The organism is Pseudomonas sp. VD-NE ins (genome assembly GCF_031882575.1).
In the GTDB taxonomy this organism is placed as follows: domain Bacteria; phylum Pseudomonadota; class Gammaproteobacteria; order Pseudomonadales; family Pseudomonadaceae; genus Aquipseudomonas; species Aquipseudomonas fluorescens_BZ.
The window spans coordinates 1,973,564-2,031,234 of sequence record NZ_CP134772.1; the positions used below are offsets into that span (position 1 = coordinate 1,973,564).

The 57,671-nt window shown below is 55.6% G+C and carries 42 protein-coding genes and 2 pseudogenes (1 of these 44 cut by a window edge); 8 read left to right on the plus strand and 36 right to left on the minus strand.

All coding sequences use genetic code 11. From position 1 onward, the window contains the following. The 4 genes from RMV17_RS08725 to minC all read right to left on the minus strand — a co-directional run. A protein-coding gene (locus RMV17_RS08725) for an RluA family pseudouridine synthase (RefSeq protein ID WP_311886270.1) crosses the window boundary here: on the minus strand, positions 1 to 57 show its start. It extends 579 nt beyond the left edge of the window; only the first 57 of its 636 coding nucleotides appear in the window; it begins with the start codon at positions 55 to 57; its stop codon lies off the left edge, out of view. Positions 58 to 226: 169 nt separating this feature from the next. Next, complete coding sequence (minE, locus tag RMV17_RS08730) at positions 227 to 481, minus strand: cell division topological specificity factor MinE (protein ID WP_003223146.1); 255 nt, start codon at positions 479 to 481, stop codon at positions 227 to 229. After that, entirely contained in the window at positions 481 to 1,293 is an 813-nt protein-coding gene (gene minD / locus RMV17_RS08735; RefSeq protein WP_007913953.1) for a septum site-determining protein MinD, read from the minus strand. Before minD ends, minE begins: the two co-directional genes overlap by 1 nt. A 169-nt stretch (positions 1,294 to 1,462) precedes the next feature. Beyond that, entirely contained in the window at positions 1,463 to 2,200 is a 738-nt protein-coding gene (gene minC, locus RMV17_RS08740; RefSeq protein ID WP_026000431.1) for a septum site-determining protein MinC, read from the minus strand. 117 nt (positions 2,201 to 2,317) lie between these two features. Here minC and RMV17_RS08745 point away from each other — a divergent pair, with 117 nt between their 5' ends. Next, positions 2,318 to 3,250, plus strand: a complete 933-nt coding sequence (locus RMV17_RS08745; RefSeq protein WP_095114336.1) for a lipid A biosynthesis lauroyl acyltransferase — start codon at positions 2,318 to 2,320, stop codon at positions 3,248 to 3,250. A gap of 35 nt (positions 3,251 to 3,285) precedes the next feature. Beyond that, positions 3,286 to 4,458 carry a patatin-like phospholipase family protein gene (locus tag RMV17_RS08750; RefSeq protein ID WP_311886271.1) on the plus strand — a complete coding sequence of 391 codons (1,173 nt, stop codon included), beginning with the start codon at positions 3,286 to 3,288 and terminating at the stop codon, positions 4,456 to 4,458. A 137-nt stretch (positions 4,459 to 4,595) separates the two neighbouring features. Here the strand turns inward: RMV17_RS08750 and RMV17_RS08755 are convergent, their stop codons facing one another. From RMV17_RS08755 to puuE, 8 genes are all read right to left on the minus strand, one after another. After that, positions 4,596 to 5,381 carry an outer membrane protein OmpK gene (locus tag RMV17_RS08755; protein WP_034151763.1) on the minus strand — a complete coding sequence of 262 codons (786 nt, stop codon included), beginning with the start codon at positions 5,379 to 5,381 and terminating at the stop codon, positions 4,596 to 4,598. A 373-nt stretch (positions 5,382 to 5,754) separates the two neighbouring features. Further along, positions 5,755 to 6,540, minus strand: a complete 786-nt coding sequence (locus tag RMV17_RS08760) for an outer membrane protein OmpK (RefSeq protein ID WP_016982869.1) — start codon at positions 6,538 to 6,540, stop codon at positions 5,755 to 5,757. 190 nt (positions 6,541 to 6,730) lie between these two features. Then, positions 6,731 to 8,089, minus strand: coding sequence for a nucleobase:cation symporter-2 family protein (locus RMV17_RS08765; RefSeq protein WP_311886272.1), 1,359 nt, complete (start codon positions 8,087 to 8,089; stop codon positions 6,731 to 6,733). A 165-nt stretch (positions 8,090 to 8,254) separates the two neighbouring features. Beyond that, a complete protein-coding gene (locus RMV17_RS08770; protein WP_311886273.1) occupies positions 8,255 to 9,568 on the minus strand; it encodes a urate hydroxylase PuuD in 1,314 nt (437 codons plus the stop codon). Positions 9,569 to 9,619: 51 nt separating this feature from the next. Beyond that, a complete protein-coding gene (locus RMV17_RS08775; protein WP_034151759.1) occupies positions 9,620 to 10,123 on the minus strand; it encodes an ureidoglycolate lyase in 504 nt (167 codons plus the stop codon). Between the two features lie 135 nt (positions 10,124 to 10,258). Continuing rightward, positions 10,259 to 11,254 (minus strand): allantoicase, encoded by a 996-nt coding sequence (gene alc, locus RMV17_RS08780; RefSeq protein ID WP_311886274.1) that lies wholly within the window; start codon positions 11,252 to 11,254, stop codon positions 10,259 to 10,261. Positions 11,255 to 11,341: 87 nt separating this feature from the next. Continuing rightward, positions 11,342 to 11,857: a 2-oxo-4-hydroxy-4-carboxy-5-ureidoimidazoline decarboxylase gene (uraD, locus tag RMV17_RS08785; RefSeq protein ID WP_034151758.1), complete on the minus strand. Its 516-nt coding sequence runs from the start codon at positions 11,855 to 11,857 to the stop codon at positions 11,342 to 11,344. Beyond that, positions 11,854 to 12,780: an allantoinase PuuE gene (gene puuE / locus RMV17_RS08790; protein ID WP_034151757.1), complete on the minus strand. Its 927-nt coding sequence runs from the start codon at positions 12,778 to 12,780 to the stop codon at positions 11,854 to 11,856. The genes uraD and puuE overlap by 4 nt, the downstream gene beginning before the upstream one ends. Before the next feature lie 420 nt (positions 12,781 to 13,200). On the opposite strand from puuE, the gene uraH reads away from it, so the two are divergent. Next, on the plus strand, positions 13,201 to 13,554 hold the full coding sequence (gene uraH, locus RMV17_RS08795) for a hydroxyisourate hydrolase (protein ID WP_008080901.1): 354 nt from the start codon (positions 13,201 to 13,203) through the stop codon (positions 13,552 to 13,554). 177 nt (positions 13,555 to 13,731) lie between these two features. Here uraH and RMV17_RS08800 read toward each other — a convergent pair whose 3' ends face one another. The 17 genes from RMV17_RS08800 to RMV17_RS08880 form a co-directional block, all read right to left on the minus strand. Beyond that, entirely contained in the window at positions 13,732 to 15,621 is a 1,890-nt protein-coding gene (locus RMV17_RS08800) for a hypothetical protein (protein ID WP_311886275.1), read from the minus strand. A gap of 200 nt (positions 15,622 to 15,821) precedes the next feature. Further along, positions 15,822 to 17,252, minus strand: coding sequence for a hypothetical protein (locus RMV17_RS08805; RefSeq protein ID WP_311886276.1), 1,431 nt, complete (start codon positions 17,250 to 17,252; stop codon positions 15,822 to 15,824). Positions 17,253 to 17,403: 151 nt separating this feature from the next. Next, positions 17,404 to 20,946: a calcium-binding protein gene (locus tag RMV17_RS08810; protein WP_311886277.1), complete on the minus strand. Its 3,543-nt coding sequence runs from the start codon at positions 20,944 to 20,946 to the stop codon at positions 17,404 to 17,406. Between the two features lie 134 nt (positions 20,947 to 21,080). Beyond that, complete coding sequence (locus tag RMV17_RS08815; RefSeq protein WP_311886278.1) at positions 21,081 to 22,970, minus strand: hypothetical protein; 1,890 nt, start codon at positions 22,968 to 22,970, stop codon at positions 21,081 to 21,083. Between the two features lie 49 nt (positions 22,971 to 23,019). Continuing rightward, positions 23,020 to 24,882: a hypothetical protein gene (locus RMV17_RS08820; RefSeq protein ID WP_311886279.1), complete on the minus strand. Its 1,863-nt coding sequence runs from the start codon at positions 24,880 to 24,882 to the stop codon at positions 23,020 to 23,022. Positions 24,883 to 24,975: 93 nt separating this feature from the next. Continuing rightward, the gene (locus RMV17_RS08825) at positions 24,976 to 26,709 is read right to left on the minus strand and encodes a hypothetical protein (protein ID WP_311886280.1); all 1,734 of its coding nucleotides are present in this window, start codon (positions 26,707 to 26,709) and stop codon (positions 24,976 to 24,978) included. Between the two features lie 429 nt (positions 26,710 to 27,138). Further along, positions 27,139 to 29,016 (minus strand): hypothetical protein, encoded by a 1,878-nt coding sequence (locus tag RMV17_RS08830; RefSeq protein ID WP_311886281.1) that lies wholly within the window; start codon positions 29,014 to 29,016, stop codon positions 27,139 to 27,141. Between the two features lie 49 nt (positions 29,017 to 29,065). Then, positions 29,066 to 29,293 carry a hypothetical protein gene (locus RMV17_RS08835; protein WP_311886282.1) on the minus strand — a complete coding sequence of 76 codons (228 nt, stop codon included), beginning with the start codon at positions 29,291 to 29,293 and terminating at the stop codon, positions 29,066 to 29,068. Between the two features lie 89 nt (positions 29,294 to 29,382). Next, complete coding sequence (locus tag RMV17_RS08840; protein ID WP_311886283.1) at positions 29,383 to 31,254, minus strand: hypothetical protein; 1,872 nt, start codon at positions 31,252 to 31,254, stop codon at positions 29,383 to 29,385. 49 nt (positions 31,255 to 31,303) lie between these two features. Continuing rightward, positions 31,304 to 33,139, minus strand: a complete 1,836-nt coding sequence (locus RMV17_RS08845; RefSeq protein WP_311886284.1) for a hypothetical protein — start codon at positions 33,137 to 33,139, stop codon at positions 31,304 to 31,306. Between the two features lie 93 nt (positions 33,140 to 33,232). Further along, positions 33,233 to 34,879: a hypothetical protein gene (locus RMV17_RS08850; RefSeq protein ID WP_311886285.1), complete on the minus strand. Its 1,647-nt coding sequence runs from the start codon at positions 34,877 to 34,879 to the stop codon at positions 33,233 to 33,235. A gap of 230 nt (positions 34,880 to 35,109) precedes the next feature. Further along, positions 35,110 to 36,951, minus strand: a complete 1,842-nt coding sequence (locus RMV17_RS08855) for a hypothetical protein (protein ID WP_311886286.1) — start codon at positions 36,949 to 36,951, stop codon at positions 35,110 to 35,112. Positions 36,952 to 37,123: 172 nt separating this feature from the next. Further along, positions 37,124 to 40,669, minus strand: a complete 3,546-nt coding sequence (locus RMV17_RS08860; RefSeq protein ID WP_311886287.1) for a calcium-binding protein — start codon at positions 40,667 to 40,669, stop codon at positions 37,124 to 37,126. Positions 40,670 to 40,855: 186 nt separating this feature from the next. Beyond that, positions 40,856 to 44,386, minus strand: coding sequence for a calcium-binding protein (locus tag RMV17_RS08865; RefSeq protein ID WP_311886288.1), 3,531 nt, complete (start codon positions 44,384 to 44,386; stop codon positions 40,856 to 40,858). 530 nt (positions 44,387 to 44,916) lie between these two features. After that, entirely contained in the window at positions 44,917 to 45,546 is a 630-nt protein-coding gene (locus RMV17_RS08870) for a LysE family translocator (RefSeq protein ID WP_064118631.1), read from the minus strand. A 90-nt stretch (positions 45,547 to 45,636) separates the two neighbouring features. Further along, on the minus strand, positions 45,637 to 46,986 hold the full coding sequence (locus RMV17_RS08875; protein ID WP_007914003.1) for an NCS2 family permease: 1,350 nt from the start codon (positions 46,984 to 46,986) through the stop codon (positions 45,637 to 45,639). Between the two features lie 279 nt (positions 46,987 to 47,265). Continuing rightward, positions 47,266 to 47,712: a MarR family winged helix-turn-helix transcriptional regulator gene (locus RMV17_RS08880; protein ID WP_034151774.1), complete on the minus strand. Its 447-nt coding sequence runs from the start codon at positions 47,710 to 47,712 to the stop codon at positions 47,266 to 47,268. 82 nt (positions 47,713 to 47,794) lie between these two features. Here RMV17_RS08880 and RMV17_RS08885 point away from each other — a divergent pair, with 82 nt between their 5' ends. Next, positions 47,795 to 48,961, plus strand: a complete 1,167-nt coding sequence (locus RMV17_RS08885; RefSeq protein ID WP_311886289.1) for a PLP-dependent aminotransferase family protein — start codon at positions 47,795 to 47,797, stop codon at positions 48,959 to 48,961. A gap of 167 nt (positions 48,962 to 49,128) precedes the next feature. Here RMV17_RS08885 and RMV17_RS08890 read toward each other — a convergent pair whose 3' ends face one another. The 3 genes and pseudogenes from RMV17_RS08890 to RMV17_RS08900 all read right to left on the minus strand — a co-directional run. Then, positions 49,129 to 49,500 carry a glutathione S-transferase N-terminal domain-containing protein gene (locus RMV17_RS08890; protein WP_108226886.1) on the minus strand — a complete coding sequence of 124 codons (372 nt, stop codon included), beginning with the start codon at positions 49,498 to 49,500 and terminating at the stop codon, positions 49,129 to 49,131. Positions 49,501 to 49,606: 106 nt separating this feature from the next. After that, complete coding sequence (gene folE / locus RMV17_RS08895; RefSeq protein WP_010456659.1) at positions 49,607 to 50,152, minus strand: GTP cyclohydrolase I FolE; 546 nt, start codon at positions 50,150 to 50,152, stop codon at positions 49,607 to 49,609. Between the two features lie 22 nt (positions 50,153 to 50,174). Next, a pseudogene (locus tag RMV17_RS08900) lies at positions 50,175 to 50,435 on the minus strand (site-specific integrase); the annotation flags it as partial. Between the two features lie 551 nt (positions 50,436 to 50,986). Here RMV17_RS08900 and RMV17_RS08905 point away from each other — a divergent pair. Continuing rightward, the gene (locus RMV17_RS08905; protein WP_311902257.1) at positions 50,987 to 51,301 is read left to right on the plus strand and encodes a hypothetical protein; all 315 of its coding nucleotides are present in this window, start codon (positions 50,987 to 50,989) and stop codon (positions 51,299 to 51,301) included. 11 nt (positions 51,302 to 51,312) lie between these two features. Continuing rightward, positions 51,313 to 53,211: a hypothetical protein gene (locus RMV17_RS08910; RefSeq protein WP_311886291.1), complete on the plus strand. Its 1,899-nt coding sequence runs from the start codon at positions 51,313 to 51,315 to the stop codon at positions 53,209 to 53,211. Positions 53,212 to 53,486: 275 nt separating this feature from the next. On the opposite strand, the pseudogene RMV17_RS08915 reads toward RMV17_RS08910, so the two are convergent. After that, positions 53,487 to 53,756: pseudogene (locus tag RMV17_RS08915) on the minus strand (site-specific integrase); the annotation flags it as partial. A 243-nt stretch (positions 53,757 to 53,999) separates the two neighbouring features. On the opposite strand from RMV17_RS08915, the gene RMV17_RS08920 reads away from it, so the two are divergent. Further along, positions 54,000 to 54,620, plus strand: coding sequence for a hypothetical protein (locus tag RMV17_RS08920; protein WP_311886292.1), 621 nt, complete (start codon positions 54,000 to 54,002; stop codon positions 54,618 to 54,620). A 141-nt stretch (positions 54,621 to 54,761) separates the two neighbouring features. Here RMV17_RS08920 and RMV17_RS08925 read toward each other — a convergent pair whose 3' ends face one another. From RMV17_RS08925 to RMV17_RS08935, 3 genes are all read right to left on the minus strand, one after another. Beyond that, positions 54,762 to 55,319, minus strand: a complete 558-nt coding sequence (locus tag RMV17_RS08925) for a Smr/MutS family protein (protein ID WP_108226884.1) — start codon at positions 55,317 to 55,319, stop codon at positions 54,762 to 54,764. Positions 55,320 to 55,393: 74 nt separating this feature from the next. Beyond that, positions 55,394 to 55,714 carry a hypothetical protein gene (locus RMV17_RS08930; protein ID WP_003223191.1) on the minus strand — a complete coding sequence of 107 codons (321 nt, stop codon included), beginning with the start codon at positions 55,712 to 55,714 and terminating at the stop codon, positions 55,394 to 55,396. 130 nt (positions 55,715 to 55,844) lie between these two features. Continuing rightward, a complete protein-coding gene (locus tag RMV17_RS08935; RefSeq protein ID WP_007914026.1) occupies positions 55,845 to 56,435 on the minus strand; it encodes a cysteine hydrolase family protein in 591 nt (196 codons plus the stop codon). Positions 56,436 to 56,674: 239 nt separating this feature from the next. On the opposite strand from RMV17_RS08935, the gene prmB reads away from it, so the two are divergent. Continuing rightward, positions 56,675 to 57,583: a 50S ribosomal protein L3 N(5)-glutamine methyltransferase gene (prmB, locus tag RMV17_RS08940; RefSeq protein ID WP_034151742.1), complete on the plus strand. Its 909-nt coding sequence runs from the start codon at positions 56,675 to 56,677 to the stop codon at positions 57,581 to 57,583. Positions 57,584 to 57,671 lie beyond the last annotated feature (88 nt).

Consider the following 57,671-nt stretch of genomic DNA (forward strand, 5'->3'; position numbering starts at 1 on the left):
GTTCACCACCAGTACGGCGGCGTCCCGATGGATGATGTGGATGTTGGACAGCGGCATTAAAACAGCCTCGTAACAAATGCCAACGGCGGCTCGGAACTGCTGATAACCCTGTAGGAGCTGCCGAAGGCTGCGATCTTTTGACTTTGAAGATCAAAAGATCGCAGCCTTCGGCAGCTCCTACACAAGCATCAATAGTCCGAGCCGCCGTAGCGACTGCCAAATCGACTCAGCGATCAGGCAGGGTGATGTTGAGTTCCAGAATCGAGCAACTGCCCTGGCTTTCCAGTGCAACATGTACGTCGTCGTTGCCGATGTTGACGTACTTGCGGATCACGTCGACCAGTTCCTTCTGCAAGGCTGGCAAGTAATCCGGCGTGCTGCGCTGGCCGCGCTCATGCGCCACGATGATCTGTAGACGCTCTTTCGCTACCGAGGCGGTACTTGGCTTTTTGTTGGCACGAAAGAAGTCAAAAAGGTTCATTACCTACCTCCAAACAGGCGCTCGAAGAATCCCTTCTTCTCGACATCGAGGAAACGGTGGGCTTTTTCTTTGCCCAGCAAACGGTCGACGGTATCGCTGTAGGCCTGACCGGCATCGCTCTGGTCGTCGAGAATCACCGGGACGCCCTGGTTGGATGCCTTGAGCACCGCCTGGGATTCCGGGATCACGCCGAGCAGGGTTACCGAAAGGATTTCCTTGACGTCTTCAACGCCGAGCATTTCGCCCTTTTCAACGCGCTCCGGGTGGTAGCGGGTGATCAGCAGGTGTTCCTTGATCGGGTCTTCGCCACGTTCGGCACGACGCGATTTGCTCGCCAGCAGGCCGAGCATGCGGTCCGAATCTCGTACCGAGGACACTTCCGGGTTGGTCACGACGATCGCTTCGTCAGCGAAGTACATGGCCAGGTGCGCGCCTTTCTCGATGCCCGCCGGAGAGTCGCAGACGACGAACTCGAATTGTTCCTTGAGCTCCATCAGGACTTTTTCCACGCCTTCGACAGTCAGCGCGTCTTTGTCGCGGGTCTGACTGGCGGCCAGTACGTAGAGGTTTTCCAGGCGCTTGTCTTTGATCAGCGCTTGTTGCAGGTTGGCTTCGCCGTTGACCACGTTGACGAAGTCATACACCACGCGGCGCTCGCAACCCATGATCAGGTCAAGGTTACGCAAGCCCACGTCGAAGTCGACGATCACTGTTTTGTGGCCGCGCAGAGCGAGGCCGGTACCGATAGCGGCGCTGGTGGTGGTCTTACCCACACCACCCTTGCCGGATGTAACCACGAGAATCTTGGCCAAGGTGTTTCACCCCTAAGGAAGAAGGACTTTTTAGCCCCTGAAAAACATCTCTTGAAAACTACTGCAGTCGGACAGCCTTGGCTGGAATTCGGCGTTGAGCCTTTTTCCTACTTCGTTTGAGCCGTTTTCGCTACGTTTTAGAGATGCTTGGAAAATGCGGCAGTATCCGTTAAAGCCGAATGATGTTCAACACGTCGCCCGACAGGCTGACCTGTACGCCTGAGCCCCACATAGGGTCGCGACGCAAATCTTCGGAAACCTTGTAATGACCGGCGATGGAGATCAGTTCAGCGCTCAATTGCTGACAGAAAATCCGTGCCTTGGTATCACCCTTCACGCCGGCCAGCGCCCGACCGCGCATCGGGCCGTATACATGGATGTTGCCATCGGCGAGAAGTTCCGCCCCCGGGCTGACCGAGGACACCACGACCAGATCGCCACCCTGGGCATATATCTGTTGGCCACCACGTACTGGCGTGGTGATGACGCGGGTCGGTTTGACCGTTGGCTCCGGCGGTTTTTCCGGCTTCTTTTTGACTTCGGCTTCGGGTGTTTCCAGCGGCCGCTCACGGGCGCCCGACGGCGGCAGCACTGGAATATCGATGGCGATGGCGGCGGCGATGTCTTCGATGCGGCTGGCGCGAATCGCTAGGGTGCGCAGGCCATGTTGGCGGCAGACGCGCATCAGGCCCGGCAGATCGACGGCACCTTCGCTCGGCGGCAGTTTGTCCAGCGCCAGAACCAGCGGCGCGTTGCTGAAGAAGTTCGGCGCCTGGGCGACTTTGGCGGCCAATTGCCGATCGAGGCTTTCGAGGTCGTTACGGGCCAGTTCCAGCACAGTAATGGCCAGCATGCTGCCCTTGAGCTGGAATACGGGATCTTGGTCTAACGGTTCGGTTTGGCTCATGTCGGCATACAACGGCTTGTCACTAAAAGTGCCGAGACTTATAACGAGAACGCCCGCAGGCCGCAAGCCGGGTCGAACGATGTAGAATGCGCGGCCACTGTATTTACGGAAGCTTTAATGGATCGCCCGCGTTTTCGAAAAGCATTTTTATCGCCACGCTTCTGGCCGCTCTGGTGCGGTCTGGGGCTTTTGTGGCTGATCGTGCAGTTGCCGTATCCGGCCTTGCTGACCATCGGTCGAGTTTTGGGCGCCTTGATGTATCGCGTGGCCGGCGACCGGCGGCGCATTGCCAAGCGCAATCTTGAACTGTGCTTCCCGGAAAAATCCGCCGCCGAGCGCAAACGTCTGCTCAAGGAGAACTTCGCCTCCACTGGCATCGCTTTCTTTGAAATGGCCATGAGCTGGTGGTGGTCGCGCGAGCGTCTGGCCAAGCTGGCCCACGTTGAAGGCCTGGAGCATTTGCAAAAGGCCCAGCGCGAAGGCAAAGGCGTGATCCTGATGGCCGCGCATTTCACCACACTGGAAATCGGTGCAGCGCTGCTCGGCCAGCAGCACACCATCGACGGCATGTACCGCGAGCACAAGAATCCGTTGTTTGACTATGTTCAGCGTCAGGGCCGCGAGCGGCACAACCTCGATTCGCTGGCGGTGGAGCGTGACGACGTACGCGGCATGCTCAAGTTGCTGCGCTCCGGTCGCGCGATCTGGTATGCACCGGATCAGGACTACGGCGCCAAGCAGAGCATCTTCGTGCCGCTGTTCGGTATTCAGGCGGCGACCGTGACGGCGACGACGAAATTCGCCCGTCTCGGCAAGGCGCTGGTGGTGCCGTTCACGCAGGAGCGTCTGGCCGACGGCAGCGGTTATCGTTTGGTGATTCATCCGCCGCTGGAAGATTTCCCCGGCGAAACCGAAGAAGCTGACTGCATCCGCATCAATCAGTGGGTCGAGAGCGCTTTGCGTGCCTGCCCCGAGCAGTACCTGTGGGCGCATCGGCGCTTCAAGAGCCGTCCACCGGGCGAGCCGAAGCTGTACGCCAAGCGCGGTTGATTCACCCATCCTTTCAAGCACCATGGAGTGTTGCGATGAGCCCAGCTGAACCGGTCACAGGTTTGATTCTTTCCGGCGGCGGGGCTCGGGCGGCGTATCAGGTGGGGGTGCTGGCGGCGATTGCCGAATTGCTGCCGTTAGGTGCGGACAATCCTTTCCCGGTGATCGTCGGTACCTCGGCCGGGGCGATCAATGCGGTCAGCCTTGCCAGTGGTGCCACGGATTTTCGCGCCGCCATCGAACGTCTCACCTTGTTCTGGCAAGGCTTTCGCAGCCATCGCGTGTTGCGCAGTGACTGGCCCGGCGTTATTCGTCAGGCCAGTCGTTTTGTCAGTCACAGTCTGCTTGGCCTCGGTCGGCAACTGCCGGTGGCACTGCTCAACAGTTCGCCACTGCGCGAACTGCTCAATGAAAAACTGCACATGCCCGGCATCGCCGAATCGATCGCGCGCAAGCAATTGCATGCGGTGGCGGTGACCGCGTTCGGCTACGAATCCGGGCAAGCGGTGACGTTCTATCAGGGCGGCGGCACGATCGATGCGTGGTTGCGGCATCGGCGTATTGGTGTGCCGACGCAACTGTCGGTGGATCACTTGTTGGCCAGCTCGGCGATTCCGTTGCTGTTCGCGCCGGTGAAAATTGGCGATGAATACTTTGGCGATGGCGCGGTGCGGCAATCGGCGCCGATCAGCCCGGCGCTGCACTTAGGGGCGAGCCGGGTGCTGGTGGTGGGTGTCAGCGGCAACCCGCGCGGGTTTGATCCGCAGCAGCCGCTGGAGCGCGCTTATACGGGGCAACAGCCGACGCTGGCGCAGATTGGCGGGCACATGCTCAACAGCACGTTCATTGACAGCCTCGAGAGCGACATCGAGTTGCTCCAGCGTCTCAACCAGTTCAGCCACTTGATGCCTGCCGGCACGCCGACGCGCGAGTTGGGCGTGGCGTCGGTGGAGGTGCTGGTGATTTCGCCGAGTCAGCCGATCGATGAGATTGCGGCACGGCATCGCCAGGAATTGCCGGCGGCGTTGCGTTTGTTTTTGCGCGGGCCGGGGGCGACCAAGACCAGTGGGGCAGGGGTGTTGAGTTATTTGCTGTTCGAGGCGGGGTATTGCAGCGAGTTGATTGATTTGGGGCGCAGGGATGCGTTGGCCAAGCGGGAAGAGTTGTGCCGGTTTTTGGGGCTGTCCGAGGCGGTGGTTCCAGCCTGAGATCGGTGGTGCGGCAATCGCTGGCAAGCCAGCTCCCACAGGTTCCCGGTTGAACACAACAGTTGTGTGCGACACCGAACCCTGTGGGAGCTGGCTTGCCAGCGATGGCGTCCTCGCAGACGCCACTTATATCAGCATCAGAAGTGGTACTTCACCAGGAAGCTGGTGTTGCTCTGATTGGTCTTGAACGCACCAGTGTCGTCGATGCCGTACTTGTCTTTCCAGTAGTCGTATTCAACACCGACATACAACTGCTTCTCACCGAGACTCAGCGCCTTGCCCAGGTCATATTTGATCTGTGGGTTGAAGTGCAGGTTGGCGTGGTACTCGCCCTTTTTGTTGACATCGTTGTCGCTGACCCAGTCCATGAAACCGTCGATCAGGATGTTCGAGTTGCCGACCGGAATGGTGTACGACCACACCGGGGTGATCTGCCAGACGTTGTCGCCCGCACGTGGGCCTTCGGTGTGGCGCTGGTAGAAGTTCAACTGGAAGTAGTCGAAGCCCGGGATGGCCAGGTCGAAACCAGGACCGATCAGATAAGACTCGACGTCGCCTTCACCGAACTCATACGTCATCGCCAGCAGCACGTCTTTGATCGGGCCGAACTCGATCTTCTGGTCGAGGATCTTGCCCAGCGACAGGCGCGGGCTGAACTCGCCGTAATACGTGTTGTTGCCGACGCCGCTGTCAGGCTTGCCGTTGTAGAAGATCTTGTCGACGAACAGGAAGTTGTCCCCGTACTTCCACGCATCGGCGTGCTCGAAGGTGACGGTCTGCTGGATGCGCGGGTTGACCTGGAAGTCCTTGCCATACAGATAGGTCAGGCTGTTGTTCTGCCACTGCAGCAGGCCTTCGGCCATGGCCTGGCCGCCGGCCAACATCGATCCCGCGAGCATCAGGCTGGTGCACATACGTTTCATTCGGTTGCTCCCAAAGTAGGTGTTCCACGTTATTTTTTTAAGATCGGCGCTCTGGTGTGGCGCCTTTTTTCGTTGCTGCAAAAACTCATCCGATCGGTCAGCTTCGATGCTGTTAGCAAGAGCCGAGCCAAGGCTTTCGAAAAGCAAAAAAACACCCGCTCGGCTGCTGACAAACAGTCGATTGAGTGTGTTTTCGGGATGCCTCGGTACTGACCGGGGCCGGGATAAGTTGGCCTGTCGGTCAGGAATTAAATCCGGGCTTTTTTTTAGACCGAATTCAAGAGGCCGCGGAGAATACTGACTCAACGGCCAGGTCTCAAGTGCCCCGCAACAGAGCACCGACGACAGGTATGGAGCACGGTTGCGGGCCATCTTAGAAGTGCACCTTGACCAGCAGGCTGGCGGTGTTCTGATTGGTGTCGAAGTTGTGCGTGTTTTCGACGCCGTATTTATTTTTCCAATAGCTGTATTCGGTGCCGACGTACAGCTGCTTGTGGCTCCAGCCCAGGGCTTTGCCCAAGTCGTATTTGATCTGCGGATTGATGTGCAGGTTGGCGTGGTAGGTGCCGCGCGAGTTCTCATCGTTGTCGACCACCCAATCGAGATAGCCGTCGATCAGCACATCGGAATTGCCTAAGGGAAAGCTGTAGGACCAGCCGGGGGTGATCTGCCAGACGCCGTCGCCGGGGCGCGGGCCTTCGGTCTGACGGCGGAAGATGTTCAGGGTGACGTAGTTGAAACCGGGCACCTTGAGGTCGAAGCCGGGGCCGATCAGGTAGGCCTCGCTGTCGCCTTCGCCGTACTCGTAAGTCATGGCGAGCAGGACGTCTTTGATCGGGCCGAACTCGAGCTTCTGGTCGAAGATTTTGCCGAACGAGAAGCGCGGGGTGAATTCACCGTAGAACGCGTGTGGGCCTTTGTTCGCGTCTTCTTTGCCGTTGTAGAAGATCTTGTCGACGAACAGGAAGTTGTCGCCGTACTTCCACTTGTCGGCGTGCTCGAAGGTCAGCGTCTGCTGGATCGACGGGTTGATCGCGAAATTCTTGCCGTACAGATAACTGAGGCTGTTGGTCTGCCACAGCAGTAAATCGCCGGCCATGGCCTGACTCGCGGCCAGCAGGCCGCCACTCAACAGAACGTTGGTTTGCGTGCGAATCATCTGTTGCTCCCTCTTGTTTTTATTGTTGAGGCGCAGAGCTGTTGCTTAGCCCTTGTGGGAGCGAGCCTGCTCCGGGCGGCGTTCCGACGAAGGCGTTCTTTCAGTCAACTGATGGGTTGAATGTCATACCGCTTTCGTCGGAACGCCGCCCGGAGCAAGCTCGCTCCCACAAGGTTTTGTGGTGACTCCGTCAGTGCTGGTGCGCATGGCAGTCGTTGATCGCCGCGCGCTCCTTGCCGCCGAGAATGTTGAACAGCAGGTTCAGCGTCAGCGCACTGAGCGTGGCCATGGCGATGCCGCTGTGGGTAATCGGGCTCATCCACAGTGGCAGGTGTGCGAAGAACTCCGGACGCACCACCGGGATCAGGCCCATGCCGATGCTCACCGCGACCAGCAACTGGTTGCGGCGGTCACCGATGTCGGCTTCCTGGAGAATCTTGATGCCGGTCGCGGCAACCATGCCGAACATCGCAATCGCTGCGCCGCCGAGTACCGCCGGTGGAATCGACGCCACCAGAAATGCCGCTTTTGGCAACAGGCTCAGGACGATCAGCAAGCCACCGGCAACGATGGTCACCGAGCGGCAACGCACGCCGGTCATCTGCACCAGACCGATGTTCTGCGCGAAAGAGGAATGGGTAAACGTGTTGAAGAAACCCGCCACAAACGAAGCGCCGGCATCGCACAGCAAGCCGCGGCGCAGCATGCGCGGGCAGACTTCCTGGCCGGTGATCTTGCCCAAGGCGAGAAACATCCCGGTGGATTCAACAAAGATGATCACCACCACCAGACACATCGACAGGATCGGCGCGAGTTCGAATTTCGGCATGCCGAAATGCAGCGGGGTGACGAACTGAATCCATGGCGCGTTGGCCATGCCGCTCAGGTCGACCATGCCGATCGCGCCGCACAGCACGTAGCCGAAACACATGCCGATCAGGACGGAAATGTTGACCCAGAAACCGCGCATGAAGCGGTGGATCAACAGAATGGTGCCCAATACCAGGGCGGCGATGGCCAGATAAATCGGTGAGCCGAATTGCGCAGCGGCGGCACCGCCACCGGCCCAATTCACGGCCACGGGGAACAGCGACAAACCGATCGAGGTGATGACCGTGCCGGTCACCAGCGGCGGGAAAAAGCGCACGACCTTGGACATGAACGGCGCGATGATCATGCCGAAGAAACCGGCGGCGATCGTCGCCCCGAAGATGCCTTGCAGGCCGATTCCGGGCATGCCGGCCATGGCGACCATGCTGCCGACTGCAGCAAAACTGGCGCCCATCATCACCGGCATGCGGATGCCCATCGGGCCGATGCCCATGGACTGCACGATGGTGGCGATACCGGCGACCAGCAGGTCGGCGTTGATCAGGAAGGCAATTTCTTCACGACTCAGGCCAGCGGCCTGTCCAATGATCAGCGGCACCGCGATGGCACCACCGTACATCAGCAGAACATGTTGCAAACCGACCAGGATCAGTTGCAAAAGGGGCAATCGCTGAATGGCGGGTGCGTCGGGGATGCGCGCTTTGGACAGCTCGGACATGCAACACCTCGGATCTTTTTATTCTTGTGATTAACAGCTGTTGGGTTGCTCACAGCTGTTTCTGTGCATCAGGTAAACCGCGTTAAGGCGATTCGCGAGCAGGCTCGCTCCCACAGGAAATGCGCGATCTCTGTGGGAGCGAGCCTGCTCGCGAAGCTTTGTTGCTTAGTTGGTCTGTGCTCCCTGGGCGATCCATGCACCGATCAGGTCACGTTCCTGCTGGGTCATCTGCGTGATGTTGCCCAGTGGCATGATCTGCGTGGTGATGGCTTGCGCCTGGATGCGCGCCGCGTTCTGGCGGATCTGCTCAGGGGTGTCGAACATCACACCCGCTGGTGCAGCGCTGAACAACGGGCTGGTCGGTTTGGCCGAATGGCAAACCGCGCAGCGCTCCTGGATCACTGTGTGCACTTTGTCGAAACCCGGGCCAGCATTCGACGCCTGTGCCGGTGCAGCAGGTGCTTCTGCGGGTGCAGCAGGTGCCGCCGCTTCAGCCGGTTTCGCGCCACCGCCCAGTGCCGTCTCCGGCAGCGGTTGGTACTCGATTTTCGCTGGTGCCTTGGCCACTTCCGGCGCGGTCGACATCGGCGTCGGGCCGGTGACGTAGGCCAGAGTGATCATGCCCACCGCTGCCACTGGCAGGGTCCAGGCAAACTTGTGGCTGTCGTGACGGGTGTTGAAGTAGTGACGCACCAACACTGCCAACACTGCGATCCCGGCGAGGATCAACCAGTTGTACTGGCTGCCATAGGTGCTCGGGAAGTGGTTGCTGATCATGATGAACAGCACCGGCAGGGTGAAGTAGTTGTTGTGACGCGAACGCAGCAAGCCTTTGGCTGGCAGCGCCGGATCCGGCGTGCGGTTCTCGGCAATCGCGGCGACCAGTGCACGCTGCGCCGGCATGATGATGCGGAACACGTTGCCGACCATGATCGTGCCGATGATCGCGCCGACGTGCAGGTACGCACCACGACCGCTGAACACTTTGCTGAAGCCATACGCCGCGCCGATGATCAGCACGAACAGAATGAAGCCGAGCAGAGCAGGGCGTTTGCCCAGGGCCGAATCGCACAGGAAGGAGTAGATGAACCAGCCGAGGAACAGCGAGCCGATACCGATGGCCACGCCTTCAGGGCCGCTCAGTGTGCTGCCCGGAGCCAGCAGGTAGAGCGTTGGGTTGGAGTAGAACACCACGCACAGCAGCGCGATCCCCGACATCCAGGTGAAGTAGGCTTCCCATTTGAACCAGTGCAGGTTCTCCGGCATCGACGGCGGGGCCAGTTTGTATTTTTCGAGGTGATAGATACCGCCACCGTGGATCGCCCACAGATCACCGGCCAGGCCGGTTTTCGGGTTGACGCGGTTGAGGTTGTTCTCCAGCCAGACGAAGTAGAACGACGCACCGATCCAGGCCACGCCAGTAATCATGTGAACCCAGCGCACGCTCAGGTTCAGCCATTCCAACAGATGTGCTTCCACAGTCTTTACCTCTCGCCTGTCACTCTTGTTGTCGAGTGATCAGACCTTCTCTTATTGGTGGGGGGCGAGGATCAAACGCTCATCCTCTTTGAAAAAATGCTCATCGCAGTTATTGCCTGTGCCACTGCGATCAACCACCAGGAAGTCATCCCGCTTTTCGATCGTCAGCACCGGATGGTGCCAAACGCCGCGATGGTAATTAATGCCCTGCCTGCCGTTGGTGACGAAGGCGCGGACCAAGCCTGATACAGGTTCATCGCCAACGGGCGCGACCACGATCAGAAAGGGGTTGCCGAGCAGCGGAATGAAAGCCTGGCTGCCCAGCGGATGGCGTTCCAGCATGCAAACGGTCAGCGGCATGTCCTGCGCGTCGGCGCGGAAGATGCTGATGATCGCGTTGTCCTCAGGCTGAGCGGTTTCGACCGTCGCCAGTTTGTGGAAGCGCATGGTCGAACCGTTGTTGATCATGAAGTGATCGCTGCCGTCGGTTTCGATGACGTCACCGAAAGGGGCGAAGGCTTCTTTGCTCAGCGGTTCAATCGTTAGTGTGCGCATGCTGTTCTTCTTATCCGAATTCTGTGTTGACTGTTCTGACGCCTTCGCGAGCAGGCTCGCTCCCACAGGGGAATGCATTCCAAATGTGGGAGCGACGGTGCGACGATTCGACCTGCTAGCGATTGGGTTCAGCGCTTATTTCGCGACCTTGCCCAAAACGCGCAGGCGACTCACACCACCATCCGGGAACACGTTCAGGCGGATGTGGGTGATCGGGCCCAGTGCCTTGATCTGCTCGACGAAGGTGTGTTCGGCGTGCATTTCCAGCTTCTGGCTCGGCAGCAGTTCACGCCAGAACAGTGACTGGGTTTCGATCTGGCTGTCGGTGCCGCCTTTCACGAACGCGCCCTGGATCGAGCAGGTGTCCGGGTAGTTGCCTTTGAAGTGCAGGGTGTCGACGACGATCTTCTCGATCTCGCCTGGGTGACCCAGCGCGACGATGACCCAGTCATTGCCCGGCGTGCGACGACGTGCAGTTTCCCAACCGTCGCCCATGTTGATGCCACGGCCCGGGTTGAGGATGTTGCTCATGCGGCCGAAGTGTTCGTCGGAGCAGGCGAGGGCGCGGCCACCATTGAGGGCTGCTGCCAGATCGACTTGCTCGTTGTCGCCAACCGCCGACCAGTCGCGGAACGGAACACCATACACGCGCAGACGAGCTACACCGCCGTCCGGGTAGATGTTGAAGCGCAGGTGGCTGAACGCTTGGTCGTTGCTGATTTCGTGGTAGTGGTGGCTGTTGCCCTGCAGCTCGACGGCCGACAGCACTTCAGTCCACTGGGTGTTTTCATCAGGCTCGCCCGAGGCCAGGAAGCACGCTTCCAGAGAGGCCGATGGCGGGAAGTTGCCGGTGAAGAATGAAGTGTCGATGTCCACGCCTTTGATCGAACCCGGTACGCCCAGACGGATTACGGCGCTGTCGAAGCCTTCGAAGCGCTTGCGGCGCGATTCCCAGCCGTCCATCCACTTGCCGTTGTCATCGAACACGCCCTCCTTCCATACGGCCGGGGTCGGTTGGAACAGACGATTGGCGTCTGCGAACCAGTCATCGGTGACCGAGATGATTTTGGTGCCCAGACGGGCATCGGCCAGGTTGACGAATTTTTCGAAAGGTACGGCGTAAGCTTTCATTCTTCTTGTCTGCCTTTAAATAAGTGGCTGGGGATGCTTGCAAGACCCTGGGTACTCTCCGCGTTTGATGTACTCGGGTCAGGCTCGCTATAGGGTCAGTAAACGGAACAGGGCGATCTTGTTGATCTCCGCCAGCGCGCACTTGAACTCGGTGTCTTGCGAGTTGTGAATGCGCGTTTCGAACGCCGCGAGGATCTGATGCCGGTTGCTGCCTTTTACCGCCATGATGAAGGGAAACTTGAACTTGGCTTTGTAGGCGTCGTTCAGCTCGGTGAAGCGCTGGAACTCTTCGGCCGTGCATTGGTGTATACCGGCGCCAGCCTGTTCATTGGTGCTGGCTTCGGTCAGTTGGCCCTGGACGGCAGCTTTGCCGGCCAGGTCCGGGTGAGCGTTGATCAGGGCCAACTGACTGGCGTGATCGGCGCTCAACAGGATGTCGCTCATGCGCTGGTGCAGGGTTTCGATCTCGTCGATCGACGCGTCCGCGCCCAAATCGTAGGCCTTCTCGGCAACCCATGGCGAATGTTCGTAGATGTCGGCGAAGGCGTTGACGAAAGCGTCGCGGCTCAGGCTCGACGGTTGCAGGGTTTGAAAGCGGCTCATTTGGCGGCCCCTTGGTACGGCTGGGTTTCGTGCCAGTGACGCGCGATGTCGACGCGACGGCTGAACCACACCTGTTCATGACTTTTGGCGTATTCGATAAAGCGTTTGAGCGACGCGATGCGACCCGGACGGCCGATCAGGCGGCAGTGCAGACCGATCGAAAGCATCTTCGGCGCTTCGGCACCTTCGGCGTAAAGCACGTCGAACGCGTCTTTGAGGTATTCGAAGAAATCGTCACCCTTGTTGAAACCCTGCACCTGGGTGAAGCGCATGTCGTTGGTGTCGAGGGTGTACGGGATCACCAGATGCGGCTTGCCGGTCGGGTTGTTCGGTTCCCAGTAGGGCAGGTCGTCGTCGTAGGTGTCGCAGTCGTAGAGGAAACCACCTTCTTCCATGACCAGACGACGGGTGTTCGGCCCGGTGCGGCCGGTGTACCAGCCCAGTGGGCGCTCGCCGGTGATTTCGGTAAGGATGCGGATCGCTTCGAGCATGTGCTCGCGTTCCTGCGCTTCGTCCATGTACTGGTAGTCGATCCAGCGGTAGCCGTGGCTGCAGATTTCGTGGCCGGCATCGACCATCGCGCGGATCACGTCCGGGTGGCGCTGAGCGGCCATGGCGACGGCGAAGATGGTCAGCGGAATGTCGAATTCCTTGAACAGTTTCAGAATCCGCCAGACGCCGGCACGGCTGCCATACTCGTAAAGGGATTCCATGCTCATGTTGCGCGCGCCTTGCAGCGGCTGGGCGGCAACCATTTCAGACAGGAAGGCTTCGGATTCTTTGTCGCCGTGCAGAATATTGCGCTCGCCGCCTTCTTCGTAATTGAGCACGAACGACAGGGCGATGCGGGCATTGCCCGGCCAGTGTGGGTGAGGAGGGTTACTGCCGTAACCGATCAGGTCGCGTGGGTAGTCAGCGCTCACTGCAGTCTTCCTTCTTGTTCGTTGACAGATTTGTGTGGCGGCCTGGCAGGCTGGCGTCACAGCGATGGGCTGATTGTATACAACTTTATTCGCAATTTGTAAGCCTGAATTTTCGCATTTTTCACCGACTGTCATCTTTTGCTGCTATTGGCGTAAGCCTGCAAGAAACCTGCCTGACCAGTCAGCTAATGGATAGGAGGTTCAATGAATAGGCGTGTTGCTGGCAGAACACGAGGAACCCCCCGAATGGCGGGGGTGATGTGAAAAATGTCGTTTTTATTGTGTACAATTTTTTTGAAAAGTGTCTTAATCAGTCGCTCGCCGCAACTTTTCGTGCTCCGAATCGGTGCGGTCTCCTTTTCAACTGACTTCGGGAGGCGCGAAGTCTGACTGCTCCTTGCAGGCAGGCGCGCAGAATCAATGGGACGTTTGACAACACACGTTTTGGACGCTGCACACGGTTGCCCGGGCAGTTCGATCAAGGTCGAGCTGTACCGCGTTGAAGGTTCGCAACTGGAATTGGTCGCCAGTGCTGTAACCAACAGCGATGGCCGGGTCGATGCGCCGCTGCTGCAGGGCGATGACTATCGTACCGGCGTTTATCAGGTTCAGTTCCATGCGGGCGATTACTACCGCGCCCGTGGCGTTCAGTTGCCGGAGCCGGCATTCCTCGACGTGGTTGTGCTGCGCTTCGGCATCTCCGCCGAACAGGATCACTACCATGTGCCATTGCTGATTTCGCCGTACAGCTATTCCACGTACCGGGGCAGCTGACCCCCAAGCAGCTGCCCCCACCGGGAAGCGACTGCGCATATAGCTTCTTTGGTCTTTCGCCCGCTCACACTGCGGGCTTTTTTATGCCTGCATTTTTGTCGATCTGCCCGCGTACGCTCCGGAGAGCATTGGAGCGCGTTGCTGTGCGGGGCGGGTAATCGTTGATTGACAGCTCGTTCAGCTGTGTCGAGTGACGATAAGGTTGGGTTCGTGAGTCAGCAGAGGTTCGTTGGTGCCCAGCAAAAAAATGATTCTGTTCGTGCGCAAATGCTCTCTGAGGTTTTCTTTGACGTCGGTGTCCATTCTGTTTTGGGGGGACTTTTTGTTGCCGGATATTATTTTTTCGAGCCAGGTAATCGGATTAAAGAGACGCACAACGTAGTTTGGAACCTTGTCCATGAACATGATGAAAACATGGTCGACACCCGTCCGGCTGATCAACAGGGCATTGCCCTGGATGACGCCAAAATTATGGAGAATCTGGTAGCCGTTTGCGCCAAGAAGATCTTTGAAAAGTATTCGCGTGGTTTGCCGATGACTTTGATATTGCGAGCCGGATAACAGATTCGGATTGAAGTCGATTCTTTGTAGACCTTCAGCGGACGGTAACGGCATAGGCCTATTGCCGTTTGCGTCGGTCGGCAGTGGCGAAAGGAGCATCAGCGGGTCGATCAAGTCCTGACGAATGTGTCTGTTATCGCCCCCGAAGCGATTCTCCCAGTACTTCATTGTCTCGAACAATGCATTGATTCCGGGCCCTGTCATTTCATCGGAGTCATTGGCCCGATTGAACATCTCCCGTGCAACCTTGTTTGCGGAGTGAGCAGAAAGGTAGGAGAACTCATTGCTGACAATTTGCGTCAGGCTTTTTGCAAATGGCAAACCCTCCACAATTCTCCATGTATCACTGCCGAGCCCCGTCCTCCTGTCCGCCAGCTTCATCACCCGCCTGGGTTGTAACTCAGGCGTGGTCAGCAGCATTTGTTCAAATGCATCGAAACGAGTGGCAGAAAACTGTGGAGGCTTGATGAAGACAAGCGCCTCAGTAGCGTGGCCTGGCTGATCCAGTATCGCAAAGTGCCTGCCGTCGATTTCGATGGAGTCGCCGACTAACGGTTGGGTCGTGCTGCCCCAGCTGTTCCAGAGTTCACTGGTGGGCATGGGATCAAGAGGGTCGCTGTCTCCTTGCAGTCGAGGGTGTTTACTTGGGCCCGGGCCGAACTCTTCTGGCTGAGTGAGGGCGCGAGAACTGCCGGGCTGCGGATCTTGTTGCGTATCGGCAATGGCCGGCAACTTGCGGCGCCAGAGGAAGTGTCCCGGAATCTGCTCGAACGTGATATCCGGCACAATATTCGTTGATGAAGAAGCCAGTTTGTATGCGCCTTCCTTCTTGCTAACCTGGACGGTTCCTTCGGCGATATCGATATACATACTCCTGCGCGGCCCGGGGCGGATACCGTCCGGGAAATCCTTTGCGGCAGGGAGAAGGGTTGCCAGATTCGCGTCGAGGAGAAACATCGCTAGTGACGTTTCGGCAGACTGTTGGTGCACTGGCAGATTACTCTGCCTGGACTGAGCCATGTACCACGGTGCCTCGATTCGCCAACGTGGCTGGCCGTCGATTTTTTTCAGAATCGGCGGCGTCACACCCTGTGCCTCGGGCCAGGGAATCTGGTAATCACCGGCGGCGTTGAGTTTCACCCGGTAATGAACGCCTTCTTCCAGGTGGGCATACGTCTGACCGTCCAGGTGCACGAAAAACCCGTCGACAGATTCGTGCGGCTGCAGCAGATGGATCTCTGATTCCGGCAGGGCAATGTCGGCCAGTCTGGCATTGGTTTCGGTGATCACCGAGAGCGTTATGTCACTCACCACAACACCTGGGTAGCCAGTGACTTCGCTGCCAGACGAATGGGGAGTGAAGGTGCCCGGCAGTTGATGAGTACCCGGCGCAAAAGCGCCGGAGCTGCCGGGAATGGGTACGCTGCGATTGCCAGTGTTGGTAGTGTTGATGTTTGGGGTATCAGGCGACGCAGAGTGACCCGTGGGCTTTGGGGTTTTGATCATTGAAGTGTCTCGAAGCGATTCATGTTTTCGTGCTCACTGCCCTGTTCGATCATTGGTCTTTGAAAATGAACAGAGGGGTTTGGCGGCGTCTTGCGCGCCGGGGGAAATGCTGTGGTTGCCTGGCTTTCACTCGGAAGTCGGGGGGGCTGTGCTTGCGATACTTGGGCGAATATCGGGCGCAGAGATTCCGGATGGTGTATTCAACCTTCCCTGACAATGAACAGGGTGAAGCTATCGGGGGAAACCTGTTGTTTACCCCCTGCCAGATGGACTGTCATGCCTGGGGTGAGCATGTGCATCCAGCGCGACTTCGCGATCTTTGCCCTGAATACCGGATCGCGCAGTTGCGGAGTGAGTTCGAAAGGACGTTCCAGGCTGACGCTTTCATCGTGGACGGGCAGCCTCAGTACAAAAACAGTGTCCATGTTCGACCGTTGAAACAGCAAAGCGTCCTCGCTGAGCATCCTGTTGTCACGATCAACGTGATAGCCGTAGTCCTCCAGAATATCGGCGAATATGTTGCGCAAGCTGAATTCCGGGCCATTTAGCCCATAGAGCCCTTTTTCGAGTTTGTGAATATCAAAATCAATCCGCAGGAACTCGGGAGAGCGGGGCGAAGGAAGCGATATCGTGCGTCCGGACAGATCCACATACAGTCGTGATGCCAACTCGGGCAGTAACATCAAGGGGTCGGCGAGGCGAGGTGGAACAGAACGGGGCACGGTTCTGTTCGCCCAGGCATGAAGGGTTTCATTCAGCCTCCACAGGCCCTCTCCCGTCACAGTGGGCACTAATTCATTGGCCCAATTGAAGGCGGCGCGCGCCAGTTGGGTCAAGGTTTTATCACTCATGTATGGAAAGCAACTCGCTACTTTTTCAACCAGCGTCTGTTGGTATTGAAGCGTCTGGGAAATCTTCCAGTCCCCATGGCTCCTTTCTGCCAGCCGGGGTTGCCGATTGGGGGCGCTACGCAACATATGCTCGAATGCCTCATAGCTACCCGGAACAAAATCCGGATGTTTCAAGTAGACGTGGGTGGTACTGCTGTTCAAGGCTTGCGGAACGATTGCATAGTAAAGATCCGCGATTTCAATAGCGTCATCTCGCGGTGGTTTCATGTAAGACCCCCAACCCAGCCACTCGACGTCAATCATAAAGCCCGGTTTCTTTTGCCAGCGGTTAGTTCCGGGTATGCGCTCAACGGGAATGCCGTAAGTCATGCTCGGGGTAGAAATCCTGTAGCCATAGCGGCCATCCTTGCGCGCCAGGAAGGTGCCTTCCAGCAAGTCGATATAGGGTCTTCTCCGATTGTCGTAACGAATGCCGTCCAGGGAATAAGGCGCGTCTGAAAGCGCAGCCAACTGCTGCGGTGAAAGCGCTTCAGGCCACGACGCATTCACGTTGCCAACCTGACCGGTCATTTCGTGCTTTTGTACAGTCAAGAGGCGGGAGAGGTCGAATTGTGGGAGCGGCTGTGTGTGCAGGTCAGAAGCCGGATGGGCGACCGAAAAATGCGAGTCGGCGCTGTTGGCAGGACTACGCGCAGAGAACCCTGGAACCGGTTCGCGGCCTGATGTTGGCGTGGGTTTGACTGTACCGGCCGCTGCAGTTTTTGTTGAGGTCTTTACCATGATTGTAATCCGTTAGAGAGATTGGCCTGACAATGCTCCCCGATAGGATGTTCTTGAGTGCGGTATATATATATATATATATCTTGAAAGCAGCGAGTTGGTTGCGTTTCAGAAAACTGCTGAAACGCAACGGTCAACGTTCTGCTTACAATTATTCGTCCGATAGTTCAGCGTTTGGCACATTAGCGAACTGATGTTTACAGCGACCCGCAACATGCAGATCGGAATAGCTGACTTCTCGGGAATTTCCTGCTTCAGCAAGCATCCATTTACGATCTTGCAGGCTGTACCTTAACGTTCCCCTGCTACCGTTTTTCATGAAGGCATTTCTTGCCCGCAATTGCAGGCGCGCGAAGGGTACGAGTTCCTCGGGCAGTTGCGATCCCGTGAGGGGCTCAAAGTATCTTGCATCCAGGCTATCGATACGAACGCTCTCAAAGGTCAGATCAACGGTGTGTACAACGCCTTTCGGTCCAATCACGAAGATCTGATCAACAAGATCTTCCGGGCCGTAATCCGGCAGGTGAATGGTGACGGTTCCAATGTGCAGTTGGTTGTCTTTTAATATGACTTTGAATTTTCCGATTTTCGTCGCGTCCAGCTCCCAGGTAGAGGAATTATTCAACCTGATCGCAGCACTTTGCAGGCCGCCGGGCGTGGAGATACGCAAAACCCGGTGTTCTCGTAAATGCACAAGATAAGTTGCCCCTGCGCCTTCGATGTTGTCGATGGCGACCAAGGCGTCCACGGATTTCAAGTTCACGCACGATGGAACATGATCAAGTTTGAACGCGCTTGATTCCGGAAGCTCGAAAGTTGCCTTGTGGTGCATACGCAGAGGAAAACGCAGGTCGTGACTGGTGAGGGTGCTCGCGCTATTGCTGTGTTTGTAATGTGCTGGTGGCTTGGCATACTCGCTTTCAAGGATAAGGGTATGCGACTTCTTGTCCCTGAAAACCAGCATGTAGCCATGGGTGCACGTATTGTCCATGATTTCCGGGAGGGCCAGCTCAAGCGTGGTCTCCAGACATTGTCCATACCCGACAATATGTAAAAGATGCTCGCCAAAGTAGAAAAGAAAGTCACAGGAAATGTTGATTCTGCCTTCTTTTGCGAACTTGTTGGTTTCGGATGATGGGGTGGTGGCAAAGGCTACGTGCGCGCTCGTCAGTTCATGACTGTCGAAGTCGAGGAAAATGCGCGTGCCATAGAACGAATCCGGGTCACTGCCTGTGATGAACTGGGTATGTTTATTGTGTCGTTGAACATAGTAGTTGGTGTTCTGCAGGGTGGGGACCTTGCATACGGACTCGTGAAGAAACACGGTTCTCTCCGGATAACCGTCTTTGAGGCTTTCAGCTGTTATTTCGGTATCGCCTTCGAGTTCTATTGTTTCGGGCAGGTCGGGCCTTAAATGGTAACCGTCGCGGGTGACAAAGGTCAGTTTGTTGTTGATCAGTTGTCGCTGGCCATCGACTTTCTTATACACGTCTTCTATGTAGAGGGTGCTTCTACGGCCGTAGTGAAAGTCAAACTCCAACGTCAGGGCCAGGGCGTTGCGTATTATTTTCCAGCCCAAGATATGATCGCGGCGCCAGCCCAGGGATATTTGACTTTCGTCAATACCGTCTTCTGTAATACAGACCCAGCCTTCGGGTAAAGCGACGTGATAAAAGTCTTTTCCTGGTCCGCCGAATGCTTTTGTACAGTCTTTCAGTAGATAAATAGTGTCGTCACCCGCGCCGGCATTGATCGTGTCACGCCCCCTTGACATGATGATGTTGGAGTCAGCCGTGCCTGTGACGATAGTCGAGCCGCCCGACAGCGTGTAAACATTCTCGATACTTTCCAATTCAGTCTTGTGGATGTATTTCTTGTCGCTGTACGACTTTTTCGTAGACAGGATTTCAACTGTTCCGGCTGCCAGATCGATGCTGTATTTGCGGTTTTCGGCGGGATAAATCTGCTTGCCATCCATTACCAGGGTATCACTGCCGTCACCTCCCTTGAGCGTGGAAATTCCACTCTCCAGGTAGTATTCCTGAATCAGCCCCGCCGCATATTGGGCAACGAACTTGTCATCCTTGTCGCCTCCGCTGAGGATTTTCGTTCCCCTGCCTGAATAAAACGTGTTGGGTTTTTTCCTGACCCCGACAATCGAATCGTTCCCGTCGCCGATCATCCATATCACGCCTTTGTTTTCACCCGGGATGCCGAGCACGGCACCCGGCGTCTGCGCAGTAACGCCTTCTCCAGCGTCGATCGTGTCGTCAATTGAAACCATCTCGGGCACATAAACGATGGGGTTGATTTTCACGCCCGACCAATGCGTTGCCGGCTCTCTTCTTTTATTCATTCGATGTTCATAACGCCCGTGAACGACAGCCTCGGTGGTGTCTTTATGCGTTTCGTCGAGAAGGGTTCTGGCAGTCTTTTGCAGTCGTTTGGCTGTTTCGATTTTGGCTTTGGCCAGTTCATAGCGATTCTTGATGTCTTGATCGATATCCAGGAAGAAGACAAACGAGAACCAGCCGGTGCGCCAACGTTCTTCAAGGGTCAGTTCAATGTAATCGTCGATTTCATCGACCATGCGGACTGCCCCGTAGACCTGCGAGCCGATTGCCATGATTGCTCCGGCCGCCAGCCCGACCGGGCCAGCGGCCGAAAAACCTGCCATCGCGGCGGCGCCCAGTATGACGGTCATGGCCGCACTGGCGATGTTCAAGCCGCCGCTGACGTAATGATCCATCGCTTCTTTACCGGTTTTATTACTGGCTGCGCTGAACTCCCTGTAGGCGCTGTAAATATCGAACGGTAATGTCAGTGCGCCGCCGATTAACCCTCCTGAGCGGCTTAACTTGATCCCGGCGCTGGTTTTGGCAAAGTCCTTCAAGGCACCACTACTCGCCTCGATCATGCGTTGCCCCACTTTCGTGACGACCACATCAGTGATGATCGAGCCGACTTCTGTGCCGATACCAATGCTGTTGAAAATGATCTCATCCCGGTCATTTTTTTTTACGGCATCGTAAATCCCCCGTATGCCCATCAAGATTCCGAACGACTGAATACCAACGCTGGCGCCGACGGTGGAGAAACTCTTGATCGCCAGCCAACTCGGGTTGCTCTGCTTTGATGAATAACCCGGACGCAAGTCAAGCTTTTGTGCCAGATTCAGGAGTTGGCACATTTTCTTGCGGTAGCCGCTTTCGTCCACGTTGCCACCTGCTTCATCTCTGATGACCGGTGGGGCGGAAGGAGGGCGTACGCTGGACAATTCGAACAATAGCGAGGGCAACAGATAATCATCCCCGAACGTCGATACTTTCATACGCTTTTCAATTTCCGGATAACTGAGCTGCAAGGCGTTTATGAATGATCGACCGGGTGTTCGAAAATGCGTGTTGTTACCGGTCAGGGGCAAGCCGTCAATGGTCGCGCCCAAGGCATCGAGGCCCCGGCGAGTAATGGTGTAAGGGCCGATTTTAAAAGGGCCATACAGGTCGTCGAGCATCTTGAGCTGGCCGGGTTTGCGTCGTCCGCTTTCAGGCTTCGAGTGTTCGGGATCTTTATTGCGTTCCGGCTCGTAATCGAGCGTAGAAGAAGTACGCTCATTGGCATGCATGCCGATATCGGACACTTCGACAGAGTTTTCTTGTGTAATTAAATGATCAATGGCTTCAGGGACGGGCATGCGTACTTCCTTGTTCGCAAGGCGATGTTTATTTTTCGTAGATAAACAAGTTGAGTGAGGGGACGGAGTCCCCTTGGTGTTTCGGATCGGACGAGTTTGTTTTTCTGGTTCTCTTTAGTCTGCCTGGCACAGAGTTATTCAATTCTGCTGATGAACAGAGTCTTTTCCCCCAATAAGCCAGTGGTGCCGGTTCCCGCTAGATAAATGATCTTATTTGCTACGAGGTGACGTTCAAGGATTTGTTTGTCCTCAGGCCGTATTCTGTTTTTCAGTGCATCTTTCGTTAACCAGTTAACCGGGGAATCCGAAGGCAAATTACCGTAACGCCAGCTCGTGAACAGAATGAAAACGCTGTCAACTCCATATTGCTGGATCAGCAAGGCATCTGCTGCATGATTACGAAAGGTGCTGGAAACCTGGTAGCCGCTACTGCGCAGGATATCTCTGTACAGATCGCGATTGGATTGATTCTGGTTCCCGGACTGCCAGAGGTGGAATACGTTCGGGTCAATGTCGATTCGTTGCAGGCCTTCCGTGTGCGACAGGGGTATAGGCGTGGTGCCGGACACGTCTTTCGGGAGTGTGGCGAGGAGCATCAATGGATCACTCAGACCTTGATACGGGGTCATCCTGTTACTCGGGTATGTGGGGCGATTCTTCCAGAATCTGAACGTTTCGGACAATGATTGCACCCCGGCGCTCGAAAGTTCCGAATATTCATTGGCTCGTTGGAACATCTCTCGTGCAACTTTTTTGGCGGAATCATGGGAAAGATAACCAAACTGGTCACTGACGTACTGGGTCAGGCTTTTTTCAAATGGCACGCCGTCCAGAACTGCCCAAGTGCCAACACCGCGGTTCGCCCACTGACCCTCTGACCTTACCGCCACTCTGGGTTGCAGATTAGGGGTGGTCAGCAGTATGTATTCGAAAGCTTCGAAACGTGGGGCGGAAAAAAACGGATGCTTGATGTAGGCCAGAGTGTCAGTGGCATGCGTTGGCTGGCTGAGAATGCCTATGTACAAACCGTCGATGTAGACGGCGTCGCCCTTTACCGGTTTCGTCGGGCTGCCCCAGCTTTTCCAGACCTCTGAGGGACGTGCAGGAATGAGCGGATCGGCAAGCCTGGGGTCTTCAGAGGGGCGAGCGCGTTTACTTGGCCCGGGACCGATTTCCTCCGTTTGAATGAGCGGACGCGAACTGCCCGGTTGTGGATCGGCTTGCACATCCGTGGTTAGCCGCTTGACGCGCCAGAGGAATTGCCCAGGAGTCTGTTCCACCGTGATGTCGGGGACATTGGTTCTGGATTCGGAGGCCAGTTTGTATTCGCCTTGTCCGTTTCTGCGAACCAGGAACGTTCCCTCTGCGAGTTCGACGTAGAGTTGATCTCGTGGCCCTTTGCGAATGCCGTCCGCGGATTCGTGCGCGGCCGGCAGGGTGTTTGCCAGTTCCGGTGGGAGGGGGAAGATCCCTTGGGGTTCCCCGGGATGCACGCTTGCGTAGGAGGTATTTTCCTGCGCACCGCGGGCGGTGTACCACGGTGCTTCAATGCGCCACTGTGGCAGCCCTTCGATTTTTTTCAGAACCGGCGGGCTCACACCCGGCGCTTCGGGCCAGGGAATCTGATAGACACCGTCGGCATTGAGTTCTACCTGGTAATGACTGCCTTCTTCCAGATAGGCGTAGGTCTTGCCGTCCGGCGCTGTAAACAAGCCCTCTGCGGTTTCATGCGGTTTCAATGTATGGGCCTGTAGCCCGGGCAAGGTAATTTCCGCCAGCCTGGCATTGACTTCCGTAATCAGCGGATCAGTAATGTAAGTCACCACAATCCGAGGCACGGCCCCCCTTTCGCTGCCTGCAATGATGGGGGTGGAGGTGCCAGGGAGTCGATTGATGTCTGGATTGAAAACTTCAGGATCAAGGGGATTCCTGGCACCGCCCGTGACAATCTCAGGGTGGGTTCTGGGGGGCGTAGTTTTCTCGGGCGAAACCGGGCGGCCCGAAGTGCTTTTCGGTTTGATCATAAGTGTCTCTAAACGGTTCTTCGTGACAGATTGAGTTATCGTTCGTTGATCATTTGATTTTCGTGATAACCAGGCTGGTCTGCCCCTGAATATCGGTTTGAACACCACCCTGCAGGAAACTGATGTTCTGTTCTTCCTGATAAGCGAACAGCGGTTTTTGATCACTGATCGGTAGTTGCCAGTGAGCTTCACTCAATTGAAACTTTTCAAGTTCAAGTTGCTGAAGCCTTCCGTTGACGAGAGCCGGGAATTTCAGTACAAAGACGTGATCAATTTTCTCCCGGTAGAACAGCAACACGTCTTCATCGGGAGGATTTTTCGAATGGATCACCCCATAACCGGCATTCTCAAGAAGCCTGCTGAACAGTTTTCGCAAATTGGCCGTGGTCTTGTCTGCGGCGTATTCGTTCCAGTGTCGAGAGAAGCGACCAGGGTCAAAGTCCAGGCGCATCAAGCCCTCGCTCCGCGAAGCGGCCATCGCCGGGGGGGAGAGGCTGCGCAACATCAGCAATGGCTCGGCCAGTTCTCCTCGCGGAGTGCTGTACCAGTCCCTGTTTGCCCAGAAACGAAACACCTGGTTCATGAGCGTCAAGCCGGATCCGTTGATGATCTCGGACTGGTTCGCCTGATTGAACATGGCTCGAGCGAGGGCGCTGACGGACTGATCCGATAAATACTTGAAGGCTCGGGCGATGTACTGAGTGATCGGCATTTCAAACGGTACGACATTGTCCAGTACCGTCCACTGATCGTTCTTTCTGACGGCCCATTTTGGCTGCAGCGACGGGTTGTCCCGCAGCATGTACTCAAAAGCGTCATACAAGGCAGGTGAAAACAACGGGTGCTGCAGATAAACCAGTCGCGGGTCGGCATTCATATCCTGCTGCATCACGCGATAGTACTGGCCGTCTATTTCGATGTGCTGGCCCAACTGCGGCCGGATACTCTGTCCCCAGTTTCGCCACAGCCCGAAACTCAAGTTGATCGCCTCGGGATGGGCTGACAGCAAGCTCTCGGTCAGCGCCCGGGTAGCGTTTGTACCGTTCTTCAGGTGTGGTGGATTGTCCGGATCCTGGAGCGCAGGTCCGGGGTTTTCCGGTCGCGAGCTTTCGGTTGCAGAGTCGGCTTGCGCGGTAATGTGCTGCCACATTCGTGTTCCGGGAATCTGCTTGAACAGCAACGCGGATGCATTGCGTGCGGTGGCGGAGCTGTACTGATACTGCCCGGCGGCGTTTTTGCGCACCATGACGGTGCCTTGGGCGGTATCGATATAGGTTTTACGGTGTTTGTCGTAGCGAATTCCGTCCGTTGAATGGTGGCGGGGGGAAAGCAGCGCAGCGTCATCGGGCGACAGGTATATCGGCTCTTGAGTAACCACAGCGGCCGTATCGGGCTGTTCATTCTCTGTGTCGTGCGCAAGCCAGTCCGGTCGTTCGAATGTCCATACCGGCTGGCGCTCGGTTTTGATAAGGAAGGTGTCAGCCAGATGAGGGATGAAATGCACAGATATCTGGTAGCGGCCATCGCCATGTTGCTCGACCGGCAAATGCCCTGCGTTTTCCACACGGGCATATAGCTGGCCATCAGGGCTGACAAACAGTTCGTTGTCGGTATCCAGCCGTTTTAAGAGGTGAACCTGATCGGCAGGCCATGCAATTGTTCGTAGCGTGGCCTCAACATTCACTGAGTACGGCGCGGGTATGTTATTGACCAGCATTGACGGTGGGTGCCCGGGCGTTTGTGAAAGGCCTGCGGTCGCGTCTACGAAAGTATGATTTTTGCCCGCATACGTATAAGGCCTGGGAAAGTGAGTCGGACGGGTGCCGGCCATCCCGCCCACAACGGGAACGGTGGTGGGTGAAGGGGAAACGGACGGAAGAATTCCTCCCGTATGTTTAGGTGGTTTGACCATTGATTTGATCTCGTTGTCAGAAATGAAAGGTTGTTCGAATGGGGGGTGTCCGCAGAAGCCGGCGAACAAACCCGTGAAATTGTCAGCGCATATTTACCCTTCCCTGACAATGAACAGAGTCGTACTGCCAGGGGATATCTGTTGTTTGCCGCCCACCAGATAAATGATGTCGTAACGGGTCAACTGCTCATCCAGCGCCTGTTTTTCCGCTGGGCTGAGTGTGCTCTTGAACTGCGGATTAGCCATTTCCGAGCCGGCCACGGTGTAGCGAGGCACAGCTGTTTGCGTGAGCGCAGGCAACTTCAATACGAAGACGGCAGAGAGACCCTCGCGGTGAAAAATAAATACGTCCTCACCATTCGCTAACGGGTGCTGCCTCGGATTGATGGTGTAACCGTTGTCTTGCAACACCTGTTCAAATAGTTCACGTATGCCTGAATTTGCCGGGGTCGTATCCGGGATATCGAAATCCAGACGTTGCAACGGGGTTGAGTCGGGCGCAGGCAAATGAAGCATCCCGCCCTCATATTGGTCGTGGGGCCGGGTGGTCAACGTGGGCAATATCAGCAGCGGATCTGAAAGATCGCGATAGGGTGTCTTTTGGGTCCGATTCAGCCAGTGGCGAAACGTCAGCGACATGATCGTGAGTCCATCGGCACCGATCCCCTGGGGAGTGGTCACGCGATCACTGACGGCTTTGGCGAGGCTGTTTGCCGAACGTTCGGACAGATGCCTCACCGACCTGGAGACGTACTGCGTTGGTGACATCTCGAAGGGCATGACATTGGCCGCCACTTCCCACTGGCCGTTGATTTTCGTTACCCATTTCGGCTGCTTCGAGGGGTCATGCCGCAGCATGTCTTCGAATGCGTCGAAACCCTCGGGTTTAAATGTCGGATGTTGCAGATAAACGTAGTCGGTATCGGACGCCAGGACTTGCTCTACTATCGGATAGTGCATTCCCGCGATTTCTACCGATTCGCCCGTTACCGGTTTTGTGGTTTTCCCCCAGTTTTTCCAATGGGCCGAGGACAGATCCAGCGGAGCGGACTGTTGGCCAAAAATAATGTGGTCGATCACCACGCTTGAACCCGATGACGTAGCGTTGTCTTCGGTGAGGCGCGGACGCTTGGCGGGACCGGGACCGGCGTCAGCAGCAGTGGTTGCTGACGCCTGCGGTGAAGCGGGTGCGGCAATGTCGTCAGAATCCATTTCGCGCCAGATTTTGCTATCGGGGTTTTTTACGACCCATTTACCGGTCGGGGTTGCCTCTCCGGCTCGAGTCTGCCGCCATCCCCCCAATTGTTTTTTCACCATGACCATGCCGTCCGGTATTTCGACATACGCCTTTTTGAATTTGTCGTACCAAAAACCTTCTTCCGTGCTTGGGGTTTTCTTGAGCTGAGCTGCCAGCTCGGCATCGATCAAGTATGACTGTTGCATTTGCGCGTTGACGGACGGCACGGCGAACGCTGGCTCATGACCTGTGGCGAAGTGCCGGGCTATCCAGTTTGCAATGTGCGATGCAGGCGTAACAGCGGCGGGAAGCGAGTCGGCTGCAGTCGGCAAGCGGGGGGCGATGACAGAGGGGCGCGTGTCGGATGTTGCCGGACGGTGGTGAATCGTGACGGTAGGGTGGCTCTCCTGTGCCGGCAGAGTAAAAGGCTGTGAAGAGGGGCCGGCTTCAGTCGACCCGTGCGCCGTACCCCGCGCCGTCATTGCGATTTCGCCGGGCAAATTGCCGAGTGGCGGTAATGGCGGGGTGATCGGCGGCGCGGGCGGTTCGTGTAACTTTGTGTTCGAAGCTATCTTGGGAGGCTTGGCCATTGGTGATCCAGTCGTGTACATGGGAAGAGGCAGGCTCAGGTCGCTTTTGCGCGGGCGCCTGATCACTGACTGCGCAGGGACAATGGTCGGGAAAAAATCGCTGGAAGGTGCGGTATATATGTATTGAACCAGGCGCAAATGCTTCTCGATGTTGCGCAGTCCGCCAGGGCGAGCAGTCCGAAAGTTCGAATAGCCTTCTGGCGACAGCTCGCGCGGTCAGACCACTCAAGTCCGGGGGGGCTCTCCAAGAGCGACCCACCTGTTCTTGAAATACAAAACGCCCGATGCGATGCATCGGGCGTTGGGGTGAAAGAGGGGTAAATTTTTCGGGACCAGACATTGTATTTTTTGTCGGTCTGCCCGCGTACGTTCCAGATAACTTCGGAGGGCGTAGGCGTGTGTTCGGCTAATGGTTGATTGTCAGGCCATTCAGCTGTGTCGAGTGACGATAAGGTTGTGTTGGTGAGTTGGCAGCGGTTCGTTGGTGCCCAGCAAAAAAATGATTCTGTGCGTGTACAAATGCTCCATCAGGTCATCTTTGATGTGGGCGTCCATGTTGTCGACCAAGACTCTTTTTTTCAGCCAGGCAATTGGATCAGGGAGAAAAACAGTGTTGTTTTGAATCTTGTCCATGAACATGATGAAAACACGGTCAACCCCCGTTCGCTTGAACACCAAGGCATTCCCCTGGTGGGCTCTGAAAACATGGGCAATGTGGTAGCCGTGTGTGCCAAGAAGATCATTGAAAAATGTCCGCGTTGTTTGGCGACCCCTTTGATGTTGCCAGCCGTAGAGCAGTTTCGGATTGAAGTCGATTCTTTGTAGACCTTCAGCGGACGGTAACGGCATATGCCTATTGCCGTCTGCGTCGGTCACCAGTGGCGAAAGGAGCATCAACGGGTCGCTCAAGTCCTGATGAATGACATTGTTTTTATCGCCCGCGACGCGTTTCTTCCAGTGCTTGAGTGTATCGAACAATGCATATAACCCTTTCCCCGTCATTTCATCGGAGTGATTGGCCCGATTGAACATCTCCCGTGCAACGTTGTTTGCGCAGGCATCAGAAAGGTAGGAGAACTCATTGCCGACAATTTGCGTCAGGCTTTTTGCAAATGGCCAACCCTCCACAATTCTCCATGTATTACTGCCGTGCCCCGTCCTCCTGTCCTCCGGCTTCACCACCCGCCTGGGTTGTAACTCAGGCGTGGTCAGCAGCAATTGTTCGAACGCATCGAAACGCGTGGCAGAAAACTGTGGAGGCTTGATGAAGGCAAGCGCGTCAGTAGCGTGGCCTGGCTGATCCAGTATCGCAAAGTGCCTGCCATCGATTTCGATGGAGTCGCCGGCCATCGGTTTGGTCGTGCTGCCCCAGTTGTTCCAGAGTTCATTGGTGCGCATGATTACGAATGGATCGATAGGGTGGCGTACTCCCGGTAGTCGAGGGCGTTTAGTCGGGCCCGGGCCGGACCCTTCTGGCTGAGTGAGGGCGCGAGAACTGCCCGGCTGCGGATCTTGTTGCGTATCGGCAATGGCCTGCAACTTGCGGCGCCAGAGGAATTGTCCCGGAATCTGCTCGAACGTGATATCCGGCACAATCTTCGTTGACGAAGAAGCCAGTTTGTATTCGCCTTGGTTCTTGCTAACCAGGACGGTTCCACCGGCGATATCGATATAGATGTTTGCGTGCGGCCCGGGGCGGATACCGTCCGGGGACGCGTGTGCGGGAGGGAGAAGAGCCGCCAGAGTCGGGTCGAGAAAAAATGCTTGTAACGTTTCGGCAGATTGGTGCGCGGCAAGATCGCGCTGCCTGAACTGAGCCGTGTACCACGGTGCCTCGATCCGCCAAACTGGCTGGCCGCCGATTTTTTTCAGAATCGGCGGCGTCACACCCGGTGCCTCGGGCCAGGGAATATAGTAGTCACCGGCGGTGTTGAGTTCAGCCCGGTAATGAACGCCTTCTTCCAGGTAGGCATACGTCTGACTGTCCGGGTGCACGAATAACCCGTCGACAGATTCGTGCGGCTGCAGCAGATGGATCTCTGATTCCGGCAGGGCAATTTCGGCCAGTCTGGCATTGGCTTCGATGATCACCAGGTCCGTTATGTCACTCACCACAGCACGTGGGTAGCCAATGACTTCGCTGCCAGACAAATGGGGAGTGGAGATACCCGGCAGTTGATGAGTTCCCGGCGCAAAAGTGCCGGAGCTGCCGGGATTGGGTACGCTGCGATTGCCAGTGTTGGAACTGTTGATGTTTGGGGTATCGGGCGACGCAGGGAGACCCGTGGTCTTTGGGGGTTTGATCATTGAAGTGTCTCTAAGCGATTCATGTTTTTGTGTTCACTGCCCTGTTCGATCATTGGTCTTTGAAAATGAACAGCGTGGTTTGCCCCAGAACTTCTGTTTGTGTTGCATCCAGCAGGTCGCTGATCTTTTGGTCTTTGCTGTAAGCCGACAGTGGCTTTGGTTCGCTGCTGGATGTTTGCAACACGGCCTCACTGCGCGCAAAGCGCTCAGTCTGTCGCCCGATGCGGTGCATCGGGCGTTGGGGTGAAAGAGGGGTAAATTTTTCGGGACCAGACATTGTATTTTTTGTCGGTCTGCCGGCGTACGCTCCAGAGAACTTCGGAGCGCGTTGCTGTGTGTACGGGTAACCGTTGATTGTCAGGTCATTCAGCTGTAGCGGGTGACAACAAGGTTGGAGTCGTGAGTCGGGAGGAGCTCTTTATTACCCAGCAACAAAATGATCGTGTCCGTGCGCAAATGCTCTTTAAGTTTGTTTCTGACGTGCTCGCTCATTTTGTGGTAGATGGCTCTCTTCTTGAGCCAGTCCATCGGATCACGTAGTTGCACCATGTTGTTGTGAAACGTGTCCATTAACATGATGAAAGCATGGTCGACACCCGTCCGACTGATGAATAAGGCATTCCCCACGTTGGATTCAAAATCATGGAGAATCTGGTAACCGTGTCCGCGAAGAAGATCTTTGAAAAGTGATCGCGCGGATGGGCGATCCGATTGATATCTTGAGCCGAAAAACAGTTTTGGATCGAAGTCGATTCTCTGCAGACCTTCAGCGGTCGGTAACGGCATATGCCTATTGCCGTTTGCGTCGGTCGGCAGTGGTGAAAGGAGCATCAACGGGTCGCTCAAGTCTTGATGAATGATGCTGTTTTTATCGCTAGCGACGCGACTCTCCCAGTGTTTGAACGTATCGAACAATGCATGTAACCCTTTCCCTGTCATTTCATCGGAGTGATTGGCCCGATTGAACATCTCCCGTGCAACTTTGTTTGCGGAGTGTTCAGAAAGGTAGGCGAACTGATCACTGACAATTTGCGTCAGGCTTTTTGCAAATGGCAAACCCGGTACAACTCTCCATTTATCACCGCCGCGCCCCGTCCACATGTCCGCCAGCTTCACCACGCCCCTGGGTTGTAACTCAGGCGTGGTCAGCAGCATTTGTTCGAACGCATCGAAACGCGTGGCAGAAAACTGTGGAGGCTTGATGAAGACAAGCGCCTCAGTAGCGTGGCCTGGCTGATCCAGTATCGCAAAGTGCCTGCCATCGATTTCGATGGAGTCGCCGGCTAACGGTTGGGTCGTGCTGCCCCAGCTGTTCCAGAGTTCACTGGTGGGCATGGGATCAAGAGGATCGCTGTCTGCTGGCAGTCGAGGGCGTTTACTTGGGCCCGGGCCGGACTCTTCTGGCTGAGTGAGGGCGCGAGAACTGCCGGGCTGCGGATCTTGTTGCGTATCGGCAATGGCCGGCAACTTGCGACGCCAGAGGAAATGTCCCGGAATCTGCTCGAACGTGATATCCGGCACATTGATCGTTGATGAAGAAGCCAGTTTGTATGCGCCTTCCTTCTTGCTAACCTGGACGGTTCCTTCGGCGATATCGATATACATACTCCTGCGCGGCCCGGGGCGGATACCGTCCGGGAAATCCTTTGCGGCAGGGAGAAGGGTTGCCAGATTCGCGTCGAGGAGAAACATCGCTAGTGACGTTTCGGCAGACTGTTGGTGCACTGGCAGATTGCTCTGCCTGGACTGAGCGATGTACCACGGTGCCTCGATTCGCCAACGTGGCTGGCCGTCGATTTTTTTCAGAATCGGCGGCGTCACACCCTGTGCCTCGGGCCAGCGAATCTGGTAATCACCGGCGGCGTTGAGTTCAACCCGGTAATGACCGCCTTCTTCCAGGTGGGCATACGTCTGACCGTCCAGGTGCACGAAAAACCCATCGACAGATTCGTGCGGCTGCAGCAGATGGATCTCTGATTCCGGCAGGGCAATTTTGGCCAGTCTGGCATTGGTTTCGGTGATCACCGAGAGCGTTATGTCACTCACCACAACACGTGGGTAGCCAGTGACTTCGCTGCCAGACGAATGGGGAGTGAAGGTGCCCGGCAGTTGATGAGTACCCGGCGCAAAAGTGCCGGAGCTGCCGGGAATGGGTACGCGATTGCCAGTGTTGGAACTGTTGATGTTTGGGCTATCGGGCGACGCGGGGAGACCCGTGGGCTTTGGGGGTTTGATCATTGAAGTGTCTCGAAGCGATTCATGTTTTTGTGTTCACTGCCCTGTTCGATCATTGGTCTTTGAAAATGAACAGCGTGGTTTGCCCCAGAACATCTGTTTGGGTTCCACCTAGCAGGTAGCTGATCTTTTGGTCTTTGCTGTAAGCCGACAGTGGCTTTGGTTCGCTGCTGGATGTTTGCAACACGGCCTCACTGCGTTCAAAGCGCTCAGGCTGAAATCGCTGCAACCTCCCGTTGATAAGAGGAGGCAGTTTCAGCACAAATACGTGATCGATTTTCTCGCGGTAAAAGAGCAATTCGTTCTCGGCAAGTGTGCTCATCGAGTGGTTGATCACGTAACCGTCATCCTCCAGAAGCTGGCTGAACAGCTTTCGCAAGTTGGGAGCAGTTGGCGCTGCGGCGTACGCGTTCCAGTGCCGAGAGAAACGTCCGGGATCAAAATCCAGTCGCATCAAGCCTTCGCCCGGCAAGGACGGAATCGCCACGGTTTGTTCCGGTCCGGAAAGAGGGCGCAACATGAGTAACGGGTCAGCCAGTTCTCGACGCGGCGCTCTGCGCTGAGCTCTGTTGGCCCAGTAACCAAACACCAGATTCATCAGCGCCAGGCCGGGGGCCCTGATGATTTCGGATTGGTTCGCCTGATTGAACATGGCTCGGGCTAATGAGTTGACCGATTGATCCGACAGATACCTGAAGGTTTTGGAGATGTACTGAGTAATCGGCATCTCAAACGGCACGACGCCGTCCAGTACCGTCCATTGGTTGTTTCGTTTAACCGCCCACTTGGGTTGCCTCGACGGGTAGTCCCGCAGCATGAATTCGAAGGCGTCATACAGGTCGGGTGAGAACGACGGATGCTGCAGATAAACCATTTGCGGGTTGGCACTCAAGTCCTGTTCCATCACCCGGTAATACTGCCCGTCTATCTCGATATGCTGACCCTGTTGTGGGCGGACACGCTGTCCCCAGTTTCGCCATAACCCGAAACTCAAATTGATCGCGTCGGGATTGGCGGACAGCAAGTTCTCGGTCAGCGCCTGGGTGGCGTCTGTCCCTTCTTCCTGATGCAGTCGCTTGCTTGGGCCGGCCACGGGCTCCGGCGTATCGGTCGAGGCTTTGCGTTTTTCCTGTAGCGAACGCTCTGGTTCAGAACCGGTTTTGCGGCGCCACAATCGCGTCCCGGGAATCTCTTCGAACAATAATGTAGATGCATCGCGCACGTTCGCGGAGCTGTGCTGATACTCATCGTTGGCGTTTTTACGCACCATGGCGGTTCCTTCAGCGGTATCGATATAGGTTTTGCGATGCCTGTCGTAGCGGATTCCGTTCGGCGTTTGCTCGCGTGGGGTAAGCAGGGCGGCGTCTTCGGGGGGCAGGTAGACCGGTTGTTCTGCTGGGATGTTCTCAGCGGCGGCATGTCGCCTGTCGCTTTCTGAATTGCGCGCCAGCCAGTTCGGTCGTTCGACCGTCCAGAGATACTGGCGCTCTGTCTTGGTGAGGAAAGGGCCAGGCAAGTGCGGGGCGAAGTTGAAGGGTATCTGATAACGGCCATCGTGCTGGATCTCGACCAGCAAATGTCCTTCATTTTCGACATGGGCGTACAACTTGCCATCCGGACTGGTGAACAGGCCGCTGTCGGGATCCAGACGTTGTAGCAGATGGACTTGATCGGCAGGCCAGGTGATTGATCGGAGCACGGCCTCGGCCTGTGAGTGAAGTGCAGGAATCTCGCTGACCTGCACCGACGGTTGGCGCACAGAGATGCCCGGCAGGCCTGCGGTGGGTTCTGTGCTTGCCTGGCTTACGCCCGGGAGTCTGGGAGTCCCGGTATTTGCCTGTAAATCGGGCGTAGTAATCCCGGCCACACGCTTCGGTGGTTTGACCATTAAGTGAATCTCGCTATTTGAAAGGTGAAGTGTTCAGGCCGCGGCTTGTGCAAAGAAACCTGCGGACGAGCCGTTCAGCTATTCGGCAATGGCTCAACCCTCTCTCACAATGAAGAGCGTCGGGTTGTCGGGGGAAAGATGTTGTATGCCCCCCACCAGATAGATGACTTCGGTATGACTCAGATCGCTGTCCAGCTTCTGTTTTTGCTCCGCGCTGAGCTTGGCCAGGTAGGTGGGATCGGTAAGTTCGCTTCCGGCGGGGGTGGTGCGAGGGACCTGATTTCCAGCGATGGGCGGCAGCTTCAACACGAATACGGCGGCAACGTCTGGACGGTGAAAAACCAATGCGCCTTCGCTGAGCCTGCGCGTGGACGGATTGACGCTGTAACCGTTGTTTTGCAGAACGTTCGCCAATAATGCGCGCAGGCTGCCGGGCGTCGGCGCCGCTGCGTACGAGGCCCATTCCTGAGGGAACTGTTGCGGATCCAGATCCAGGCGCTGCAGCACAACTGAATTGTGTGCAGGCAAAGTGAGCAATTCAACGCCTGCCCGGTGGCCGGGTGGTGTGGGCAGTTTTGGCAGCATCACCAATGGGTCCGACAGACCGTGCATGGGCGACTCGTTATTCACTCGATCCAGCCAGTACCGAAATGTGAGTGCCATCGCCGAAAGTCCATGAGCGGTGATTCCCTCAGGCGAAGAGACCCGATCGAATACCGCTCTGGCCAGGTTGCTGGCCGACTGTTCCGACAGATAGTTGTAAGCGGCGGAAACATATTGGTTGGCGGACATTTCGAACGGTAGATGGTTATCCAGAACCTTCCATTCGCTCTGGCGTTTCAGCGCCCATTTCGGCTGACGCGAAGGTTCATGACGCAACATGTTTTCGAAAGCGTCATAGTTGTCCAGTGAAGTTCTGGGGGGTTGCAAATAGACCAGCCGGGTATCGGCGCGTAAACCTTGAGCGACTATCTGGAAGTGCTGCCCATCGATTTCTATTGACTCGCCTGAGTCGGGTTTTGTGGCTTTGCCCCAGTTTCTCCACTGACCTGCGGAAAGGTCCAATGCGACGCTCTGTCGGGAGTAAAGATGTTCGACCAGCGCGCTTGTGCCAGTCGCAATATTAGGGTCTTGGTCAAGGCGCGCAGGGCTGCCCGGACCAGGCAGGGCGTCGGTCGTTTCGGTGACCACTGGATCGCTCACGGCTTGATGATGGGGTCGCTGCACATCGGTTTCACGCCAAAGTAATGTGCCCGGGATCCGTTCAACCCTTTCACCCGTCGGTGTCGATTCTCCGGCATACGTTTGTCGCCAGCCATCCGGGGTTTCGCTCACCATGACCATGCCGCCGTGCATTTCGACATACGGTTTCTTGTACTTGTCGTATCGAAAGCCTTCTTCGGTGGCCGGTTGTAACTTCAATTGGTTTGCCAACTCGGCGTTGATGAAGACCGGGTGTTGCACGCGCGCTCTCGTGGAGGTACTTGTGCCGGCTGTCTGCCGGTTCTCGCTGAAGTGCGGAGCTCCCCGCTCTGCGGTGCTTGAAAGAGCTGAACCCTCAGGAAAATGGTGGACGATGACCGAGGGGCGCGGGGAAGTTTCAGCCGGTAAGTGATGGATAGTGACACTGGGGCGGGGTTCGGGTGCAGGCGGCACGGCAATGGGAGGTACAGGCACGTTGGTGGTGTCTGGTTCGCCGGGTGGAAGCGTGCGCGGAATTTTCTTGGGTCGCTTGGGCATTGAATGACTCCTTTGAATTGTTGAAGCAGTCGTTTGCATAGGGGCAGATGATCAGGTCGCCACTTTGCGTTCGCCTGCCAGTGACTCTGGGGGGCCATGGTCGGGAAACGAAGTCGTTGGCGTGCGGTATATATGTATTGCGATGAGGGCAAGTGCTGCAGGGTGTTACGAGATGCTGTGGAGGAATGCCAGCTCGCTCCGGCAGGTCCGGTGCGAGTGGCAGAAAAAACTCAGCGCTCTCTGATCATGAACACTGACTCTGGAATGGAATCGACCGTCAATACCCCACCAATGAGCCAGGTCACTTTGTTTTCTATCGTTGCGGTTGTCAGGGCAGCAAACGCCTCCTTGCCAATCCTGGCCGGCAAGGTTGGTTCTGCCAGCTCATTGCCCGGCGTGTGGGAGAGGCCGATATGTTCCACTGCTCCCAGCTTCATGAAATAAATCCGGTCATGGTGTTCGCGCCGGAAGACCAGGGTCGGCATGCGATGCTCATAAGTCAGGGGAAAGACGTCGTAGCCGCTGCGCACCAGCAAGGCGCCAAGCAGACGCCTGAGGTTCATATCTGTCGGGTCTGATGTGTAGTGATTCCATTCGATGGGAAAACGGCGTGGATCGAAGGTGAGTCGTTGCAGGTCGCCATCGACCTGGGAGGGCATCCGGATAAGTTTTCTTCCGTTGAAGTCGATGGCCGGCGCCACGGACAGCATGTTGAACGGGTCGGCATGCGCAGGCGATATGGGAAACGGTCGAGACTTCCACTGATGCAGGACTGCCTGAATATTGATCAGTCCGGTGCCGGTAATCAGGGGGGAGTTGTCCGCGAGTTCAAACAGTTTTCTGGCGACGGTGTGTGCAGTGGCATCGGTAAAGTCGGGGAACGCATTGGCAACCGACTGGGTTATCGGTTCATCAAAAATATGCTTTCCGGGGGCCGGCTCGCTGCCGATGCGAAACGTTGCAACAGGCTGCAGCGAGGGCGCTGTACGCAGCATGTGTTCGAAGGCATCGAAGCCAGCTGGCGTAAATTCGGGATGCTGCACAAAGTAGAGCTTGGGGGTGGGGTAGGAGCCAATGGGCACAATCGGATAATGAAACCAGCCGAGCTGGACTGATTCCCCCAGCTCTGGTTTGGTCCTATGGCCCCAGTGCAGCCACAAAGGCTGAGTCTGCTCGGCGCGGACTATGGGTTCGAGGGGAGGCGCTGGCACCGGATCCCGGGGATCGTCGATGCGCGCACGTTTGCTTGGGCCGGGTTGCGATTCGTCCGCGTCGGCAATCGGCCGAGACCTGCCCGCAGGAGGGTTTTCATGGGGGGGCGAGTCCGGACTCGTTCGGCGCCAGAGTACCGTTCCGGGAATCTGTTGAAAAAATACCTCGGGCACGTTTCTGTCCCTCGCCGAGGCCAGTTGATACTCACCTCGTTTGTTTTTCCGGACCATGACTGTGCCTTCTGCCGTATCGACGTGGGAGTGTTTAAGTTTGTTGTAACGGATTCCATCCGTTGCGAGTTCTGCTTTGGTCAGCGTTTGTGCGTCTTCGGGCGCAAGGTAGGAGATGGTTTGGGGCGTGGCAGGCGTACCGGGTCGTGACGGTGTCGATTGCCAGCCGGGGCGCTGGATTTGCCAACTGGCCTGGCCCTCAATCCTGGTCAGTACCGGGCCTGGAACACCGGGTGCAAAAGTCAGTGGAACGTAGTAGTTGCCCTGCACATCCCGTTCGACGACGAACCGGCCTTCGCTGCCGATTTGTGCGTAGGTCCGCTGGTCCGGCCCGGTGAACAATCCGGTGTTCTCTCCGTTCGGCGTCAGTTCGTGCAATCGCTCCTGAGGCCAGGCAATTGCGCTCCGGGCAGCCCTGTAGGTATCGGGGATGTCGCTGACGATGACGGCGGGCGGGCGAGTGGTCGAGGTGACGGTTGCCTGTGACCCGCTGGCCAGATCGACGCCCGACAGTGGTATGTCAGGTATGTTTGTGGTGACACGGTTACCCGAGCCTGACTCCGCAGGTCTTGGTGTAACCGTCGTTTTGGTAGCCGCTGGTACAGGAACTGACTTGGGTGGTTTCGCCATGAAAATTTACTCGTTGGAGGGGTGACGCGGAGGCACGGAAATGCCTTGCCGCACTTTTCAGGCGCACTCGTCTGCCTCACGAAACTCCGGGCTGGGAAAGTGATGGAGACGTTGGGCTACTTCAACTTCGGAGTGCGCAAGTGTTTATCGGTTTTGACTAAGGAGTGGTGCGTTAAGCGGGAGGCTCATTTATCAAGGGCGGTGGGGCAAAGAGGTTGAGATCCTGATGGCTGCAGCGATTGATCACCTGCAGCGCGGAGTATTCGACGCGGGATTTGTCGCTGTGCAGGATCCAGCCGCGCGCGGGGAAGTTGTAACTCAGCGCCCCGGGACGGTTGTCGGCAAGGGCGATGTTTCTCACTGTGGCCTCTGTATTGGCCATTGCCGTAAAGGCTTCAGGCAAGGCTGTCGACGGGTCGGGTTCTTCAAAGAACCGTGCATCCAGACCATCCAGGTAAACTCTGTCGAAGGTCAGTTCGACGGTATGGACGACTCCTTTTTCGGTGATGACGCGTACCTGGTCGATCAGGTCTTCGCTTGCGTATTCGGGCAGATGAACAATGCAGGTGCCGACATGCAACTGGTTGTTTTCCAGCCTGATCTCGACCTTGCCAAGTGCCGTTGCGTCAAGATCCCAGGTAGACGAGCAAGGCAGTGCGGCAGGGGCGTTCGCAAGTGCGCCGGGAGTCGAGAGTCGGATCGCGATATCGGCGACCAGATGAATCAGGTACGTAGCGCCAGTGCCTTCAAGATTCTGGATCGAGGTTTGTTCGGAGTGGGAAAAAAGCGAGCCGCAGCCTGCCCTGTCGAATTTGTAGGGCGTGGTATCCGGCAATTGAAAAGGGGTCTGGTCTGTGCGACGTGGCAGCGGCAGTGAAAGTTGCGTTGTCCAACGATCAAAGCCATACGGATTGTGGCTTTCCAGGGGGTAAGCATCGGTTTCGGGTGTTAGTCCTGCGTTGACAGTTACGCCACCCCTGAAAATGAGCACAACCCGGTAGTTGGGACGTGCGGCCATGGTTCTCAGGATTCTGGTCATGTTTCTGGGGTCCGATCCACCTTCCGCGTAGGCGAACGCTCTGAGCTTTACCGTGTTCAGGCCAAAGTGATACAGCAGGTCACAGCCAGCAAAGAGTTCTCGATCAGCTTTCCATTCGCTGGAGCCAAAGTGCGCTTCAACCTTCGTCAGTTCGCTGATGTCGTAATCCAGATGCAGGCGGACTACCGCCTCGGCACGTTTTACCGACCAGAATGTAGTGTTTTTCCTGGATCTTGGCAGATAGTAGCTCACCTCATGTTGATGCTCGATCAAGCATTCGGAAGCGTGGAGGATAAGCGGTTCTTCGGATGTTCCTTTTTTTACAACGACGACCTCGATTTCGAGGTTATGGTCATTTTCGATACTGTCGGGCAGGTCAGGTGTATCAGGCAGTCTTAAAGAGTAGCCGTCGCGGGTCAGAAACGTCAGTTTGTTATTCTGTAGTACGAAGTTGTTTTCGTTTTTCTTGTATATGTCTTTGATGATCACCACACTTTTCGGGTCGTCCGCGAAGGCAAACCGCGAACTGATGAGTAACGAGCCATCCTCAATCGTCCAGCTATCGATCAGTTCATATTTCCAGTTGAGCAATACAGTACTTTCTTCTGCGCCATCTTCTATGATGCAGACCCGACCCGGTCTATGGTTAATGATGTATTCGTCAATGCCTGCTTCGCCAGAGGCTGTTGCTCCCGTATAGAACACATGGATTCGATCGTTTCCAGGCCCCGCATTGATAGTGTCTTTGCCGCGCGAATCAATGATGTTGCGTTGTGCTGAGCCTGTTACGACACTGCTGGCTCCGCTTACGGTTTCGACATTTTCAATACTTTCCAGAAGGCTGTGGAGCGTATATTTTTCGCCACCTTCTGCTGATGGATCGGTAGCGATTATCTGCAGGGTTTGTGCGAGTAGATCGACGTCATAGCCTTTTTTATCGGTACGGCGGGTGTAATTGTTCCCAGCCAGGACAAGAGTGTCTGTGCCTGCGCCTCCCTTCAGTGTCGAATATCCGGAAACCTGGACATTCTGTACCAGAAGATCCCCTGCACCCTCAAACACGAAGCGATCGTTTTTGTCTCCCCCCGTCAGCTGTTTTTTCCCTGCCCGGTAATGAAAGCTGTTTGGCTTGTCTTCAACGCCCTTGATCGAGTCCTGACCGTCGCTGATGAGCCAGAGAATGCCCTTGTGTTCGGCAGATGTTCCCAATTCTGCGCCAGGCGTGTCCTTGGTAACACCGGCACGGGCGTCAATGACATCATCGCCGCCCTTGATTTCGGGGACTTGTATCGTTTCCCAGCTGTCTTGTTTGGTCCACCAGTTGCGTTTAAGCACCTGCGATGGTTTGAGGTGGACTTCGAATTTGCCATTAACAATGGCTTCGGTGGTGTCCTTTAATTGGCCACTCAGCAGCTTTTCGGCGGTTTCTTTCAACTGTTTCGCGTATTGGAACCTGGTTTTTGCCAGCAGATAACGGTTCTGTACGGCTTGGTCAGGATCCATCATGCAGAACGAAAACCAGCCGGTGCGCCAGCGTTCGTCCAGTGTCAGTTCAATGTAGTCATCAATGTCGTCAACGATGCGAACTGCACCATAAACTTGCGATCCGATGGCCAGGATCGCTCCGGCCAAGAGCCCCACCGGGCCTGCAAATGAAAACCCTGCCAACGCGGCAGTGCCAAGGATGACGGTCATGGCTGCGCTGGTAATACTCAGTCCAGCGCTCACGTAGTGATCCATGGCTTCTTTGCCGGCTGCATTTTCCGCAGCATTGATCGATCTGACGGCGGTGAAGATATCGAATGGCAACGTCAGTGCGCCGCCGATCAGACCGCCGGAACGGCCGAGCCTCAACGCAAAACGGGTTCTGGCAAAATCCAGCAGGGCGCCTTGCCCGGCCGAGAGCATATTGGATGCAATTTTGCTGACGGCAATGTCAGCCACGATGGAGCCGACTTCCGTGCCAATACCCACGCTGTTGATAGCAACCTCAGTGGTGTTTTCAGTCTTGACAGCATCCACCACACCACGCAAACCCATGAATATGCCGAAACCCTGAATACCGACACTGGAGCCGAGGGTTGCATAACTTTTTGTCACGGCCACCCAGCGCGGGTTATGTTTGGGCAGTTGTGCGTGATACAGGTCAAGTTTTTGTGCGGAGCCCAGAAGCTTTACCAGTTTGCTGCGGTAGTTACCTTTTTCAGTATCGGCTTGCGATATTTCTCTGATCAGGTGAGGAGCTATCAGTGGACGCTCGCTGGCCATTTCGAAAAGCAGTGTCGTCAATAAATAGCTGTCTTTTCCTGTTGACGACTTCATGTAGTGTTCGATATCAACAGCGCTGAATTGCAACGAGTTGATGAAAGAACGCCTGGGAACCCGGAAGAAGGTGTTTTTGCCATTTAACGGCTGACCGTCCAACGTTGCGCCCAAGGCATCGAGAGATGCTCGGGTTATTGAGATATTGCCTATTTGCAGCGGGCCGAACACCGAGTCGGCGAGTTTCAACTGATCTACTTTGCTTTTGGCTATCGTGCCCGTTGTTTCATCAGTGCTGCGTTTGAGATCAATGGTCGAAGCATTATGCTCATTGCGTTCAAAACGCATGTCAGTGATAACGACGGCGTCTGTAATTTCCGCAGGTTCCAGTGACGCTTTACGTATCATGGTGGCCATCTGAACTTCCTTGTTCTGGCAGGTGTTAGCGCGAGGCGTGATAGTACGATCGATGTTTTAACGATGTACATCAACGGGTTGTTGCTATGTATTGCGCGCGATGGCGCTGCTGGAAAACGCGGCGTGAAAACAATAAACCGGCCTGACGGACGGTTTATTAATACACTGACGCCGTTTGGCCAGAGGTCAATTATCGGGCAGCGACACTGGTTTGGCGTTATGCTCGCATTGCCTGAAAACTACCAACTGCGAATAAGTTATTTCCCGGGATTTGTTACTGTCCAGAATCCATTTGCGGTTTGCCAGGTTGTACTTCAGCCTGCCTCGAGTACCGTCGCGCATTGCAATATTGCGCACGTAGAGCTCGGGTTTAACAAGCGAGGAAAGTTCCTCGGGCAACTCTTCCATGGTTGGCGGTTCAAAATATCTGGCGTCGAGGCTGTCTATATAAACCCGGTCGAAAGTCAGGTCCACGGTGTGGACCACGCCTTTTGGTCCAATGACAAAAATCTGGTCAATCAGATCTTCGGAATCGTACTGCGGCAGATGCAGGGTGACCGTGCCGATGTACAGCTTATTCCCGGACAGGACGACTTTGAAGTCTTTGATTTGTGTCGCATCGATACTCCAAGTGGATGAGTGGTCCAACCGGTTTTTGGCGGTCGCGAGGCCGCCCGGTGTCGAAAGCCGTGCCACCCTGTTTTCGTGCAAATGCAGCAAATAGGGGATACCTTCACCTTCAAGGTTTATGATCGAAGTTTGTTCGAGTAGAGGCTGGAACCGGATACAGGAACCACCCAGGTTCTGCGCGTAGCCTACGGGTAATTCGAAAACCACATCGTCGCGGGTTCTAAGCGGGAAACGCAGGTTGTGCCTGGTCTCTGTAAGTTTGACAACGTTGTGTTCATATTCTGCCGGAGGTACGGCGTACTTCTCTTCGAGGATCAGTGTATGGGATATTCCATCGCGAAATACCAGCATATAACCATGGATAGAGACCTTGGCTACGTGGTTCTTCAGGGCAGCATCAAGTGTCGTTTCTTTATACTGGCCGACGCCGGAGATCTGTAACCTGCTCTCGCCGAAGCAAAACAGAAAATTGCACGAGACATCGATCTTGTCCTTGTCAGCCGCTTCGTTCTTCCAAATGGCGGGGGTGGTGACAAAGAAAACCTGCGCACTGGTCATTTCGGCGTAATCGTAATCAAGAAAGATGCGGGTGCCGAAATTGGAATCGGGGAAGCTGTTGGTTAAGAAATGATGGTACGGGTTGTAGCGCTGAAGGTAATAGTCGGTGTTTTGCCGGGTCGGCACTCTGCACGCTACTTCGTGGAGGATGGTCACTTGTCCAGGGCGTCCCTGCTCGATTCTTTTGGCGTTTATCTTGACGGGGTTGTTGTGTTCGATTGTTTCCGGCAAATCCGGTTTGAGGTGATACTTGTCGTGAGTAATGATGGTCAATTTGTCATTTTGCAAAACCCTACGGCCATCTATTTGTTTGTATATGTTGTCGAAGGTTATTCTGCTTCTGCGAACGTAATGAAAGTCGAATTTCACTATGATGGTAAGACGGCATCTGTCCACCTCCCACTTCTCGATCTGGTCCATTCGCCAGCCCAACGAGATAATACTTTCGTCTACGCCATCTTCCGAGATGAGAACTCCACCCTCGGTCAATCCCACGTAATAATGATCCACTCCCGATTCACCGAATGCACTGGCGCCTGCCTTGTACAAATTAATCCGGTCGTCACCGGCGCCAGCATTGATGGTGTCCGCGCCTTTTGAGACGATCATGTTGGAGGCTGCGGTGCCTGTGACAACGCTTCTTCCGTTTTGCAGCGTCTGAACGTTCTCAATGCTTTCGAGATGGGCCTTGAAGGAGTACGTCTCGCCATCCACTACGGACGGATCCGGGTTTGGCGTAAAAACTCGCAACGTGCCCGCCTCCAGATCGATGTGGTAGCCGCGGCCAAGGCTTGGGTACAACTCGTCGCTACCCAACATCAAGGTATCGCTGCCGGCACCACCTTCGAGTCGGGAAAACTCACGCCTTTCGACATGTCTTGCCAGGTCATCCGCCGAATTCTGGAAAATGAACGTGTCATCTTTATCACCCCCCGTGAGATTCTTTACGCCGTCAGTGTAATAAAAGAGATTGGGTTTATCCGCGACACCGGTGACGGTGTCCCTGCCGCTACTGAGCAGCCACATAACACCTGTGGTTTCCCCCGGCGTCCCCAATACGGCACCTGGGGTTTCAGCCGTTACGCCGTCGCGAGCATCAATGGTATCGTCAAGGCCGACCACCACAGGGACATGCTTGATCCGCATGCTTCTGAGCCCCAACTGTTCTACAAGCTCGGGTCTTTTTATCAGGCGATCTTCATAGTTGCCGTGAACGACGGCTTCGATGGGGGTCCCCCCCGTCTCCTCGAGTAACTGTCGGGCAGTCGCTTGCATTCGTTTGGCAGTTTCGATTTTGGCTCTGGCCAGTTCATAGCGGTTTTTGATGTCCTGGTCTATTTCCTTAAACGGCACAAAGGCTGCCCATCCGACGCTCCACCGTTCTTCAGCGGTGAGTTCGATGTAGTCGTCGATTTCATCCACCATGCGTACGGCGCCGTAGATTTGCGATCCTACCGCCATAAAGATACCCGCCACGAGGCCGACCGGGCCGGCGAAGGCAAAACCGGCGTAGGCGGCAGCACCGAGAATGACGGTCATGGCGGCACTGGCAATGCTCAAACCACCGCTGACGTAATGATCCATTGCCGCTTTGCCGGTTGCATTGCTGGCTGAGCTGAATTCCTTGACGGCGACGACGATATCGAACGGCAATGTGAATATGCCGCCGAGGAGTCCCCCGGACCGACCCAGTCGGAGCCCCATCCGGGTTTTGATGAAGTCCTTCAAGGCGCCACTGCCTGCCTCGATCATGTGCTGGCCGGCTTTGGTCACGGCAATGTCAGTGATAATCGAGGCCACCTCAGTGCCGACCCCGATGCTGTTGAAGATGATTTCACCCGGATCATCCCTCTTCACGGCATCGTAAATGCCGCGAATTCCCATGAACAGGCCAAAAGCCTGAACGCCGACGCTGGCCCCGACCGCGGAATAGTCCTTGATGATGAGCCAGCTCGGATTTTTGCGTTTGCTTGAATAGGCCTGGCGCAAATCGAGCGTCTGGGCGGAGTTCAACAGGCGAGCCATTTTGTTCGCGTATCCGCGATCCTTGACACTTGCCCCGAAGTCTTCCCTGATGACTGGCGGGGCAGTGTCCGGGCGCAGAACGGCGAGTTCGAACAGTAAGGAAGGCAGTAGATAGCCATCACCGAAAGTGGAAACTTTCATGCGCTTTTCGATGGCGGGATAACTGAGTTGCAGTGCGTTGATGAAAGACCGACTGGGCGTGCGAAAATGTGTGTTATGACCGGTTAACGGCTGGCCATCGATGGTTGCTCCCAGGGCATCCAGAGCTCGGCGTGTCACGGTGTAAGGCCCTATCCTGAGCGGTCCGAACAGGTCGTCGAGCACCTTGAGTTGACCGGGCTTTCGTCGGCTGGTCGAGGCAGACGTTTTTTCCGGCTCATCGGCGCTTGTCGCTTCGAAGTCGATTGTCTCGGCGGTGCGCTCAACGGCTGGCATCCCGTCGTCCAACGCTTTGATGGTGTCATTCTGGGCATAGGTGCTTTTAACAGATTTCGGTTCTGACATTGGAACTTCCATGTTCAATATATTCTGCAGTATGCAGAGCGGTGTTGCTGGTAGAGATATAACCTCATGTAATGCGAGTAAAGAGCTGATGTGTTGCAATTAAAGAATTGAATAGAAGGTCAGCCATTTAAGCGGTAATGAATCTGCTACTTCTGGATGGAAGTCACTGCGTGCTTCCATTCAGAGCAATGTCTTCATTGTTTCAGGCGGGTTCATGGTCAGCGAGGGGGCATGGTTGTATCGAGGGGTGTGATGATTTTTATGACAGTATGTAAAATATTACGAAGTTTTTTTGTTGTCTGTAAATTGCGCTCAGCGCTCTCTGATAATAAGAAAGTTGTTTGCTCTGATGTATCCGTCTGAAATTTCCCCTTGTCGGGTAAATGATCTGCTTTGCCGCTCGGGTGCGGTATATATGTCTTGAGGCGAAGGCAAACGATGCGAGACGTTACCGCAGCTTGAGGCAGTTGCTTCTCAAAGTTGCGTGTAGCGGGGCGGGATCATTCAGAAGGAATAAGCCCGCCCGCGTTTCAATGGCTGCTGAGCAAAGACGCCGCGCCGGCACCACCAAACAAACCGGCACTGATCCGGTTGAACCAGCTCTGGCCCTTACCACTGCGCAGATAACGCGCGGCACCGTGGGCTCCCAATCCGTAGGCCAGCTTGCAGAGCAGATCGAGCACCGTCCAGGTCGCGATCATCACCAGCAACTGCGGTAGGAACGGCTGTTCGGCGCTGAGAAACTGCGGCAGGAATGCGGCGAAGAACAGGATGTCCTTCGGGTTGCTCGCGCCCAACACAAAAGCGCGGCCGAACAGCGTACGGAAGCGTGGCACCGGCGCTGCTTGCGGCACTTCGGCGCCGACCGAGGGTTGCCGGGATTGCTGCCAACTCTGCCAGGCAAGATAGAACAGGTACAAGGCACCGACGATCTTCAGGGCGCTGAAGAGTTTTTCCGAAGCGAGCAGCAACGCACCTAGCCCCAGAGCCGAGGCGCTGAGCAGGCAGATCGAAGCGCTGACACCGCCGAGAAAGGCCGGGTAAGAACGGCGTAATCCATAATTCAGACTGTTGCTGATCATCAACAGCGACAGTGGCCCCGGAATCAGGATCACCACCAGCGCAGCGCCGCTGAACAGCAGCCAGGTTTCCAGACTCATCACTTTCCTCCTTTTTTTGTTGTACTCAAGAATGTGCAAAAGCCCCACCCGCAAGGGTGAGGCTGATTTGAAGCTTGAACCGCGTGACGCTTACAAGAAGATGAACTTGGCGATGAAGATCGCGCAGAGCACCCACAGGCTCACGGAAATCTCTTTGTATTTACCGGTGCCGGCCTTCAGCGCGACGTAGGTAATGAAGCCCAGCGCGATGCCGTCGGCGACCGAGAAGGTCAGTGGCATCATGATCGCGGTGACGATCGCCGGGATCGCGTCAGTAGCTTCGTCCCATTCGATGTGGGCCATGCCGCCCATCATCAGCATCGCTACGTAAATCAGTGCACCGGCGGTGGCGTAAGCGGGAATCATGCCGGCTAGCGGTGCGAAGAACATCGCCGCTATAAATAGCACACCTACGGTGACTGCGGTAAGACCAGTCCGACCACCAGCGGCCACGCCGGCAGCACTTTCCACATAGCTTGTTACTGGAGGGACACCAACCACGGCGCCGAAAACGCTGGAGGCACTGTCGGCTTTCATTGCGCGGGAGAGGTTTTCGATGCGGCCGTCGGCGTTCACCAGATTGGCGCGCTGGGCAACGCCCATCAGGGTGCCGGCGGTGTCGAACATGTGTACAAAGAGGAAGGCCAGGACCACGCTGATCATGCTGACGTTGAACACGCCGGCCACGTTCATGGCCATGAAGGTCGGGGCCAGGCTCGGCGGGGTCGACATGATTCCTTCGTAATGCACGATGCCCAGGCCCCAACCGGCCAGGGTCACGGTGATGATGCTGATGAGGATTGCGCCGAACACGCGGTGGTAGCTGAGGATCGCAATCATCAGGAAGCAGATGGCCGCGAGCAGTGGGCCGGGTTCGCGCAGGGAGCCGAGTTTGATCAGGGTTGCGGGACTATCGACGACGATGCCTGCGGTTTTCAGGCCGATCAGACCGAGGAACAGACCGACACCGGCACCCATCGCGAAGCGCAGGCTGACCGGAATACTGTTGAGCAGCCACTCGCGAATCCGCGAGAAGGTCAGGATCATGAACAGCACACCGGAAACAAACACCGCACCGAGGGCGGTTTCCCAGTTGTACCCCATGGTGCCGACCACGGTGTAAGTGAAGAACGCATTGAGACCCATGCCCGGCGCCAGACCCACTGGCCAGTTGGCGTACAGGCCCATCAGCAGGCAGCCCAACGCGGCGGCGATACAGGTGGCGACGAAGGCTGCACCGTGATCGATCCCGGCATCGGCCATGATGTTCGGGTTGACGAAGATAATGTAGGCCATGGTGATGAAGGTTGTCAGACCGGCAATCAGCTCGGTCTTCACCGTGGTGCCATGCAAGCTGAGTTTGAACAGACGTTCCAGCAGACCACTGCGTAATGGTGGCGAGAGGTCCAGCGTCGATGCTTCGGATTTGCGGCTTTCCACAGCGAGTACTCCTCAAGAGTTTTATTGTTATTTCCAGGGCCGGACCCATGAGGGGTGGCAGCGGCCCTTTGAGGCATACGCGAATTTGTTGACCATGCGGTCAGGAACTCGCACGCTGTGGATTATGCTTTTGTGTACAAATAAAGCAAATATTGTTTTTGGTTTTGTTTACGAAAGTTCCGTCGATAGGGATATATCGCTCTGAGAGCCTCATCGCTGGCAAGCCAGCTCCCACAGATCATTGTGGGAGCTGGCTTGCCAGCGATGAGGCCAAAACTGTCAATCGAAGGCTGCCTGACTTTTCCCTAAAGCCATATTCACCGCCAACCAGCCATTCACCGCCGCCTCCCCAGCCTCGGCAAACACTCGCTCCAGCAATTTCACCTGCTCACGCCGCAACGTCTGTTCAAACTTTGCACCTTCCGCCGTCAGCTCCAGCAGGCGTTTACGCTTGTCGGCCTCGGACGCCACGCTGTCCACCAGATGCATTTCCTGCAACTGCCGCAACGGCATGTTCAAGGCCTGCTTGCTCACGCCAAGCAATCCCAGCAATTCCTTCACGCTCAAATTCGGATAACGCGCGATGAAAAACACAATGCGCTGATGCACCCGCGACAGCCCGCGGCGCTCGAGCATTTCATCAGCCTTGGCGGTGAACGCCTGATAGCCGAAGAAAAACGCTTCCATCGCCTGTTGTTGGCTGGCGGGGTTTTTAAGGTCAAGCATGTTGACGTACTCACTCAGGCTGTCGTAATTTCAGTCAACCAGTTTGACTCATTTTTCGCATCCCTTGCTACCGGTGACCGCCATGGCTTTTTCCGAACGTGTCTCGCGCCTTAAAAGTTCTCTGATTCGTGAAATCCTTGCCGCCGCGCAACGTCCGGAGGTGATGTCGTTCGCCGGCGGCCTGCCCGCCGAAGCCATGCTGCCGAAAGTCGAGTGGGCGGACATGCCGCTGTCGCTCGGCCAATACGGCATGAGCGAAGGCGAACCGGCGTTACGCGAAGCGTTGGCAGCGGAGGCGAGGGCGCTTGGCCTGGAGTGCACCGCAAGTCAGGTGCTGGTGGTCAGCGGCTCGCAGCAAACCCTTGATCTGGCGGCCAAGCTGTACATCGACAAGGGCACTGAAATTCTGCTGGAGGCGCCGACCTATCTCGCCGCACTACAAATCTTTCAGCTGTTCGGCGCCGATTGCCTGACCGTGCCGCAAGAGTCTGATGGGCCGAACCTGGCGCAACTGCGCGAGCGTCTGGAGCAGCATCGTCCGGCGTTCATCTACTTGATTCCGACGTTCCAGAACCCGTCCGCCGTGCGCTATAGCGAAGAAAAGCGTGCAGCGGTAGCGGCTTTGCTCGATGAGTTTGGCGTCACGTTGATCGAAGATGAGCCTTACCGCGAACTGACGTTCGATGGCGGCAGTGCCAAGCCGATTGCCGGGCGTCTGCAGAAGGCGAGCTGGATCTACACCGGCACCGTGTCGAAAACCTTGTTGCCCGGTTTACGCGTCGGCTACCTGATCGCCAGCCCGGACCTGTTCCCGCATCTGCTCAAACTCAAGCAATCGGCAGATCTGCATACCAACCGCATCGGCCAATGGCAGGCGTTGCAATGGATCGGCAGCGATAAGTATCAGCAGCATTTGAGTGCGTTGCGCGGGTTCTATCGGCAACGGCGGGATGCCTTTCAAGCGGCGCTGGAAACACATTTTTCTGATCTGGCGGATTGGAACATGCCACAGGGCGGGCTGTTTTTCTGGCTGACGCTGAAGCAACCGCTGGATACGCGAACACTACTCAATGAAGCGTTGGCCAATGATGTGGCGTTTATGCCGGGGGAGCCGTTCTTTCCGGATCCGGATAATCATCATGGGCATTTGCGCTTGAATTTCAGCCACATCGATCCGGCGCGTCTGGACGAAGGTTTGAAGCGATTGGCGGCGGTGGTGCGCCAGGCGCAGCTGGAAAAAGCGGCCTGAAAAGCAAATAAACCGGCTCGAGGGCCGGTTTGTTTTTGTCTGGGATTTGCAGTGGCTGAGAGAGCCTCATCGCTGGCTAGCCAGCTCCCACAGTGATCTGTGGCGTTCACAAAACCTGTGGGAGCTGGCTTGCCAGCGATGAGGCCATCAGCATCACCACGTAATCATCAGACCGCGGCAAACCGCTTATCCAGATAATCAATAATCACCTTGGACTCATACATCCAGGTTGTCTGGCCATTCTCTTCAATGCGCAGGCAAGGCACCTTGATCCGGCCGCCCTGATCCAGCAGCGTCTGACGATCCTGCTCGTTGTTCTTCGCATCCTTCAGCGCTACCGGCACATTCAGGCGACGCAGCGTGCGGCGGGTTTTCACGCAGAACGGGCAGGCATGGAACTGATACAGGGTCAGGCCTTTTGCGGCGGCGTTGACCTGGGCCTGAGTTTCGGCAGGACGCTGTTTCTTGCCCGGACGGGTGATGAAGTCGATGAAGATAATCAGTTGGCCGAGGCCGACACGAAGCGCTTTGACGAACACGTTTAAAGCCTCACGGTGCAAATTGAGAAAGGCGCGCAGCTTACCCGATTTTTCCCGGACGAAAAAAAACCGGCGATGAATGCCGGTTTTTTCTTCTTACAGCAAATTACTTGATGAGGCTGAGGAATTCACTGCGAGTCGCGGCGTTTTCACGGAACTCACCGAGCATCACCGAAGTGATCATCGACGAATTCTGCTTCTCCACACCACGCATCATCATGCACATGTGCTTGGCCTCGATTACCACGGCCACGCCCAGCGCGCCGGTGACTTGTTGCACAGCATCGGCGATCTGACGGCTGAGGTTTTCCTGGATCTGCAGGCGACGGGCGTACATGTCGACGATCCGCGCGACCTTCGACAGGCCCAGCACTTTGCCGCTCGGGATGTACGCGACGTGCGCCTTGCCGATGAACGGCAGCAGGTGGTGTTCGCACAACGAGTACAGCTCGATGTCCTTGACCAGCACCATTTCGCTGTTGTCGGAGCTGAACAGGGCACCGTTGGTGACCTCTTCGAGCGTCTGTTCATAACCGCGGCAGAGGTACTGCATGGCTTTGGCGGCACGCTTTGGCGTGTCGAGCAGGCCCTCGCGGGAAACGTCCTCGCCCAATTGGCCGAGAATCGCGGTGTAGTTCTGTTCCAGTGTCACAGGGGCTGATTCCATAAGGGTTTCAGAGGGGTACTGTTTCTGTCTGTACCAATTTTGTACCAATCAAGCTGTTTTCGAGCTTACCGAGTTCAACCCAGTCAGAGCTGGGGTGGGTCCATCGGGCGTAAGTCGATAGCAACATCTGAACGCTATGACCGAGCTGAGTGGCAATAAACGCAGGGTCCATACCCGCCATGAGGCACATGGTAGCTTATGTGTGTCGGCAGTTGTATTGCCGGCGGGCGCGAATTCCTAATTCGCTGGGTAGAGCCTGGAAGCATCTGGCAGCTATACCTGACTGCTGAATGAGCTTGAAGTACCTGGCTGACGGAAGCAGTAAGGCGATTTGGCGTACGCGTGGCGACCCTGTAAAGCTTGTTGTCGTTTTGATTGCCCTACTCAATGACGTGCAGTGGGCGACTGCTGAGCAGTGATTTGGCATTGGCTCAATCTTGAGTTTTTGCAGAGAGCTACGTGCGCGCTACCTCCGTTATTCCTGCAGTTCAGCGCCGCCGTCTCCAGGGATGCCTCAGACAGTTCGCCATGGCGAAACCAGACTGTGAGCGATGAGTACAGTGGTTACCATTGAGTTTGCTTCGAGAAGGTTACAAACGTGAGGACTAAAATATCTCGAGAGCAAGCTGAATATTAGAGTTTAAAGCGCTGCCAAATCCATACTTGGTAAATGAAAAGAGTGTGATGGGCGAGATTTAAAGCGAAAAAAATCTTATGTGCTAGGCTCATTTTGGTGCGGCTAGCGAGCGCCTGAACTTATCATGTTTACAGTATGTTGGTATTGAAAATATGTTGAGTATAAGAGAGTGCCAATTTAAGTTGTTGAGTAATGATCAGCTTTTCAGTTCACTGTTCGATAGTTTAAGTGAGAAGTACCTGGAGCGCTCTCAAGCAGTTGGCAGTGAAGGGCGTTCACTTGTGGTTTGTGGCGTTGAAATAGCTGGGCGCGCTGGATTTTATGAATTGAATGACGTGGTTCGGGTTGCGGAGCTTACATATCTACATGGTTTTGGCTTCGAAAGTAGTGACGCTTGGGTGAATGTCGTGGCCGCAACAACAGTCGATGAACTCCAGGGGCGACTTGATGTGCTTTATCGAGAATGTTTGCTTGATTATGAACTCTCATTTTTCTGAGGTGCTCTCAAATGGATATTAATGAGCTTATAGAGCGACTCGATGCTGTGATTGCAATGTCCGGGCGGCTGATCGATGAGGAACTTGAAGTTGGTGAATTTAACGACCTGGTATATCTGCTTGCTGTAGGGGTGCGGGAGATAAAGGAACTCTATGCAAAGCCTGCAAATATTACAGGTATTACGGAGTCCGATGGTCACGGTCTTGCTAGTATCATTGATAAGTATGATGATGGATTTCTTCATGCGACATTTGTTCTGCAGGCAGCGCTACAGTTGTTCAAGAGGTTGGAAGAGTCTGAAGAGCTGACTAATGTTGTGACTGTGCCTTGTCAGAAGAAACCCAGGCAAGTAAGTGTCATAGGTCAGAGACTTGTACGTGCGTGGAAAAAAAACAAAGCTTACAAGGCTCTTTTTGCAGGGTCTAGTTGGCAGCGTGTAAACGTTTCCGCTGAACCAGGAAATATGCTGGATCTATCTATGGAAAATACCCAGAGATTAAAGCGCCAGTTGCGGACCAGCTTGCTGGAAATGCACGCCGAAGCGGAACAAGTAGCAAGAGTTGATGGGCTGATCGATGATGATGCAGATATGGAAGAGGGACTGGATGAAGAGTCAGATGCTGAGCGCACCCATGAGTTGCGTGAGCGGTATCAGAAGTATATGGTTCAGTTTGATAGAAGGAAAGCTGCGATCGAAGTTAATGATCAGGTTGAAAAGGCCGATGCAGAACGCAGACTTCGTGAGTGGGAACACTTAGTTGATATTCCAAAATGGTTACGCATTGACGAAGTTAAAATTTATCGCGCATTGCTAGGGTTGCCATTTTACCTAAAGCATGCAACTAACGCTTGGTACAGAATCTTAAATGATGGAAAGTTGGACTCTTATGCGGAAATTCAGCGTAGAGATCCATCATGGGTCTCGCCGTTTAGTACCAATGGAAATATAACAGCTCTGGGGAACGGCGGTTTTGTCTTTTTTCGGGTTGAAGTGGGTGACCGCGAAATGAAAGACACGCGTTATGGGGAAACTCAGATCTCCTACCCGATTTCTTTGATCGGTCATGATGGCTGGGTTTCTCTGTATGATCAATTGAAGCCGTTAAACTCTGATTCAATGAAGTATTTTTACAATGAACAAAACCGATTGCTTCGAATCGCCAGGACAGAAGGTCGGGATAATATTTATATGAATTATTACTATGGCGAGGCTTCAAGTAGAACTGTTCTAGTGAAGCATAGAAAACCTGTTGCTAAACAAAAAACCAGAAAGGTCCTTGCCCAAAGATTTGCAGAGGATGAGCGCTTCAACGACTTGGCACGGATTCAGATACCATTCTCACACTTTGTGTTTCATGGCTCTCAGGCGCCGCTTGGTATTGCGCTATCGGTTCTAAATGAACTTCGATACTTAAGGCGGAGTGGGTTTCGATCGACTGTGTTGGCTGAGGTTAGCCATCTAGAAGGCGCTGATTTAGACGAGTACTTGGGGAAGTTGGTTGTGAAGCTTTTTCGTCCGGAAGCGAAGCTTCCGGTGGCGCTACGTTTTTTTGAAACAAAACTGCCGGAGTCGATTTCCAAGCCTGATGGAGATGAACGATTTACTAGTGGTGGCGCCGTAAATGATGATGTTATGGATTATGTAAATGAGGAATATCGATATATGAAGGTTCAAAAGGATTTAAGTTGTTTTCGGCGGCAGAGAAAAAGAAGCGATAAATCAAGCAGGAAATATGCTGAACTCACGAATAAAATTGACGTGTTGGGGATTGAGCGTGAATATTTGCTGACAGGAAAGCGTTTTCAAGGTCGTAAGCTTTGGATAGTCAATGATGAGGGTAAAGGTGAACGGTTTGGAAAGTTTATAAAATTGCGGAAATCAAGGAGCAAGGCTCCTGCTGTAGAATAAGAGTCAAAGGGTTTTTCTTGGATTAAGTTATAGCGTCTCTGCTTTAGGTATATTGCTACGGTGCAATAATTGCTTGAGCTGACTGCATAGCCCTCTTAGCGACTGAATCCCCTGCATTTGCAGAAGAATGAAACCCTTTGAACCCGCTGGCGCGGGATTTTATTGGGCAATTGCTGGAAATGAAGTTCAGTTTATAGGCTTGGTAAATCCTCGTTTTTCTTACTCTTGGCAGCAACCTGACACCCTTGATCAACTGGTGTATTCCTGTTTCAGTGTCACAGAGGCTGATTCCATAAGGGTTTCACAGGTGTGCGGTTACTGTCTGTACCAATCAAGCTGTTTTCAAGCTTCCCGAGCTCACCCCAGTCGGTGCTGGAGTTAACCCGTCGGGCGTATGTCGATAGTAACATCTGAACGCTATAACCGAGCTGATTGGCAATAAACGCAGGGTTCATACCCGCCATGAGGCACATGGTGGCGTTAGTGTGTCGGCAGTTGTATTGCCGGCGGGCGCGAATCCCCAATTCGATCAGCGCGGCCTGAAACGCTCGCCGACACCCAGAGCGTCAGACCCGATCTCTCACTTCAGCGAATTTATCGAGTAAAATCGCGGGCCGCAGGTCACCTTTACCCTGTAAAGAAAGAGCAGAGCGGCTGCGTGTCGAGGCTGAGCCTTGGCATGTGGAAGGCGACAAACGTTGAGTGAAAGGTTCATTGAAACGACGGCCCGAAAGGGCCTTTTGCATTACCTGGATGCGATTTTCGCGCCTGTTAGCCAAAGGAAAATCATGAAAAGTACAATCAATGATATGGCGTTTACCGAGCGTCGCCGCGTGCCTGTGAGGGCTTTATTGGGCGGTGTTTTATTCTTGGTCATGGCCATCCAGGGATTCCGTATGGAGTCCAATGGAATCGCTGCGCTGCTGCTAGTGTGTTCGTTATGGTACTTGGGCATGGCGTGGCTGAATCGCAACGCGGGTTCGCAAACTTTGATGATCCTCAAGGACAAGGGCATCTGGTTTTTCAATGCTGATGGGTTAGTCCCTTACACATCGATTGAAGCCACAGAGGTCGAATCGTACAGCGGGATAGCTCAGATGCAACTCAATACCGTACTTCATATCATTGCCGAAAGGGCTGATACCCTGCCTAACTTTAATGACAGCCGGTGGAAGATCTTTTTCAAGATGCCAAGTGCGCGCAAGGGTAAAGGCTTTCGTAAGCATCTTGTAGTGTTCAACTACGGTGGTCTGCGCGACGAAGACGGCAAAAACGTCGACTATGAAAACCTTGAAGAAGAACTTACGTACCGTATCGAAAAGGCTCGCCAAGAGGAATATGAGCAGAGCAATTCGGTTTATGTGCCCTCATCGTCAGCAAACGATGCGCTGTCGCCTGTCGCTCATTGAATCCCGCGTATCGCGACGGCCGCTGGCAGTGGGTGCAAAGCCGACTGCCGAAAGCTGCCGTTCAGCACCGCCATTCGAACAGCTTCAGCAAGTGAAAGCCCTGCATCGTGACTAACGATGCGGGGCTTCAGAGGGGGCGGATTATTCGTCGCGACCTTCCATCATGGTGCGTTTAAGCATCACGTAAACCGCGCCGGCACCGCCGTGTCTGGCCTGGCATGAGCAGAAGCCGAGCACTTGTGCGTGCTGGCGCAACCAGGTGTTGACGTGGCTTTTGATCATCGGCCGCTTGCCGTCGAGGCGCACAGCCTTGCCGTGGGTGACGCGCACGCAGCGGATTTCGAATCTGGTCGCTTCGGCAAGAAACGCCCAGAGGGTTTCGCGAGCCTTTTCGACGCTCATGCCGTGCAGATCGAGGCTGCCTTCGAACGGTATCTGGCCGACCTTGAGCTTGCGCATCTGACTTTCCTGCACGCCGTCACGCGCCCACATCAACTCGTCTTCCGGGCCGACGTCGATCACAAACTGATCGGACAGACCATCAACGGTAGCGGTGTCAGTGCGCACGGTGGCCGACTGACGCAGCTTGGCAATCTGTGCGCGGTCAGTCTTGGGTTTGCCGGTGTCGGCGCGGTCATGCTTGATCGGCTTGACGCCGCGCAACTCGTTTTTGAACAGGGAAAAATCGTCGTCTTGCATGTCAGCCTCCGCGAAGGGCGGCCAGTTTACCCAAGTCGAAACAAAACGGCCCGGCAAAAAGCCAGGCCGGTGATTCAGTCATGTTTTTTCATCAGGTGCGGGGACATGTTCAACTCCCGCGATTGCCGTGCGCGGCGGCGGCAGCGACGCCACAGGGCGACACCGAAATACAGAAACAGCAAACCGACCGCCAGAATGATTGCCGAACCCGTTGGTGTGGCGTTCAAGTCGCCGAGCGCTGGTGGGCGCCCGAGCAGGCTGGCGGCCCCGGCCATCGCCAGCAGCACACCGAACGTCGCCAGAATGGCCGCGATCGCTGCGCCGAATCGAAAACGCCAGTTGCTTTGGCCTTTGGGCCGCAAGCGGCGTGCGTCAAATCCATCGGATAACTTCATTCCGACCTTCCTCAATGGGTATCGGCCCTTCGACCGGGAGTTGACCGGGTTGTTCCTGAGGCTATGGCATTTGCGGCAAATGAGAGGATTTTGCAGATGAGCGGCGCCGTGAGCCGCTCATCAGAGCCGATCAGATCAGGTCTTGCGTCAACGCCAGCGTGGCGAAATTGTCCGCCATTATCGCCATTTCGGCTTCCTGCACGACGGCGGCGCTGAGCACGCGGCCCTTGAACGGCAAGTCACGGGTGGCGCAGGCGTCTTCCACCAGGGTGCAACGGAAACCCAGGTTCTTCGCCGCACGCACGGTGGTGCTGACGCTGGAGTGGCTCATGAAACCGCAGACGATCAAGTCCAGCGAGCCAAGGTTTTGCAAGCGATCGAGCAACTCGGTGCCATGGAACGCGCTCGGCAGCAGTTTGCCGATAATGGTTTCATCGCCCTGCGGCTCGAGGCCGGGGATGAATTCGCCGCGTTCGCCCTGCGGGTCGAACAGGCCACCGACGGTGCCGAGATGACGCACGTGCACGATCGGCCGACCGGCTGCACGGGCTGCGGCAACCACTTGTTTGATGTTCGCGACGGCCGCGTCCATGCCGCTCAGGGCCAGCGGGCCACTGAGATATTCTTTCTGGGCATCGATGATGACCACGGTGGCATGGCTCAGTGTGGCCGCTGCGTAACCGCGACCGCTGAGTTGAAACATCGTTTTTGGAACGGACATTCTGGGGCTCCTTGGGGTGGGGCTTTTGCGACATTGTCCTCTGGCTGAGCGGTTCTGTGAATCGCTACCATCGTAGGCACCGTCGTTATTGGCCTGCAGCCTTGTCAAGTTACACGTTCTGTTCAATGGCCGATGCAAAAAACAGAAAACTCCTACTGTCGGCGCGATGTTTTTCCTGCGTCGTCGTCAGGCGTTTTGGCTGCTAGAATCGCCAGTCGTTTTTTCTGGAGTTTTGCCCCGTGATCACTTCCCGACTTCGTACCCTGCGCGACCACATTCGTTGGGCCGTCAGCCGCTTCCATGGGGAGGATCTGTTTTTCGGCCATGGCACCGACAATGCCTGGGATGAAGCGCGACAGCTGGTGCTGGGAGCTTTGCACCTGCCGTGGGAAATCGCCGACAGCTACCTCGATTGCGCGCTGGAAGACGACGAGCTGGTCAATTTGCAACGCCTGCTCAAGCGTCGCATCGAAGAGCGCATTCCCACCGCTTACCTGTTGGGTGAAGCCTGGTTCTGCGGCATGTCGTTCATTGTCGACGAGCGCGTGTTGATCCCGCGTTCGCCGATTGGCGAACTGATCGAAAACCGCTTTGCGCCGTGGATCGGCACCGAGCCGGCGCGGATTCTTGACCTGTGCACCGGTTCCGGTTGCATCGGTATCGCCTGCGCCTACGAGTTCCAGAACGCCGAAGTGGTGCTGGCCGATCTGTCGTTCGAGGCGCTGGAAGTGGCCAACCAGAACATCGAGCGGCATGGTGTCGATGAGCGCGTCTACACCGTCCAGGGCGATGGTTTTGACGGTTTGCCGGGTCAGCGTTTCGACCTGATTGTGTCGAACCCGCCATACGTGGATGCGGAAGACTTCGCTGACATGCCGGACGAGTATCAGCATGAGCCCGAGCTGGGCCTGGCGTGTGGCGATGATGGTCTGAACCTGGTTCGACGCATGCTTGCTGAAGCGGCCGATCATCTGACCGAGAAAGGCCTGCTGATCGTTGAAGTGGGCAACAGCCAGGTGCACGTTGACGCGTTGTACCCGGAAGTCGATTTCGCCTGGCTCGAATTCGAGCGCGGCGGGCATGGCGTGTTCATGCTGACGGCGGAGCAGTGCCGCAACCACCAGGCCCTATTCGCTTCCCGCGTCTAATCGAGACTGATCGTTCCCACGCTCTGCGTGGGAATGCCTCAATGGACGCTCTGCGTCCGCTGTTGGGACGCGGAGCGTCCCGGGCTGC

Coding starts and splice junctions, on each gene's coding strand:
- minE (WP_003223146.1), bottom strand. CDS start 481: ATGAACCTTTTTGACTTCTTTCGTGCCAACAAAAAGCCAAGTACCGCC.
- minC (WP_026000431.1), bottom strand. CDS start 2,200: ATGAGCCAAACCGAACCGTTAGACCAAGATCCCGTATTCCAGCTCAAG.
- RMV17_RS08745 (WP_095114336.1), top strand. CDS start 2,318: ATGGATCGCCCGCGTTTTCGAAAAGCATTTTTATCGCCACGCTTCTGG.
- RMV17_RS08750 (WP_311886271.1), top strand. CDS start 3,286: ATGAGCCCAGCTGAACCGGTCACAGGTTTGATTCTTTCCGGCGGCGGG.
- RMV17_RS08755 (WP_034151763.1), bottom strand. CDS start 5,381: ATGAAACGTATGTGCACCAGCCTGATGCTCGCGGGATCGATGTTGGCC.
- RMV17_RS08760 (WP_016982869.1), bottom strand. CDS start 6,540: ATGATTCGCACGCAAACCAACGTTCTGTTGAGTGGCGGCCTGCTGGCC.
- RMV17_RS08765 (WP_311886272.1), bottom strand. CDS start 8,089: ATGTCCGAGCTGTCCAAAGCGCGCATCCCCGACGCACCCGCCATTCAG.
- RMV17_RS08775 (WP_034151759.1), bottom strand. CDS start 10,123: ATGCGCACACTAACGATTGAACCGCTGAGCAAAGAAGCCTTCGCCCCT.
- alc (WP_311886274.1), bottom strand. CDS start 11,254: ATGAAAGCTTACGCCGTACCTTTCGAAAAATTCGTCAACCTGGCCGAT.
- uraD (WP_034151758.1), bottom strand. CDS start 11,857: ATGAGCCGCTTTCAAACCCTGCAACCGTCGAGCCTGAGCCGCGACGCT.
- uraH (WP_008080901.1), top strand. CDS start 13,201: ATGGGACGTTTGACAACACACGTTTTGGACGCTGCACACGGTTGCCCG.
- RMV17_RS08800 (WP_311886275.1), bottom strand. CDS start 15,621: ATGATCAAAACCCCAAAGCCCACGGGTCACTCTGCGTCGCCTGATACC.
- RMV17_RS08805 (WP_311886276.1), bottom strand. CDS start 17,252: ATGGTAAAGACCTCAACAAAAACTGCAGCGGCCGGTACAGTCAAACCC.
- RMV17_RS08810 (WP_311886277.1), bottom strand. CDS start 20,946: ATGCCCGTCCCTGAAGCCATTGATCATTTAATTACACAAGAAAACTCT.
- RMV17_RS08815 (WP_311886278.1), bottom strand. CDS start 22,970: ATGATCAAACCGAAAAGCACTTCGGGCCGCCCGGTTTCGCCCGAGAAA.
- RMV17_RS08820 (WP_311886279.1), bottom strand. CDS start 24,882: ATGGTCAAACCACCTAAACATACGGGAGGAATTCTTCCGTCCGTTTCC.
- RMV17_RS08825 (WP_311886280.1), bottom strand. CDS start 26,709: ATGGCCAAGCCTCCCAAGATAGCTTCGAACACAAAGTTACACGAACCG.
- RMV17_RS08830 (WP_311886281.1), bottom strand. CDS start 29,016: ATGATCAAACCCCCAAAGACCACGGGTCTCCCTGCGTCGCCCGATACC.
- RMV17_RS08835 (WP_311886282.1), bottom strand. CDS start 29,293: ATGTCTGGTCCCGAAAAATTTACCCCTCTTTCACCCCAACGCCCGATG.
- RMV17_RS08840 (WP_311886283.1), bottom strand. CDS start 31,254: ATGATCAAACCCCCAAAGCCCACGGGTCTCCCCGCGTCGCCCGATAGC.
- RMV17_RS08845 (WP_311886284.1), bottom strand. CDS start 33,139: ATGGTCAAACCACCGAAGCGTGTGGCCGGGATTACTACGCCCGATTTA.
- RMV17_RS08850 (WP_311886285.1), bottom strand. CDS start 34,879: ATGCCCAAGCGACCCAAGAAAATTCCGCGCACGCTTCCACCCGGCGAA.
- RMV17_RS08855 (WP_311886286.1), bottom strand. CDS start 36,951: ATGGCGAAACCACCCAAGTCAGTTCCTGTACCAGCGGCTACCAAAACG.
- RMV17_RS08860 (WP_311886287.1), bottom strand. CDS start 40,669: ATGGCCACCATGATACGTAAAGCGTCACTGGAACCTGCGGAAATTACA.
- RMV17_RS08865 (WP_311886288.1), bottom strand. CDS start 44,386: ATGTCAGAACCGAAATCTGTTAAAAGCACCTATGCCCAGAATGACACC.
- RMV17_RS08870 (WP_064118631.1), bottom strand. CDS start 45,546: ATGAGTCTGGAAACCTGGCTGCTGTTCAGCGGCGCTGCGCTGGTGGTG.
- RMV17_RS08880 (WP_034151774.1), bottom strand. CDS start 47,712: ATGCTTGACCTTAAAAACCCCGCCAGCCAACAACAGGCGATGGAAGCG.
- RMV17_RS08885 (WP_311886289.1), top strand. CDS start 47,795: ATGGCTTTTTCCGAACGTGTCTCGCGCCTTAAAAGTTCTCTGATTCGT.
- RMV17_RS08910 (WP_311886291.1), top strand. CDS start 51,313: ATGGATATTAATGAGCTTATAGAGCGACTCGATGCTGTGATTGCAATG.
- RMV17_RS08920 (WP_311886292.1), top strand. CDS start 54,000: ATGAAAAGTACAATCAATGATATGGCGTTTACCGAGCGTCGCCGCGTG.
- RMV17_RS08925 (WP_108226884.1), bottom strand. CDS start 55,319: ATGCAAGACGACGATTTTTCCCTGTTCAAAAACGAGTTGCGCGGCGTC.
- RMV17_RS08930 (WP_003223191.1), bottom strand. CDS start 55,714: ATGAAGTTATCCGATGGATTTGACGCACGCCGCTTGCGGCCCAAAGGC.
- RMV17_RS08935 (WP_007914026.1), bottom strand. CDS start 56,435: ATGTCCGTTCCAAAAACGATGTTTCAACTCAGCGGTCGCGGTTACGCA.